The organism is Sporolactobacillus shoreicorticis, from assembly GCF_024125445.1.
Classification (GTDB): domain Bacteria; phylum Bacillota; class Bacilli; order Bacillales; family Sporolactobacillaceae; genus Sporolactobacillus; species Sporolactobacillus shoreicorticis.
The window spans coordinates 1-57,671 of the sequence record NZ_JAMXWM010000012.1 but is presented as its reverse complement, the minus strand read 5'-3'; the positions used below and the strand labels follow the sequence as shown (position 1 = coordinate 57,671).

The 57,671-nt window shown below is 44.0% G+C and carries 58 protein-coding genes, 5 tRNA genes and 2 pseudogenes (1 of these 65 running past the window's edge); 53 read left to right on the top strand and 12 right to left on the bottom strand.

The annotated features are described in order from the left end of the window. The 6 genes in view from yqeH to rsfS are tightly spaced (at most 27 nt apart) and all read left to right on the top strand, a layout consistent with a single transcriptional unit that may run on beyond the window. Window positions 1–194 carry the 3' portion of a ribosome biogenesis GTPase YqeH gene (gene yqeH, locus NIE88_RS11335; RefSeq protein WP_253062206.1) on the top strand. 907 nt of this gene lie to the left of the window's left edge, so 194 of the gene's 1,101 nt are visible here — the last part of the coding sequence; the start codon falls outside the window, past its left edge; the stop codon is at window positions 192–194. Between the two features lie 6 nt (window positions 195–200). After that, window positions 201–1,037, top strand: coding sequence for a shikimate dehydrogenase (gene aroE / locus NIE88_RS11330; protein ID WP_253062205.1), 837 nt, complete (start codon window positions 201–203; stop codon window positions 1,035–1,037). Between the two features lie 27 nt (window positions 1,038–1,064). Further along, on the top strand, window positions 1,065–1,361 hold the full coding sequence (gene yhbY, locus NIE88_RS11325; RefSeq protein WP_253062204.1) for a ribosome assembly RNA-binding protein YhbY: 297 nt from the start codon (window positions 1,065–1,067) through the stop codon (window positions 1,359–1,361). Window positions 1,362–1,373: 12 nt separating this feature from the next. Then, window positions 1,374–1,955, top strand: a complete 582-nt coding sequence (locus NIE88_RS11320) for a nicotinate-nucleotide adenylyltransferase (RefSeq protein WP_253062203.1) — start codon at window positions 1,374–1,376, stop codon at window positions 1,953–1,955. Next, a complete protein-coding gene (gene yqeK / locus NIE88_RS11315) occupies window positions 1,945–2,523 on the top strand; it encodes a bis(5'-nucleosyl)-tetraphosphatase (symmetrical) YqeK (RefSeq protein WP_253062202.1) in 579 nt (192 codons plus the stop codon). Before NIE88_RS11320 ends, yqeK begins: the two co-directional genes overlap by 11 nt. 4 nt (window positions 2,524–2,527) lie before the next feature. Next, window positions 2,528–2,881: a ribosome silencing factor gene (gene rsfS, locus NIE88_RS11310; protein WP_253062201.1), complete on the top strand. Its 354-nt coding sequence runs from the start codon at window positions 2,528–2,530 to the stop codon at window positions 2,879–2,881. A 320-nt stretch (window positions 2,882–3,201) separates the two neighbouring features. Here rsfS and comER read toward each other — a convergent pair whose 3' ends face one another. Beyond that, window positions 3,202–4,032, bottom strand: a complete 831-nt coding sequence (comER, locus tag NIE88_RS11305) for a late competence protein ComER (protein ID WP_253062304.1) — start codon at window positions 4,030–4,032, stop codon at window positions 3,202–3,204. Between the two features lie 97 nt (window positions 4,033–4,129). Between comER and NIE88_RS11300 the strand changes: the two genes are divergently transcribed. From NIE88_RS11300 to holA, 4 genes are all read left to right on the top strand, one after another. Beyond that, complete coding sequence (locus NIE88_RS11300; RefSeq protein WP_253062200.1) at window positions 4,130–4,810, top strand: helix-hairpin-helix domain-containing protein; 681 nt, start codon at window positions 4,130–4,132, stop codon at window positions 4,808–4,810. Window positions 4,811–4,893: 83 nt separating this feature from the next. Next, window positions 4,894–5,361, top strand: a complete 468-nt coding sequence (locus NIE88_RS11295; RefSeq protein WP_253062199.1) for a ComE operon protein 2 — start codon at window positions 4,894–4,896, stop codon at window positions 5,359–5,361. A gap of 67 nt (window positions 5,362–5,428) precedes the next feature. Next, the gene (locus NIE88_RS11290) at window positions 5,429–7,747 is read left to right on the top strand and encodes a DNA internalization-related competence protein ComEC/Rec2 (RefSeq protein ID WP_253062197.1); all 2,319 of its coding nucleotides are present in this window, start codon (window positions 5,429–5,431) and stop codon (window positions 7,745–7,747) included. A 391-nt stretch (window positions 7,748–8,138) separates the two neighbouring features. Continuing rightward, window positions 8,139–9,167, top strand: a complete 1,029-nt coding sequence (holA, locus tag NIE88_RS11285; protein WP_253062195.1) for a DNA polymerase III subunit delta — start codon at window positions 8,139–8,141, stop codon at window positions 9,165–9,167. 118 nt (window positions 9,168–9,285) lie between these two features. Here the strand turns inward: holA and rpsT are convergent, their stop codons facing one another. After that, window positions 9,286–9,552 carry a 30S ribosomal protein S20 gene (gene rpsT / locus NIE88_RS11280; RefSeq protein WP_253062193.1) on the bottom strand — a complete coding sequence of 89 codons (267 nt, stop codon included), beginning with the start codon at window positions 9,550–9,552 and terminating at the stop codon, window positions 9,286–9,288. A 397-nt stretch (window positions 9,553–9,949) separates the two neighbouring features. Here rpsT and gpr point away from each other — a divergent pair, with 397 nt between their 5' ends. From gpr to mtaB, 11 genes are all read left to right on the top strand, one after another. Next, entirely contained in the window at window positions 9,950–11,026 is a 1,077-nt protein-coding gene (gene gpr, locus NIE88_RS11275) for a GPR endopeptidase (RefSeq protein WP_253062191.1), read from the top strand. A gap of 79 nt (window positions 11,027–11,105) precedes the next feature. After that, the gene (locus NIE88_RS11270) at window positions 11,106–11,423 is read left to right on the top strand and encodes a hypothetical protein (protein ID WP_253062189.1); all 318 of its coding nucleotides are present in this window, start codon (window positions 11,106–11,108) and stop codon (window positions 11,421–11,423) included. Window positions 11,424–11,594: 171 nt separating this feature from the next. Then, a complete protein-coding gene (lepA, locus tag NIE88_RS11265) occupies window positions 11,595–13,418 on the top strand; it encodes a translation elongation factor 4 (protein ID WP_253062187.1) in 1,824 nt (607 codons plus the stop codon). After that, window positions 13,411–14,553 (top strand): radical SAM family heme chaperone HemW, encoded by a 1,143-nt coding sequence (gene hemW, locus NIE88_RS11260; RefSeq protein WP_253062185.1) that lies wholly within the window; start codon window positions 13,411–13,413, stop codon window positions 14,551–14,553. Before lepA ends, hemW begins: the two co-directional genes overlap by 8 nt. A gap of 100 nt (window positions 14,554–14,653) precedes the next feature. Beyond that, window positions 14,654–15,688, top strand: a complete 1,035-nt coding sequence (hrcA, locus tag NIE88_RS11255) for a heat-inducible transcriptional repressor HrcA (protein ID WP_253062183.1) — start codon at window positions 14,654–14,656, stop codon at window positions 15,686–15,688. Between the two features lie 28 nt (window positions 15,689–15,716). Then, on the top strand, window positions 15,717–16,361 hold the full coding sequence (gene grpE, locus NIE88_RS11250) for a nucleotide exchange factor GrpE (protein ID WP_253062181.1): 645 nt from the start codon (window positions 15,717–15,719) through the stop codon (window positions 16,359–16,361). Between the two features lie 48 nt (window positions 16,362–16,409). Then, window positions 16,410–18,254, top strand: coding sequence for a molecular chaperone DnaK (dnaK, locus tag NIE88_RS11245; RefSeq protein WP_253062179.1), 1,845 nt, complete (start codon window positions 16,410–16,412; stop codon window positions 18,252–18,254). Between the two features lie 183 nt (window positions 18,255–18,437). After that, window positions 18,438–19,565, top strand: coding sequence for a molecular chaperone DnaJ (gene dnaJ / locus NIE88_RS11240; protein WP_253062177.1), 1,128 nt, complete (start codon window positions 18,438–18,440; stop codon window positions 19,563–19,565). 61 nt (window positions 19,566–19,626) lie between these two features. Then, window positions 19,627–20,571: a 50S ribosomal protein L11 methyltransferase gene (gene prmA / locus NIE88_RS11235; protein ID WP_253062176.1), complete on the top strand. Its 945-nt coding sequence runs from the start codon at window positions 19,627–19,629 to the stop codon at window positions 20,569–20,571. After that, complete coding sequence (locus tag NIE88_RS11230; protein WP_253062175.1) at window positions 20,571–21,338, top strand: 16S rRNA (uracil(1498)-N(3))-methyltransferase; 768 nt, start codon at window positions 20,571–20,573, stop codon at window positions 21,336–21,338. Before prmA ends, NIE88_RS11230 begins: the two co-directional genes overlap by 1 nt. Window positions 21,339–21,340: 2 nt before the next feature. Continuing rightward, complete coding sequence (gene mtaB, locus NIE88_RS11225) at window positions 21,341–22,690, top strand: tRNA (N(6)-L-threonylcarbamoyladenosine(37)-C(2))-methylthiotransferase MtaB (RefSeq protein ID WP_253062174.1); 1,350 nt, start codon at window positions 21,341–21,343, stop codon at window positions 22,688–22,690. Between the two features lie 182 nt (window positions 22,691–22,872). On the opposite strand, the gene NIE88_RS11220 is transcribed toward mtaB, so the two are convergent. Beyond that, window positions 22,873–23,793 carry a Na/Pi symporter gene (locus tag NIE88_RS11220; protein ID WP_253062173.1) on the bottom strand — a complete coding sequence of 307 codons (921 nt, stop codon included), beginning with the start codon at window positions 23,791–23,793 and terminating at the stop codon, window positions 22,873–22,875. A 271-nt stretch (window positions 23,794–24,064) separates the two neighbouring features. Between NIE88_RS11220 and rpsU the strand changes: the two genes are divergently transcribed. The 20 genes from rpsU to NIE88_RS11120 all read left to right on the top strand — a co-directional run bounded on the left by rpsU (window position 24,065) and on the right by NIE88_RS11120 (window position 41,419). Continuing rightward, window positions 24,065–24,244 carry a 30S ribosomal protein S21 gene (gene rpsU, locus NIE88_RS11215; RefSeq protein WP_010025726.1) on the top strand — a complete coding sequence of 60 codons (180 nt, stop codon included), beginning with the start codon at window positions 24,065–24,067 and terminating at the stop codon, window positions 24,242–24,244. Between the two features lie 83 nt (window positions 24,245–24,327). After that, window positions 24,328–24,771 (top strand): GatB/YqeY domain-containing protein, encoded by a 444-nt coding sequence (locus NIE88_RS11210; RefSeq protein WP_253062172.1) that lies wholly within the window; start codon window positions 24,328–24,330, stop codon window positions 24,769–24,771. Window positions 24,772–24,912: 141 nt separating this feature from the next. Continuing rightward, window positions 24,913–25,917 carry a flotillin-like protein FloA gene (floA, locus tag NIE88_RS11205; RefSeq protein WP_253062171.1) on the top strand — a complete coding sequence of 335 codons (1,005 nt, stop codon included), beginning with the start codon at window positions 24,913–24,915 and terminating at the stop codon, window positions 25,915–25,917. A gap of 29 nt (window positions 25,918–25,946) precedes the next feature. Beyond that, window positions 25,947–26,408 (top strand): hypothetical protein, encoded by a 462-nt coding sequence (locus NIE88_RS11200; RefSeq protein WP_253062170.1) that lies wholly within the window; start codon window positions 25,947–25,949, stop codon window positions 26,406–26,408. Window positions 26,409–26,669: 261 nt separating this feature from the next. Beyond that, entirely contained in the window at window positions 26,670–26,951 is a 282-nt protein-coding gene (gene yqfC / locus NIE88_RS11195; protein WP_253062169.1) for a sporulation protein YqfC, read from the top strand. Window positions 26,952–26,966: 15 nt separating this feature from the next. Further along, the gene (yqfD, locus tag NIE88_RS11190) at window positions 26,967–28,181 is read left to right on the top strand and encodes a sporulation protein YqfD (RefSeq protein ID WP_253062168.1); all 1,215 of its coding nucleotides are present in this window, start codon (window positions 26,967–26,969) and stop codon (window positions 28,179–28,181) included. Window positions 28,182–28,305: 124 nt separating this feature from the next. Further along, window positions 28,306–29,265: a PhoH family protein gene (locus NIE88_RS11185; protein ID WP_253062166.1), complete on the top strand. Its 960-nt coding sequence runs from the start codon at window positions 28,306–28,308 to the stop codon at window positions 29,263–29,265. Between the two features lie 95 nt (window positions 29,266–29,360). Next, the gene (locus NIE88_RS11180) at window positions 29,361–31,511 is read left to right on the top strand and encodes an HD family phosphohydrolase (protein WP_253062164.1); all 2,151 of its coding nucleotides are present in this window, start codon (window positions 29,361–29,363) and stop codon (window positions 31,509–31,511) included. Beyond that, window positions 31,508–31,984, top strand: a complete 477-nt coding sequence (gene ybeY / locus NIE88_RS11175) for an rRNA maturation RNase YbeY (RefSeq protein ID WP_253062162.1) — start codon at window positions 31,508–31,510, stop codon at window positions 31,982–31,984. Before NIE88_RS11180 ends, ybeY begins: the two co-directional genes overlap by 4 nt. A gap of 1 nt (window position 31,985) precedes the next feature. Further along, window positions 31,986–32,363 (top strand): diacylglycerol kinase family protein, encoded by a 378-nt coding sequence (locus tag NIE88_RS11170; RefSeq protein WP_253062160.1) that lies wholly within the window; start codon window positions 31,986–31,988, stop codon window positions 32,361–32,363. Between the two features lie 15 nt (window positions 32,364–32,378). Further along, the gene (locus tag NIE88_RS11165; protein WP_253062158.1) at window positions 32,379–32,771 is read left to right on the top strand and encodes a cytidine deaminase; all 393 of its coding nucleotides are present in this window, start codon (window positions 32,379–32,381) and stop codon (window positions 32,769–32,771) included. Continuing rightward, entirely contained in the window at window positions 32,771–33,676 is a 906-nt protein-coding gene (gene era / locus NIE88_RS11160) for a GTPase Era (RefSeq protein ID WP_253062156.1), read from the top strand. The genes NIE88_RS11165 and era overlap by 1 nt, the downstream gene beginning before the upstream one ends. A 102-nt stretch (window positions 33,677–33,778) precedes the next feature. Beyond that, window positions 33,779–33,928 (top strand): YqzL family protein, encoded by a 150-nt coding sequence (locus tag NIE88_RS11155; RefSeq protein ID WP_253062154.1) that lies wholly within the window; start codon window positions 33,779–33,781, stop codon window positions 33,926–33,928. 38 nt (window positions 33,929–33,966) lie between these two features. After that, window positions 33,967–34,722, top strand: a complete 756-nt coding sequence (recO, locus tag NIE88_RS11150) for a DNA repair protein RecO (RefSeq protein WP_253062153.1) — start codon at window positions 33,967–33,969, stop codon at window positions 34,720–34,722. A gap of 39 nt (window positions 34,723–34,761) precedes the next feature. Beyond that, entirely contained in the window at window positions 34,762–35,397 is a 636-nt protein-coding gene (gene ccpN / locus NIE88_RS11145) for a transcriptional regulator CcpN (protein ID WP_253062152.1), read from the top strand. Between the two features lie 460 nt (window positions 35,398–35,857). Next, window positions 35,858–36,307: a YaiI/YqxD family protein gene (locus NIE88_RS11140; RefSeq protein WP_253062151.1), complete on the top strand. Its 450-nt coding sequence runs from the start codon at window positions 35,858–35,860 to the stop codon at window positions 36,305–36,307. Window positions 36,308–36,345: 38 nt separating this feature from the next. Further along, the gene (gene dnaG / locus NIE88_RS11135; RefSeq protein ID WP_253062150.1) at window positions 36,346–38,154 is read left to right on the top strand and encodes a DNA primase; all 1,809 of its coding nucleotides are present in this window, start codon (window positions 36,346–36,348) and stop codon (window positions 38,152–38,154) included. Between the two features lie 21 nt (window positions 38,155–38,175). Beyond that, a complete protein-coding gene (gene rpoD / locus NIE88_RS11130) occupies window positions 38,176–39,285 on the top strand; it encodes an RNA polymerase sigma factor RpoD (RefSeq protein ID WP_253062149.1) in 1,110 nt (369 codons plus the stop codon). Between the two features lie 274 nt (window positions 39,286–39,559). Further along, window positions 39,560–40,267: a tRNA (adenine(22)-N(1))-methyltransferase gene (locus NIE88_RS11125; RefSeq protein ID WP_253062148.1), complete on the top strand. Its 708-nt coding sequence runs from the start codon at window positions 39,560–39,562 to the stop codon at window positions 40,265–40,267. A gap of 27 nt (window positions 40,268–40,294) precedes the next feature. Further along, window positions 40,295–41,419 (top strand): Nif3-like dinuclear metal center hexameric protein, encoded by a 1,125-nt coding sequence (locus tag NIE88_RS11120; RefSeq protein ID WP_253062147.1) that lies wholly within the window; start codon window positions 40,295–40,297, stop codon window positions 41,417–41,419. Between the two features lie 126 nt (window positions 41,420–41,545). Here the strand turns inward: NIE88_RS11120 and aroB are convergent, their stop codons facing one another. The 3 genes and pseudogenes from aroB to NIE88_RS11105 form a co-directional block, all read right to left on the bottom strand. After that, the gene (gene aroB / locus NIE88_RS11115) at window positions 41,546–42,628 is read right to left on the bottom strand and encodes a 3-dehydroquinate synthase (protein ID WP_253062146.1); all 1,083 of its coding nucleotides are present in this window, start codon (window positions 42,626–42,628) and stop codon (window positions 41,546–41,548) included. A gap of 2 nt (window positions 42,629–42,630) precedes the next feature. After that, window positions 42,631–43,632 carry a 3-deoxy-7-phosphoheptulonate synthase gene (gene aroF / locus NIE88_RS11110; protein ID WP_253062145.1) on the bottom strand — a complete coding sequence of 334 codons (1,002 nt, stop codon included), beginning with the start codon at window positions 43,630–43,632 and terminating at the stop codon, window positions 42,631–42,633. Window positions 43,633–43,818: 186 nt separating this feature from the next. Beyond that, window positions 43,819–44,007, bottom strand: a pseudogene (locus NIE88_RS11105) (thiamine pyrophosphate-binding protein); the annotation flags it as partial. Window positions 44,008–44,504: 497 nt separating this feature from the next. On the opposite strand from NIE88_RS11105, the gene aroD reads away from it, so the two are divergent. Continuing rightward, entirely contained in the window at window positions 44,505–45,257 is a 753-nt protein-coding gene (aroD, locus tag NIE88_RS11100; RefSeq protein WP_253062143.1) for a type I 3-dehydroquinate dehydratase, read from the top strand. 218 nt (window positions 45,258–45,475) lie between these two features. On the opposite strand, the gene NIE88_RS11095 is transcribed toward aroD, so the two are convergent. Together NIE88_RS11095 and vrrA are read right to left on the bottom strand one after the other, a co-directional pair. Continuing rightward, complete coding sequence (locus NIE88_RS11095; protein ID WP_253062141.1) at window positions 45,476–46,438, bottom strand: 4-hydroxy-3-methylbut-2-enyl diphosphate reductase; 963 nt, start codon at window positions 46,436–46,438, stop codon at window positions 45,476–45,478. A 92-nt stretch (window positions 46,439–46,530) separates the two neighbouring features. Then, a complete protein-coding gene (gene vrrA / locus NIE88_RS11090; protein ID WP_253062139.1) occupies window positions 46,531–47,136 on the bottom strand; it encodes a VrrA/YqfQ family protein in 606 nt (201 codons plus the stop codon). A 216-nt stretch (window positions 47,137–47,352) separates the two neighbouring features. Between vrrA and NIE88_RS11085 the strand changes: the two genes are divergently transcribed. Further along, the gene (locus NIE88_RS11085) at window positions 47,353–48,249 is read left to right on the top strand and encodes a deoxyribonuclease IV (protein WP_253062137.1); all 897 of its coding nucleotides are present in this window, start codon (window positions 47,353–47,355) and stop codon (window positions 48,247–48,249) included. A gap of 68 nt (window positions 48,250–48,317) precedes the next feature. On the opposite strand, the gene NIE88_RS11080 is transcribed toward NIE88_RS11085, so the two are convergent. Continuing rightward, window positions 48,318–48,581 carry a DUF2624 family protein gene (locus NIE88_RS11080; protein WP_253062135.1) on the bottom strand — a complete coding sequence of 88 codons (264 nt, stop codon included), beginning with the start codon at window positions 48,579–48,581 and terminating at the stop codon, window positions 48,318–48,320. Between the two features lie 453 nt (window positions 48,582–49,034). On the opposite strand from NIE88_RS11080, the gene NIE88_RS11075 reads away from it, so the two are divergent. From NIE88_RS11075 to NIE88_RS11065, 3 genes are all read left to right on the top strand, one after another. Then, window positions 49,035–49,886, top strand: a complete 852-nt coding sequence (locus tag NIE88_RS11075; RefSeq protein WP_253062133.1) for a sensor histidine kinase — start codon at window positions 49,035–49,037, stop codon at window positions 49,884–49,886. Between the two features lie 82 nt (window positions 49,887–49,968). After that, window positions 49,969–50,325, top strand: coding sequence for a hypothetical protein (locus tag NIE88_RS11070; RefSeq protein WP_253062131.1), 357 nt, complete (start codon window positions 49,969–49,971; stop codon window positions 50,323–50,325). Window positions 50,326–50,454: 129 nt separating this feature from the next. Then, window positions 50,455–51,033, top strand: a complete 579-nt coding sequence (locus NIE88_RS11065) for a nitroreductase family protein (protein WP_253062129.1) — start codon at window positions 50,455–50,457, stop codon at window positions 51,031–51,033. A 466-nt stretch (window positions 51,034–51,499) separates the two neighbouring features. On the opposite strand, the gene ispG is transcribed toward NIE88_RS11065, so the two are convergent. Together ispG and yqfZ are read right to left on the bottom strand one after the other, a co-directional pair. Beyond that, the gene (ispG, locus tag NIE88_RS11060) at window positions 51,500–52,609 is read right to left on the bottom strand and encodes a flavodoxin-dependent (E)-4-hydroxy-3-methylbut-2-enyl-diphosphate synthase (RefSeq protein WP_309247034.1); all 1,110 of its coding nucleotides are present in this window, start codon (window positions 52,607–52,609) and stop codon (window positions 51,500–51,502) included. Window positions 52,610–52,741: 132 nt separating this feature from the next. Further along, window positions 52,742–53,089 (bottom strand): protein YqfZ, encoded by a 348-nt coding sequence (yqfZ, locus tag NIE88_RS11055; RefSeq protein ID WP_253062127.1) that lies wholly within the window; start codon window positions 53,087–53,089, stop codon window positions 52,742–52,744. Window positions 53,090–53,325: 236 nt separating this feature from the next. Here yqfZ and NIE88_RS11050 point away from each other — a divergent pair, with 236 nt between their 5' ends. The 7 genes from NIE88_RS11050 to NIE88_RS11020 all read left to right on the top strand — a co-directional run bounded on the left by NIE88_RS11050 (window position 53,326) and on the right by NIE88_RS11020 (window position 56,975). Next, the gene (locus tag NIE88_RS11050) at window positions 53,326–53,964 is read left to right on the top strand and encodes an NfeD family protein (protein ID WP_253062125.1); all 639 of its coding nucleotides are present in this window, start codon (window positions 53,326–53,328) and stop codon (window positions 53,962–53,964) included. A 167-nt stretch (window positions 53,965–54,131) separates the two neighbouring features. Continuing rightward, a tRNA-Asn gene (locus NIE88_RS11045) sits at window positions 54,132–54,206 on the top strand. A 1-nt stretch (window position 54,207) separates the two neighbouring features. After that, a tRNA-Met gene (locus NIE88_RS11040) sits at window positions 54,208–54,281 on the top strand. Window positions 54,282–54,308: 27 nt separating this feature from the next. After that, window positions 54,309–54,381 (top strand) — tRNA-His (locus NIE88_RS11035). Window positions 54,382–54,384: 3 nt separating this feature from the next. After that, a tRNA-Ile gene (locus NIE88_RS11030) sits at window positions 54,385–54,461 on the top strand. Between the two features lie 8 nt (window positions 54,462–54,469). Further along, window positions 54,470–54,559, top strand: a tRNA-Ser gene (locus NIE88_RS11025). Between the two features lie 340 nt (window positions 54,560–54,899). Continuing rightward, complete coding sequence (locus NIE88_RS11020; RefSeq protein WP_253062123.1) at window positions 54,900–56,975, top strand: peptidoglycan D,D-transpeptidase FtsI family protein; 2,076 nt, start codon at window positions 54,900–54,902, stop codon at window positions 56,973–56,975. Window positions 56,976–57,487: 512 nt separating this feature from the next. Here NIE88_RS11020 and NIE88_RS11015 read toward each other — a convergent pair. Then, window positions 57,488–57,671: pseudogene (locus tag NIE88_RS11015) on the bottom strand (hypothetical protein); the annotation flags it as partial.

The following is a 57,671-nucleotide window of genomic DNA, read 5'->3' as shown; positions in this document are numbered from 1 at the left end:
TGCTGGCTCCGCCTGGTGAGGGAACGGAACTTCCGTCCATGACGCGCTATGATTTCCGTACTGACGACTTTGACTCAGATGTTGTTTTTTCCGGACTAGGTTGGATTACGATTAAGGGCAAAGGCGCCAGAGTTTCTGCCTACGCGCCGAAAGGGATTGGCGTTTCCTTGCGTGCGTCGATCATAAAGGGGTAAGTGAACATGGATGATTTGTACGGCCTGATTGGTGCACCAGTTGCGCACAGCCTCTCACCGGCGATGCATAATTACTGGTTCAAGCAGTATGGCATTTCCGCACAATATCGGACGTATTTGGTTGACAGGCAACACTTAAACCATGCAGTTTCTCGATTAAAAGAATCGGGTATTAAGGGATTCAATGTGACGTACCCGTTAAAAACGGAAATTCTGCCTCTACTTGACTCTGTGGACGAGACTGCTCAGGAAATCGGAGCGGTGAACACCGTTGTTTGCTCCAATGGCCGGCTAATCGGGTATAATACAGATGGAGCCGGATTTCTCGAAGGGTTGAAACAGCATTTTCCTGAGTTGACCGGGAAGTATCCGTCTATTCTTATAATTGGTGCGGGAGGAGCTGCCCGATCTGTCGCCTTGACGCTGGCACGGGTAATCGGTACCCGTGTCGATATTGCTAATCGAACATTTGAAAAGGCAGTTAAGCTGAGCACGGCGTGCCGTATGTATGCGCAATCCGAACCGTTGACCTTTAGGCAGGCTGAGGTGCAATTGGATCGTTATAAAATGGTGATCAATACGACACCGATTGGTTTCGATATACAGGAGAAATCTGCATTCATTCACTTATATGGAGCACGAACCGACACGCTTTTTGCAGATCTCATCTATCAGCCGAGAAGGACAGTATTTCTCAAAGAGGCAGAGCAGCGCGGTTATTTTGTGATGAACGGCCTGCCGATGCTGGTTTATCAAGGTGCCCTTGCCTTTGCGAAATGGAACGGCTTCGTTCCTGATACGAGAAAAATGGAAGAACATCTGATCCATATGTATTTGGACTGAGTAACTAATGGGGGAATTAAAAAAAGTATGCTGAGTAATAATCAACGAAAATTTTTAAAAAAAATAGCTCATCCGCTCAAACCGATTTTTCAAGTCGGGAAAACTGGTGTACATGATCAATTCATTGATGAAATTGATCATGTACTTGAGAAGCGTGAATTGATTAAAGTACAATTTTTACAAAATACATTTGAAGATCCTACTGAAGCCGGCAGCGAAATAAGCAAGCGTACCAATTCAGAGCTTGTTCAGGTAATTGGCCATACGGCGGTTCTTTATCGGCAGTCCAAAGAGCATAAGCGGATCGATATTCCAAATAAGTAGGATGCTGAACTAATGAATAAAAAAATCGGTTTATTCGGCGGCACATTCGATCCGCCGCATTTAATGCATTTATTGATTGCCGAAGAAGCGCTTGAGGTATGCGAACTGGATCAGGTGTGGTTTTTGCCCAGCTATCAGCCGCCACATGTTCAGGGGAAAAAGGCGTGTGCAAATGCTGAGCAGCGGGCGGCAATGGTGCGGCTGTCAATCAAGGACAATAACAGATTTGCTGTTTGTCATGCCGAACTTGAGCGCAAGGGAAAGTCTTATACTGTGGATACGCTTCGCAGTCTGAAAAAAAGCTATCCAGATGACCATTTTTACTTCATTCTCGGTGCGGATATGGTGGATGATCTTCCAACATGGCATCAAGTGAATGAGCTGTGTACATTGACTTCTTTTATTGCATTTAAGCGGCCGGGCTATCTGGAAAAGCATCCTGACTTCGCCGATGTGCGCTACATTGATATGCCGAAAGTGGACTTATCCTCAAGTTTCTTACGCGAACGATTAAAGATCGGGCGGTCATGCCGCTACTTTATCAGGGATGAGGTCATAAACTACATAAAGGAGCGAAGGCTTTATGAACATTGATGAGGCAAAAGAAACGATTAAAGCGGTTCTTCCCGAAAAGCGCTTTGTACACTCGGTTGGTGTTTCTCAGACAGCAGGTGAACTTGCGAAAAAATACGGCGGAGATGAGGAAAAAGCACGTTTAGCCGGAATGTTGCATGACATTGTCAAATATTTCTCAGATGCTGAATTGAAGGCAATGATTTTGCGCAAACCAGGAACGTGGAGCGATTGCCTCCAGTATTCGGACAAATTGTGGCATGCTCCGGCAGGCGCGATTTATGTTCAGGAAAAATATGGGCTTAATGATGCGGATCTTTTAAACGCAATCATTTATCATACGACGGGGCGCAAGCATATGTCGCTACTTGAGAAGATCATTTTTCTTGCCGATTACATTGAACCAAATCGCGATTTTCCGGGAGTCGAAGAAGTCAGGGAAGCAGCGAAACGAGATTTGGATCATGCTGTTCTGCTGGAATTACAGAAGACCATTACACATCTCTTGAGCAAACAGCAAAGTGTCTATCCGAAGACCTTCGAAGCATATAATGATCTTGTACAGAAGCAAATAAATTCAATGAGGTGACTGAATGAATAGTGAAGAATGGGTTAAATATCTTGCGGAAATAGCGGATGACAAAAAGGCTCAGGATCTTGTCATTCTAAAGATGCAGGGAATTTCAATTATGGCTGATTATTTTATTATCTGCCATGGTGATTCTGACAAACAAGTACAAGCCATTTCAATGGCGCTTCGAAAAGCTGCATTAGAAAATGGCATAACGGTTCATCGAATGGAGGGTTATGATCAGGCACGATGGGTATTGATTGATCTTGGTGATGTCATTGCCCATGTCTTCCATAGAGATGAACGTGACTATTATCAATTGGAAAAATTATGGGGAGATGCCCCGTTATATACATTAGAAAAAAAGCCTTTGTAAGTACATCAATGTGGGGATGCTTCTGTCTCCACATTTTCTTTTACATAGGATTTTAAAAATGAGATATGCCTTTTATTGATTATGTTGAAAAAAATTCAGCTTTTTTGCGGTCTCCGGATGTGGTGGTTTCCATAGAAGAGGTATGTAACTATGAAAAGATCCAAATCGGCCATTCATTGCTGAATGGTGGTTCGGATCTTTTTTTGTTTTCACTAATCCGCAAGGTTACTCAAGGTGAAGATCGTGCCGATTTAAAATTAATTTATTTATAAAGAAGGATTTGTGATCGCTGTGGAGAAATAATTATTATTGGTCTCCATTTAGTTCTTCTCTCCTCCGAATGTTTTATTTATTGCTTCTTTGTCTTCAACAAATTTCTTCTGAGTTTCTGTGAACAGTTTTTCAAAAACATCCTGATATCCTTGTTCCAAAACAGTTAATCCAACACCTGTCACCCCGCCTTTTACCGTTACTTTCTTTTGTAGTTCCTCAAGTGTGTAGATGCCTTCCGCAAAAAGTTTGCCCAGCCCTTCGATCATCTCTGTCGTTAATTGTGTGGCCTGCTTTCTGGAGAGCGATGTTGCGCTTGTGGCTCCGTCGATCATTTTCTGCAGTAAAAAAGAAAGAAATGCAGGCCCGCAGCTTGAAAGATCGGAGGCTACTCGTATATTTTCTTCGTCAATTTCAATCGGATGAGAAAATTGAGAGAGAACAGCCCACAGTTTGTTTTTCGAAAGATCGGCCATGCTTGATCCGAATGTAACGAGCGAACTGCCCGAAAGGCTTTGATTGACGATGCTGGGAATCACGCGTGCAACTTGGCAGGGAATTATCTGTTCAAGCTGATTCACGGAAATCGGGCTTGTGATCGAAACGGCGATCTGACCCGGATGCCAAGATCCACACAGTGACTCCAGTAAGGAATAAAACTGACCGGGTTTCACGCACAGGAAAACAATATCTGCATTCTGGAGAACTTTAATTGGTGATTCACTGACCGACAATCGATGGTGCCTTTCTGCCAGATCTAGGGCTTTCTGTTTTGTCCGATTCATTACGGTAATATCTTTCGGTTTCGCCGCCTTGCTTTTCACCAGCGCGTCGACAAGCAGCGCGCCCATATTTCCTGTTCCAATCACACCGATCCTCATGTTTTCCACCTCAATATCTCTTCAGTGTATCCTTATTGAACCTATGTATCAGGCAAACGGAATATGACTGCCACCAACTATGAAGGGAAGAATTGGCTTGAATAAACGTTGGATGAAAAAGAAAGTATGGCTGATCATCTTAGCCGTTGCGGTTTTAGTTCTCCTCTGGCTGCTTTATCAGCATCAGACAAAAATCAGGAATGAAACACAGCTCGAGAAAAGTGAACAGTTATTATCTGGGTCGGCAGATTCTAAGAGTCAGAATGCCGAACAAACCAAACAAACCAAACAAACCAAACAAACCAAACAAACCAAACAAGAGCCGCAACGGATTGAAGAACTTATTATTGATGTAAAGGGGGCAGTGCGTAAACCGGGTATTTACCATGTTCAACCGACGGATCGTGTGGTCGACGCAATTGAACAGGCAGGTGGATTCAGCAGGCAGGCGGACCGTGACAAAATTAATCTGGCTCAGAAGCTTGTTGATGCGATGGTTATTTATGTACCAAAGCATGGGGAAACGGAGCAGAATGTCTTGGCAGAATCGTCCGTAAATGCGGCAGGCAGTCAAGAAAGCGGGGAAATGGTCCATGTGAATACGGCGGATGAACAGGCGATGCAAAATCTTCCGGGAGTCGGTCCTGCAAAGGCAAAGGCGATTATCCAATATCGTGACGAACACGGTCCTTTTAAGAGCATAGATGAACTGACCAATGTATCAGGGATTGGTGATAAATCGCTTGAAAAAATGAAACCGAATATATCGCTTCAATAAATGAATGTGACAAATGGATCGGCGGAGAAGAGGCAGATTCTGGTACAATAAGGACAGGTTATTCATTCAGGAGGAGTTAAAGCATGGAGAGACTATCTTGGGATCAATATTTTATGGCGCAAAGCCATTTGCTTGCATCACGGAGTACATGCACAAGGCTGATTGTCGGAGCGACCATTGTACGTGATAAAAGAATTATTGCCGGCGGGTACAACGGCTCGATCGCTGGCGGTGCGCATTGTACAGATGAAGGATGCTACATGATCGACGGACATTGTGCGCGTACCATTCATGCAGAAATGAACGCGATTTTGCAATGCGCGAAATTCGGTGAACGGACAGAAGGTGCGGAAATTTATGTGACACATTATCCATGTGTTCAGTGCTGCAAAGCAATTATTCAGGCGGGAATAAAAAGTGTTTATTTTGCTAAGGATTACAAAAATCATCCTTACGCGAAGGAATTGTTTGAAGCGGCTCATGTAACAGTTAAGAAGGTGCCTTTTGATAATTTTATTGAACTGAAGGTGGCAAAGAAAGAGGAAATCTGATGATCGGGGGACCTGTTTATGGTCATTGTTGAAATGCTCTTAGTAATTTTTGAAAAGTTGGATCGAGATGCCGTTTTCCGGTAAATGGCATTTGTTTGCGATGTCGGGCTGCCTGGCGGCATGGACATGCCTCAGTACGAATCCGATCATTCCGGCTGCTCTTTTTGCTGTGTATGGAATTTATCTGATCATTTTGCGAAAGTATCAATTTTTCGGTACGCTTCTACTCATTCTTTTGATTATAAAAATTGATCTTGTCTTTTTTCAAAAGAATGATACCGTCTTGTCGGACCGCCAACAGGTTGTGCAAGGCAGGATCACTGACCTTCCGATATTTGACGGTGATCGTTTACACTTCAAATTAAAGACGGATCAAGGCGAGTCGATTATGATCGATGTAAAGCTTCAGACTGAGCAGCAGAAACGTTTGTTGCTGCGTGAACTGAAAATCGGAATGAGGTGCCGAGTGAAAGGGAAACTTGAACGGCCTGAACCGCCTAGTAATTTTCACGCCTTTAATCAGCGCTTATACCTTGAGAGGCATCATATTTATTGGCGGATGAAGGCTGCACAGATCCCAAACTATAGTGATGCCGACTTGTCGCTTCTTGACTGGCTTCGGCGCGTTCGCCAAAATCAGATCACATTTATTTCCACGCATTTTACGTCAACGGCTGCGGAGATGATGAACGCCTTACTGCTGGGAAGTGATGATCAGATGGATCCCGAGTTGGCGAACGCTTACCGAATATTTGGACTTGTTCATCTGCTCGTTGTTTCTGGTATGCATGTTGCTGTGGTGTTCGGTGTTTTATTCTATTTGCTCAGGCGCGCAGGCATGGTGCGTGAATATGCATCGTTGTTATTGCTTGTTCTGCTTCCTGTATACGTCGTGATTACCGGTGCTGAGCCGTCAATCGTGCGCTCCGGAATAACGGCCGGCTGTGTACTGATTTTTACATTGATGAAGAAGCGCAGGCTGACCGTTTCCGATCTGATCGCTCTTGCTTGTCTGCTGATGGTTTTCTATGATCCGAGGGTTGTGTATGATTTGGGCTTTCAGCTTTCTTTTACGGTTACCTTTGTGGTATTGATTGCCGGTCCGACGGTGCTTCATTCGTATCAATCACCGTTGCTGCGCATGATTATTCTTTCATTGATATGTGAACTCGTGACTTTTCCGATTATCGTTCCGAATTTCTATCAACTTTCCTTAGTGGGCATTTTGCTCAGCGTCTTTTTCGTTCCATTCATCACCTTTGTTATTTTACCGCTTTGTTTCGTTGCTTATTTCTTCGCTTTATTCTTCACCGGCTGTTCTGTTTTTTTTTCATACACTGTAGATACCCTTCTCTTTGCTCCGCACCAATTTCTTCTCTATCTTTCACGCTGGATGCCCATGCAACTGACCTATGGCGCTTTATCCGGCTGGCAGATCGGACTGTCTGTCGTCTTAATTTTCACATCTCTCATTATCTGGGAGTGTTTCCATTCACTCAAGTTTATTTTTGCGCTGCTCGCGCCATTTTTTCTTATCTTTGGAGTTATATGGACAACCGACCAGCTGGATACTCGCGGATCGGTGACTTTTCTTGATGTCGGACAAGGGGACAGCATTTTGATTCGGTTGCCCCATAACGCGGGTAACATGTTGATTGATACCGGTGGAACGATTGAATTTGGACAAGAAAAGTGGCGCGAACGTAATCGGCCGTTCGAAGTTGGGCGAGATGTCGTGCTTCGTGAGCTGCTTGCTTTGCGGGCAACGCATCTTGATGCGCTTGTATTGACACATCGTGATGCCGATCATGTCGAAGGATTGAAAGGGATCGCTGGAAAAATAGTGGTTCATCAATTGCTCATTAGTCCCTATCACGATCCGAGTGCCAAGGATCGTGCCCTTTTTGAATTAATGATACGTGACGGGACAACAATTAATGAGCTTCATTCCGGTATGATCATGAAAATAGGCGAAATTGCGTTTCATGCACTTTCACCAAGCAGACGATCAGAGGAGAGCAATGATAACTCGATTGTTCTTTATGTAACGCTAGGTGGCAAGAAGTGGATGTTTACCGGTGACCTGAGTCAAAGCGGTGAAAAAGGGCTTCTTGAGCGTTATTCTCGCCTTGATACGGATGTGCTTAAGCTCGGGCATCATGGAAGCCGGACATCGACCTCTGAGGAATGGCTCACGCGTCTTAATCCGGCCATCGGGATTATTTCAAGTGGAAGGGGAAATCGCTATGGACATCCACATCAAGAGGTGATTGAGAAGCTGACTGAACATAAAGTCCGAATATTGCGTACGGATCAATTACGTGCGATCCGGTTTTGGTTTGATCAACAGCAGATCATCAATTGGGAGCATGCCAGTTCGCCATAATCTGCCCAAATTACCACCATTTATAATTAAAAATTCGTCAGTTGTCACCCATACTTTTTTTGCTCATAGGATATCCTAGAGAGAGTAATGTATATCGCCTGACAAGCGTTATCCTAGGTTTCGTTTGTCGGCGTTCATATATATTTAGAAAGCGGCTGTAAGCCGCTTTCTCTTTGCCTTCCATGGAAAAGCTAGGGTGGTTCGGCCGGTTTGAGCAATTGACAGATAATTGGTGCAGAACCAATCCAGTCCATTTTGAAAATCAGATGCACCTGCAAAATGTGTAAAGAAGAGCCTTGTCAAGTGTGCAGCTGAACGGTAAAGTAAAGATGAGTGATTGTGGTCGCGTATCACAATCAGAATTAGGCTTAGACAAAGGATGAATACATAGATGGCAGCACCAAAATCAGCAAATTTATCGATCAGCAAGCCGCTCGCGCCTATATATCTGTTGTTCGGAACACAGGATTTTCTAATTCAATTGATGAAGAAAAATATAACAAAAGAGGCATTGAACGACGAGGAACGTGATTTCAATTATTCGAGATATGATATGACTGAAGTCCCACTCGAACATGCGGTTGAAGACGCGGAAACGATTCCGTTTTTCGGCGAAAAGAAAGTTGTTATTATGGATAATGCCTACTTCCTAACCGGTGAACGAACAAAAACGAAGATAGAGCAAAAGATTGACCGTTTGGAACAGTATATGGAGCATCCTGCTGAAAGTACAATACTGATGATTGTCGCCTCATATGAGAAACTGGATCGACGCAAAAAAATTGTCAAGAAACTTGAAAAAACGGCAATCGTTTATGAATTGTCTCATTTGACGGATACGACCCTCTTCGCAATTCTTGAAAACGTTGCGGTTCAGCACGGTGCAAGGTACACGAAGGAAGGACATGAGCAGTTGACGGCCGCAATTGGTCCGCATCTTGGCCAGCTTGCTAATGAAGTCGGTAAGTGTGCACTTTATTGCGGCGCAGATCGACCGATCGATGCCCAGGTGGTCGAGGAGATTGGTTCGAAGTCGCTTGAAACCAATGTGTTTTTGCTTGTAAACCAAGTTATGCATCGAAAGACAACCGAGGCGCTGCAGTTGCTTCATGAATTGGTCCGAATGAAAGAGGAACCCCTAAAGCTGCTTGCTTTACTGGAACGGCAGTTTCGCATTGTCTATCAGGCGGGATATTATCAGAAAGCGGGATATACCCAAAATAATATCGCAGGGAAAATCGGTGTCCATCCTTATGCGGTTAAACTAGCGCTGGAACAGACACGGCTTTTTGATGCCCAAATGTTGGAACAAGCGCTTGAGAAATGTTCGGAAACGGATTTTAAGATCAAGACAGGACAAGCAGACAAAGTATTGGCGCTTGAGCTGCTCATTATTGCGATTTCTTCGAAGGCAGCGTAATAAAAAACGGCCCGCCGTAAAAAAGCGGGCCGTTTTACACAAATAAAGAGGCAGAAGAATTGGTGCACCTGCACCAATTCTTCTGCCGGACTTGTTAAACAAACAAGATTTCTAATGATCAGGCATCTAAACCGTTCAATTTCTTGGACAGTCTTGATTTTTCGTGAGCAGCTTTATTTTTATGGATCAAGCCCTTAGTCGCTGCTTTGTCGACCTTCTTTGTTGCAGCAACAAAAGCGGCTTTTGCGCCTTCAACATCTTTTTCTTCAACCTTTGTGTTGAATGATTTAATCGCCGTGCGCATTGCGGATTTGTATTGCACGTTATGCTGACGGTTCGCTTCGCTCTTTTTTACACGTTTAATTGCTGATTTAATGTTTGGCATTTCGATTCACCTCCAAATCATGAATTCCCGGTCATCATACTAACTCCGCTGAAATAAACACGTTCCTATATAAAATAAACGATAGGCTGGTAAAGCCTCTATTCCTATAAGCAGAGATTCATTCTGACAAACTGTATTGTATCAAAGGCCAAGGCCTTTTGCAATGTAATGAATGAAAAAAGCGCAAATGAACATCCTTTTAAAAGATATACGTTGTCTCTTATTGTGACCTTTCAATCTGTTCGTTTTATCAGACAGACGATGCTATTTATTGGCTCAATTTTTATCGATCTGATGACCTTTTACAAGCTGAAAGGCGTGAAAAGGTCAGATTTTTTGCGAATGAGTCAGTAAATTGTAACGAAGTCATCAGAATAATAAAAGGAGATCTGGATTTATGAGTGAGCTGGATTTGAAACAGTATGCGGTTCGTACCGACCTGGCGATCGAAGAAAGTGAGAAAAGGCCGACAATACAGGGTGTACACAGTGAAGAAAAAAAAGAATCGGGAATAAGGATCACATCAATGACCATAGATCGGCAAGCCGCTACAGCTATGAATAAAAAGCCTGGCGCTTACTTGACTTTTGAGGCGCGGGAGCTTCGTTCGGCAGATACGGAGATTGAGGGAAAGATGGAGCGCGTGTTTGCTAAATATTTTGCTCAATTTTTGAAGCAATTGTCAATCGCGGATGATGCAAGCTGCCTTGTTGTTGGCTTGGGGAACGGGAAGGTGACCCCTGATGCATTAGGTCCAAGTGTTGTGCAGAATGTCCTTGTCACCAAGCATCTATTTGATCTTCAGCCGGAGAATGTTCAGCCGGGTTATCGCCCTGTCAGTGCTTTTACGCCCGGCGTAATGGGTGTGACTGGCATCGAGACGAGCGATATTATTCTTGGCATCATTGAGAAAACAAAACCTGACTTTGTTATTGCGGTTGATGCGCTGGCAGCACGTGCGGTGGAACGTGTAAACACGACCATCCAAGTTGCTGACAGCGGGATCCATCCTGGTTCCGGAGTGGGCAACAATCGCAAAGAATTGAGCATGCAGACTTTAGGAATTCCTGTGATCGCTATCGGTGTGCCGACTGTTGTCGATGCGGTAACGATTACAAGCGATTCGCTTGATCTGCTTTTGCGTCATCTCTCACGGGAAATGAACGATTCAGGACCGTCTAAATCGCTTGCGCCGTCCTGGATGAACTTTGGCGAAAAAATCGACTACAAAAAAATAAATCTGCCAAGCAAAGAGAATCGCGCCGCATTTCTCGGAATGGTCGGCACACTGAGCGAAGAAGAAAAAGCGCAATTAATTCGCGAAGCACTTGGCGCGAGCGGAACGCAGATGATGGTCACGCCAAAGGAAGTCGATTTTTTTATTGAAAAAATGGGCAATGTGATTGCGGAAGGATTAAACGCGGCACTGCACCATCAGATCAATCAAAAAAATGTCGGACAATTTACGCATTAATACATGATTTGCTGCTGTCCTGCATATGATGAACAACGAAATAAAGGACAAGCCTGAATTCGAAGGGAGCTGCGAACAAATGAAACGCTTTGTCATTGAATGTTTTGTCATATTGTTTGTGCTTCTCGTGTGTGGGCTTTACGGTGCGGTAACCGTCCGGGACGCGCAGCAGCCTCAGACGGTTGAAACAACGGCTACGGCTAGTCATGAACAACAAATTGTGATACCTAAAAATAAACAGGATGATCCATCAAATTCTTCGAAAAGCGCAGCGGTCAACGAGATTTCCGAACGAAAGGGATATTCATTGTCCGATAAAGTGCAGCGATTTTTCTTGTGGGGGGTCAGTGCACTTGCAGAATTTGTGGATGGTTTGATACAAATTTTTGTTTCATAATACAAACTGCATACCAAACCGGTCGGGGGAGGGGGGACTGATCGGTTTTTTAATTTTACCAGAGTACAGAGTAGCCAGCTGACCCAAGCTCTCAGGTTCTTCATTGAAACGTGTCCTGCTGATTGATATAATCGGGATTAAGTGATGTTTTTTGAAGCAGGAGGAACAACTATGTCGGAGAAACAAGGAACGCGTCAATCGCGAATCCGTAATTTTTCAATCATTGCTCATATCGATCATGGAAAATCAACATTAGCTGATCGGATATTGGAAGCGACGCAGGCGCTGACGCAAAGAGAAATGAAGGCGCAGATGCTTGATGCGATGGACCTTGAACGTGAACGCGGAATAACGATCAAATTGAATGCAGTTGAATTAAATTATACAGCACCGAGCGGCGAGACCTACATCTTTCACTTAATCGACACCCCCGGGCATGTCGACTTTTCTTATGAAGTTTCGCGAAGTCTTGCTGCATGTGAAGGTGCACTTCTTGTTGTCGATGCAGCACAAGGGGTTGAAGCGCAGACTTTGGCGAATGTCTATCTTGCTTTAGAAAATAATTTGGAGATTATCTCGATTATTAATAAAATTGATCTGCCTAATGCTGATCCCGACCGAGTGAAACAGGAAATAGAAGACGTGATTGGTCTCGACGCATCCGATGCGGTTTTGGCATCGGCAAAAACCGGAATTGGCACTAATGAAATTCTTGAACAAATTATTGAAAAGATACCTGCACCGTCAGGTGATCCGAATGCGCCGCTTCAAGCGCTGATTTTTGATTCACTCTATGATGCGTATCGCGGTGTTGTTGTGTATATCCGTGTCGTCGAAGGAACCGTTCATGTCGGCGATCAAATTAAAATGATGGCGAATGGAAAAACGTTTGAGGTATTGGAGGTTGGTGTTGCAACGCCGAAAATTGAAAGTCGCGAGGAATTATCGGTTGGCGATGTCGGCTTTCTTACCGCTTCAATCAAGTCTGTCCATGATACGCAAGTCGGTGACACCGTGACGCATGCAGAACGCCCGGCGGACAAGCCGCTGCCCGGCTATCGCAAGATGAATCCAATGGTGTACTGCGGCCTTTATCCAATTGACACAGCCCGGTATGATGATCTGAGGGAGGCACTTGGCCGGCTTGAATTGAATGACTCTGCACTTCAGTACGAACCAGAAACATCAGAAGCACTCGGCTTTGGTTTCCGCTGTGGATTTCTTGGCCTGCTTCATATGGATATTGTTCAAGAACGTTTAGAACGCGAATTTAACATTGATCTGATCGCGACCGCACCAAGCGTTATCTATAACGTCAAATTGACCGACGGATCAAGTGTCCGAGTCGGCAATCCATCGGAAATGCCGGAACGCAAATTTATTGCCGAGGTTGAAGAGCCCTATGTCAAAGCTACAATCATGACACCGAATGATTATGTAGGATCAATTATGGAGCTCTGCCAGAGGAAACGCGGGGAATTCAAAACGATGGAATACCTTGATGCGAATCGAACAAATGTGATCTATGATCTGCCGCTTTCTGAAATCATGTACGATTTTTTTGATATTCTTAAATCAAGCACGAAGGGCTATGCATCGCTCGATTATGAGATGGACGGGTACCGTGTGAGTGATTTGCTGAAAATGGATATTTTGCTTAATGGAGAAAAGGTGGATGCACTCTCCGTTATTGTGCATCAGGAATTTGCTTATGACCGTGGTAAAGCGATTGTTGAAAAATTAAAAGAATTAATTCCGCGTCAGCAATTTGAAGTGCCGATTCAAGCAGCGATTGGTCAGAAGATCATTTCCCGATCGACAATTAAAGCACTCCGTAAAAATGTTCTTGCCAAATGCTACGGCGGTGACGTATCGCGTAAACGCAAATTGCTCGAAAAACAAAAAGAGGGCAAGAAGCGAATGAAGGCAGTCGGAAGTGTTGAAGTCCCGCAGGAAGCGTTTATGGCTGTGTTCCGGATGAGTCAAGATGATTAATAAGACCGCGCATCGCGGAGCGTACATTCATATTCCTTTTTGCGATCATATTTGTTATTATTGCGATTTTAATAAAGTCTTCATGAAGAATCAGCCGGTTGACGATTATTTGGATGCACTTGCTTTGGAAATGAAAGGTTACGGAGCAGACGGACTGCCTGAAACGATTTATGTTGGGGGTGGCACACCGACCGCACTTAATGAACAACAATTTGAACGGCTTTTTATTGACATCGAGCACTATCTAATGAATCCGTCGATTAAAGAATTCACAGTTGAAGCGAATCCGGAGAGTTTAAATGAAGCCAAGCTGAAGATTATGAAACGATTTGGTGTGACCCGGCTCAGTGTCGGTGTCCAGACCTTTGACAATCGCCTGCTGAAGGAGATCGGCAGGGCGCATGGAGCCAATGATGCAGCCAATGCTGTTCGGCTTGCGCAAGAACATGGATTCAACAATATTACGCTTGATTTGATGTTTGCGCTGCCGGGACAGACCGAAACCGTTCTGCATGAATCGTTGGAACGGGCTTTGAGTCTGGGAATACCGCATATATCGATTTATTCGCTCCAGCTTGAACCGAAAACTATTTTTTATAATCGAATGAAAAGCGGAACCTTGAAACTGCCCGGAGAAGATTTTGAAGCCGATATGTACGGCCAAATTATTTTAGAACTTGAGAAGCATGGGCTTCATCATTATGAGATCAGCAATTTTGCCAAACCGGGCTATGAAGGTGTTCATAACTCAATGTACTGGCACAACGAAGAATATTACGGGATCGGCGCCGGTGCACATGGATATTGGAAAGGAATTCGCTATGCCAATGCCGGGCCGGTAAAAAAATATATTGAACATGTTTGTAAACAAGGGAATGCGAGGGTCTCCGAGCATGAAGTAACATTTACCGAGAAAATGGAGGAAGAGATGTTTCTCGGACTCCGGCTTATGAGAGGCGTCAGCGTGGAACATTTCAAGGAAAAATTCGGACGTCCGATTGAGCAAGTCTATGGCAAGCAACTCGAACAATTAAAAGCGCGGGGTCTGATTCATGAGCGGGACGGCCGGCTCGCAATGACGCCAAAGGGTGTTTTTTTGGGAAACAATGTTTTTGAAGCCTTTTTAATTTCTTAAGAATGTCCTAAAATATTTGACAAACAGGAATGAAGTTGGTAAATTTTAATGTAGAATTAGCACTCGGGGAGAACGAGTGCTAACAGAGGTGATCCATAAGATGTTAACTGATCGTCAATTGTTTTTGCTGCAATTATTGGTTAATGACTATGTTGTCTCTGCAGAGCCTGTTGGTTCACGGTCCATTGCAAAACGGGAAGGTGTCACATTCAGCCCGGCGACGATCAGAAATGAACTGGCAGATCTGGAAGAGATGGGTTATCTTGAGAAAACACATCTCTCCTCAGGGAGAGTGCCGTCGGAAAAAGGCTATCGTTTTTATGTTGATCATTTGCTGTCGCCGGTCATGCTTTCCGATGACGAGCTTGGAAATATTCGTCATGCGTACCATGAGAGACTTTCCGAGACTGAGGAACTGATTCGTGTGACGGCTAAGATTCTTTCCGAATTCACGAATTACACGGCGATTATGCTTGGCCCCGAACTTTTGGAAATGAAGTTGAAACACATTCAGATGGTTAAGCTGAATCAGAGTCAGGGTGTTCTGATTATCGTAACCGATACCGGCCATGTGGAAAACCGTGTTGTTTCAATTCCTAAATCAATCAAAGCGGATGATATTGAAAAAATCGTCAATATTTTGAATGACAAGCTGAACATGGTACCGCTTTACCAGCTTCAAAGCCGCTTGAATGCCGAAATTTCCGGTGTGCTGCGAGAAAATGTCCGCGATTACAAGCGCATCATGGCTTTGTTGCAGGACAGCCTTACGATCAGTGATCCGGAGCAGATTTTCTATAGCGGTAAAAATAATATGCTTGCTCAGCCGGAATTTCAGGATGTTGATAAGATCATACCGCTTTTAGACGTGCTTGAAGGAAAAGAGATCATTCGCGAATTGATGAGTATGCCGTCTGATGGCCTGCATATTCGCATAGGACGCGAGAATAAACTGAACGGTATTGAAGACTGCAGCTTGATTACAACCACCTATTCAGTCGGCGGTGAACATTTAGGCACAGTTGCCGTCATCGGTCCGAAGCGAATGGCCTATCCTCGTGTCGTCACACTGATTGACATGGTTTCCAAATTGCTGACCGAGAATCTTAATCAACAAGAGCGGCATGATCGTTAGTTCTTTCACTATTTCAGGAGGTGAGCCTATGACAGAGCAGGCAAATAAAGAAACAAACAGTACAAATGAAGAAACAGAAGAAATGAAAAAAAAGCAGACTGAGGATAAAGCGGTTGAAGATGCGGCCGCTGATTCCGCGGGCGAACCGAAAGTGGATGATGCTGAAGCTACGAAAAAAGCAGCCTCAGATGTTGAGGCACTTTTGAAGCAAATTGCTGAACAAACAGCGGAGATCGACGCACTGAAAAAGCAGGCGGATGACGCGGTTAATCAGCGACTCAGAACACAGGCCGATTTTGATAACTTTCGAAAGCGCACGAATAAGGAAAAAGCGGATGCGCGTAAGTTTCGAGCGCAGGATCTTGTCTCGGATATGCTTGAGATTCTTGATAATTTTCAACGTGCACTTGCAGTTGAAGCTGTGTCCGAAGATGCAAGGGCTTTAAAAAAGGGAATGGAAATGGTGTTGTCGAAATTGGAAAGCGCACTTAAAAAAGAGGGCGTTGAAGAAATTCCTTCTCTGCACCAGCCTTTTGATCCCAACGTTCACCAAGCAGTGATGCAGGAGGAAAGCGGCAATCATGAATCCGGAACGGTTATTCAAGTGCTTCAAGCGGGCTATACACTTAATGGACGAGTGATACGTCCGGCAATGGTGAAAGTCAGCTCTTGATTCAGACGGTTCAAACTTAATGTTTTTTACTATTAGGAGGAAATGAGCATGAGTAAAATTATTGGTATTGACTTAGGAACGACAAATTCTTGTGTGGCGGTTATGGAAGGCGGCGAACCTGTCGTTATCCCTAATCCGGAAGGCGCGCGTACCACTCCTTCTGCCGTTGCTTTCAAGAATGGCGAACGTCAGGTCGGTGAAGTGGCAAAACGTCAAGCGGTAACTAACCCGAACACGATTCTTTCAATCAAACGTCATATGGGTTCTGATTATAAAGTTGAGGTTGAAGGCAAAAAATATACGCCTCAAGAAATTTCAGCAATCATTCTCCAAAAACTGAAATCAGATGCTGAAGCCTATCTTGGTGAAAAAGTAGAGAAAGCGGTTATTACGGTACCTGCTTACTTTAACGACGCTCAACGTCAGGCGACTAAAGATGCAGGCAAGATTTCCGGACTCGAAGTGCTAAGAATCATCAATGAACCAACAGCAGCTTCACTTGCTTATGGTCTTGATAAAGGCGAAGATCAGACGATTCTTGTCTTCGACCTTGGCGGCGGTACGTTTGACGTATCCATTCTTGAACTTGGCGACGGCATTTTCGAAGTTAAAGCGACTGCCGGAAACAATAAACTGGGCGGTGACGATTTCGACGAACGTATTATCAATTATTTGACCAGTGAATTTAAGAAGGAAACCGGTATTGATCTTTCCGGTGATAAAATGGCCTTGCAGCGTTTGAAAGATGCGGCTGAAAAAGCAAAGAAAGAGCTTTCCGGCGTTTCACAGGCGCAAATTTCCCTGCCGTTTATTTCTGCGGATGCAACCGGTCCGAAACACTTGGAAATGAATCTTTCACGTGCAAAATTCGATGAATTAACTGCAGACCTCGTCGAATCGACAATGGGGCCTGTCCGTCAAGCTTTGTCCGACGCAGATATGACGATGGACGATATTCACAAAATCATTCTTGTCGGCGGTTCAACGCGTATTCCTGCTGTTCAAGCAGCAATCAAGAATCTGACTGGCAAAGAACCAAGCAAGGGAGTTAACCCTGATGAGGTCGTTGCCGTCGGTGCGGCAATTCAAGGCGGCGTTCTTACCGGCGATGTTAAAGATGTCGTCCTGCTTGATGTTACCCCGCTGTCTCTCGGTATTGAGACGATGGGCGGTGTGTTCACGAAACTGATTGATCGCAACACGACAATTCCAACCAGCAAATCGCAAGTGTTCTCTACGGCTGCCGATAACCAAACGGCTGTGGATATCCATGTGCTGCAGGGTGAACGGCAAATGGCTGCGGATAATAAAACGCTTGGACGGTTCCAATTGACCGATATTCCGCCGGCTCCTCGCGGTATTCCGCAGATCGAAGTAACTTTTGAAATTGATGCGAACGGTATTGTTAACGTTAAGGCAAAGGATAAAGGAACAAATAAAGAACAGTCGATTACCATTCAATCGTCTTCAGGTCTTAGCGATGAAGAAATTGACAAGATGGTTAAAGATGCTGAAGCAAATGCCGATGCAGATAAGAAACGCAAAGAGGAAGTTGATCTTCGCAATGAAGCAGACCAATTAATCTTTGCGACGGAAAAGACATTGAAAGATCTTGGTGATAAAGTTGACGCTTCCGAGAAATCAAAGGCAGAGGCGGCTAAAGATAAACTGAAAAAAGCACTTGACGGCAAAGATAATGAGGCAATCAAGACAGCCAAAGATGAATTGAATGAAATCGTTCAGCAGCTCTCTGTTAAGCTGTATCAACAAGCTCAGCAGGCGGCACAAGGTGCGCAGGATTCGGCAAGCGGCAAAAAAGACGACGACAATGTTGTCGATGCAGATTACAAAGAAGTCAATGATGAGGACAAAGACAAGAACAAAAAGAACTGATGGTCATATACTAGCCAATGATCGAATCAATGGAGCCTTTTGCGACTCACATGATTCAAGCCTGGAAGCAATTTTTGAGAAAGTCGAAGTCGGACGTGGTTTCTGGCTTTGGCTTTTTCTTGCTTAAGCAGCCAGGCGAATGATATGATAAACTCTATGTGAAATCATTTCGGGAGTGATTTGATGAGTAAGCGGGATTATTACGAAATCCTAGGTGTAAGTAAAGACGCGTCGAAGGAAGAAATTAAAAAAGCATTTCGAAAACTGGCACGAAAATATCATCCCGATGTAAATAAAGATGCGGATGCGCCGGAAAAATTTAAAGAGGTTTCAAAAGCCTATGAGACGTTAAGCGATCCTCAAAAAAGAGCGCAGTACGATCAATTTGGCGAAGCTGATCCGAATCAAGGCGGCTTTGGCGGTGCACAAGGATTCAGCGGTGCTGACTTTGGCGGCTTTGGCGATATTTTTGATCAAATTTTTAACGGCGGTTCAAGACGCCGTGATCCCAATGCACCGCGTCAGGGATCGGATCTGCAATACGAAATGTCAATTACCTTTGAAGAAGCTGCGTTCGGCAAAAGTACGGACATCCGGATTCCAAAGGAAGAAACATGTACGACTTGTCATGGTACCGGGGCAAAGCCGGGGACAAAGCCGGTGCAATGTTCTCATTGTCACGGCACCGGACAACTGAATCAAGAACAGAATACACCGTTCGGCCGTATTGTGAATCGACGTGTTTGCCCATACTGCCATGGCACCGGTAAAATAATTAAGAATCCATGCGGAACCTGTGCCGGCACAGGTAAAATGAAAGTAAACAAAAAGATTGAAGTTAAGATTCCTGCAGGTATTGATGACGGTCAACAGATTCGTTTATCCGGTCAAGGTGAACCTGGAGTGAACGGAGGACCGTCAGGAGATTTGTACATTGTGTTCAGTGTCAAACCGCATAAATATTATCAAAGAGCCGGCGATGATGTTTTACTGGAGGTCCCTTTGAATTTTGCTCAAGCAGCACTCGGCGATGAAATCGAAGTACCGACACTTTACGGAAAAGTGAAGCTGCGCATTCCTGCCGGAACTCAGACTGGTACTAAATTCCGCCTGAGAGGCAAGGGGATTAAGAATGTCAGAGGCTACGGTCAAGGCGATGAACATGTCACCGTGAAGATTGTCACACCGAAGCATCTGTCCAATGAAGAAAAAGCGGTATTCAAGAAGCTAGCTGAACTTAGCGGAAATAAAATAAGTGAAGATGATGAAGGCATCCTTGGTAAGATGAAAAAAGTATTCAAGGCTGACTGACCAATCTTTTCAGTGATGACAAAAAAATGAAACAGCTACAAGGAGCGAATCCACTTACGCGATGAAATGGTCGGAAATTTGCATTCATACAACTGAAGAAGCGATTGAGCCGGTGACCAATATTCTTTATGAAGCTGGTGCAGGCGGTGTCGTTATTGAAGATTCTCAGGATCTGCAGCAAACTTTTCTTTCTGATGAAGGATCGGAATATTCGCTTGATCCCGCTGACTATCCCATTGATGGCGTAAACGTAAAAGCGTATTTGCCTGTTAACAGTTTTCTTGGGGAAACGGTAGAAGAGATTAAACAATCGGTAAACAGTCTTCTTTTGTATGATATCGACTTAGGTGATGGGCGCCTTACGTTCAGTGAGCACAATGAGGAAGAATGGGCAACTGCTTGGAAAAAATATTATAAACCGGTAAGCGTTGGCGAACATTTTTATATTGTTCCAACATGGGAAAACTTTGATCCTGAAGATCCGAACCGAAAGGTGATTGAACTCGACCCTGGGATGGCATTCGGTACAGGAACACATCCGACAACAGTGCTATGCATTGAGGCACTTGAAACTCATATGTCCAAAAAGGCAGAGGTTCTTGATGTGGGTACAGGCACAGGGGTATTGGCCATTGCTGCGGCGAAACTTGGCGCCCGCAAGGTTCATGCAGTGGATTTAGATCAAGTAGCCGTTCAATCTGCTAAAATTAACGTCAAATTAAATAAGGTTCAAGATGTGGTGACAGTCAGTCGCAATAACCTTTCTGATAATGTCAAGGGTCAATATGCCATTGTTGTTGCCAATCTCCTTGCAGAACTTGTGATCCGGTTGGCAGAAGGCGGAGTCGCGGATTTACTGCAAAAGGACGGTCTGCTTATCGCTTCAGGTATTATCAGGCCCAAAAAAGAACAAGTAAAAGAAGCACTTATTAAGTCAGGGTTGCACGTGATCGAAGAAATGGACTCCGGTGACTGGATTGCTCTCGTTGCTGAGAAGGCGGAATAATGCAACGCTATTTTGTTCCTGAGGATCATTTTACTGAGCATCACGTTGTTATTACCGGCGATGATGCGCGTCATATTCAAAAGGTGATGCGTATGAAACCCTCTGATTCGCTCATTTGTGCGAATAATAAGGGAAAAGCTTACTTGTGCGCTGTCGAAAGCATCGATGGAGGACAGGTTTGCGCGGTTATTAAGCAAAAAATTACTGGCAATTCCGAACTGCCCATTCAGGTAACCATTGCTCAAGGCATACCCAAGGCCGATAAATTCGATACAATTATTCAGAAGGGGACGGAATGCGGTGCTTCTCTTTTCATCCCATTTCAAGCGCAGCGATCAATCGCATTGTGGAAGAAGAATAAAAAGGATAAGAAACGGCTTCGTTTAGAGAAAATCAGCAAAGAAGCCGCAGAACAGTCGCATCGACTGTATGTTCCCAAATTGAGCGAACCCATGGATCTTGACCAATTGATCGCTTACAGCACTTCCTGTGATTATAAAATGGTTGCTTTTGAAGAAACGGCTAAATCAGGTGCACAGGCCGGATTTCCAACCCTATTGAAAAAGATGAATAAAGGTGATCGCCTACTGGCAGTTATCGGTCCGGAAGGGGGACTCTCAGTTGACGAGGCAAAGAAACTTGAAGATCATGGATTTGTTCTTTGCGGACTCGGTCCTAGAATATTAAGAACCGAGACTACGGCAATTTATTTGTTGTCGGCAATTTCCTACCATTTTGAATTACTAAATTGTGAGGTGGATGATTAAAAATGCCTTCTGTTGCTTTTCATACCTTAGGATGCAAAGTTAATCACTACGAAACTGAGGCGATCTGGCAGCTTTTTAAGAAGAGTGGCTATGATCGTGCTGAATTCGAAAAACATGCAGATGTTTATGTTATTAATACATGCACGGTAACGAATACAGGCGACCAAAAGAGCCGTCAGACGATTCGACGTGCCATTCGCAGCAATCCGGATGCCGTCATCTGTGTGACGGGCTGCTATGCACAAACATCCCCTGCCGAGGTTATGTCAATACCGGGTGTCGATATTGTTGTCGGTACCCAAGACCGTAATCATCTGCTCGGATTCGTTGATCAATACCGTAAGGATCGTGAACCGATTAATGGTGTTAGCGACATTATGAAAGCGAAGATTTACGAAGAATTGGATGTTCCCGAATTCACAGATCGAACGCGGGCATCACTGAAGATTCAGGAAGGCTGCAATAACTTCTGTACATTTTGCGTGATTCCTTGGGCGCGCGGGCTTTTACGTTCCCGCGAACCTGGGAATGTATTGAAGCAGGCACAGCAGCTGGTCGATGCCGGCTATAAAGAAATTGTCCTGACCGGAATACATACGGCTGGTTATGGCGAAGACATGGATAACTATAATTTCGCACGGCTGCTCCGGGATTTAGAGAATAATGTGCACGGGTTGACGCGGCTGAGAATCTCTTCAATCGAAGCGAGTCAAATCACTGATGAAGTGATTGATGTTGTAGGTAAATCGAAGATTCTGGCCAGACATCTTCATATTCCGCTTCAAGCAGGCTCAGATACTGTGCTGGAGCGCATGCATCGCAAATACAAAACAGGTTTTTTTGCGGAGAAAATCGCGCGTCTGCGTCAAGCACTGCCTGATTTTGCGCTGACTTCGGATGTCATCGTTGGTTTTCCGGGCGAAACGGATGAAGAATTTCAGGAAACCTATGATTTTATTCGTGATCTTCATTTCTCTGAACTCCATGTTTTTCCATATTCAAAGAGAACGGGTACGCCAGCAGCAGGCATGCCGAATCAAATTCCTGATGAAGTCAAGCATGATCGGGTTAATCGCCTGATTGAATTGTCAGCGAAATTATCAGAGGAGTACGCAGAAAGGTATCTTGATCAGGTTCTGGAAGTCATTCCTGAGGAACCCCTGAATCATCGCGAACCGGATGGGTATTTCGTCGGATTTACCGATAATTATTTAAAAGTGAAATTTAAATATCCATCTACGGATATTGTTGGAAAACTGGTGCGCATTAAGCTCATAAAGACAGGTTATCCGATTAGCGAAGGTGTGTATGTGCGTATTGTGGAAAGTGAACCTTCAGAAGCGATGGGCTAATCTAACTGAAGGAACGATATGAATCCTGTAAAGAAAAACTTGCTGATTGGTAAGTTTTTCTTTATACAAATGAGAACTAAGAGCTGTCTAGTATAAGAAAACGGAAAAGGAACTTTCGCTAACTACGTGCACCTCCTGCGGATGTTCTGTCTGCGCCAAAGGCTGGTCAAGGTCACGTTTTTTTACAATCGGGTGCGCTCTACCCAGCGGCCGAACGGACCTGCCAAAGGAACGGCAATAAAGCCGGTGATCAGGTTGAAAAGAACAGAGGCATGGGCGAGGGCTGCTCTCCCGGTTCCGCCGATCATCATGGAATAGTCGGACATAAAGTGAATGAATGGAAAGAAGACGATCACACTCAGCACATTGAAAAGAATATGGGTATACGCCGTCCACCGGCCTTCCCTTCCGGTTCCAAGACTTGCAATATAGGTTGTGAGACATGTGCCCACATTTGAACCGAGCATAATTGCAATTGCAGCGGGCAGCGATAAAATATTGTGGTCTAAAAAGCCCATGCATACAAGCAAGGTTGCAGAACTGGACTGGATGATTGCCGAAAAAAGAGTACCGACAATAACTGCGTAAATCATACTCTCGTTGGCATCAACAAGAAGATCACGAATAAACGGTGATTGAATAAGTGTTTCAGACAATGAACTGAAACCATTCATTGATGCGAAGAGACAGCCGATGCCGAACAGGAAGGATCCGATCGAAAAAAAGCGGCGGAACGGCAGGCACATCATGAGCACCCCGGCGCCCAAAAAAACGTAATGAATGGAACCAACGGGCAAAGCGGCAATTTCACCGGTTAAGGTTGTACCAATATTGGCACCGAGAATAATGCCGACACTTTGCGAAAAACGCATTGCCTGAGCACCGATTAAGCCGACAGTAATGATTGTGACGGCTGAACTGCTCTGCAGAAGCATGGACGCAAACGTACCGATCACAAGCCCTTTCAGCGGTGTATTTGCGGTACGCTCAAGTGTACGGCGCATTCGGTTTCCGACAAGCGCGTGCATGCCTCCTGTCATGACGCCCATTCCGAATAGAAAAAGTAAAATATATAGTATAAAAATAATAACCTGCTGATCCACGGTCGATCACCTCGTCCTATTGTATGGACAAGTGTAATAAGGAATGACAAAAAAATGTGTGCGTGGAAAAAAGTTAAAGAATCAGAGGAATCACGATAAGCTGTCAAAAAAATAAGTAGACCGCATTCACTTAGTGCTTAAATCAATGCATAATATGACTGGAGACGGGAAAAACCGATTTGATAATTTGTTTTCTATCGTATATAATGGCAATTGACATAAAAGAGATGTCAGTTGAATTGTTTTCGTTTTTGGAGGGAGGGAAACAAAGATGGTCGAGACAAGAGTTCGGAAGAATGAATCGATTGAAGATGCGCTGCGACGCTTTAAACGGTCGGTCTCAAAATCCGGTACATTAGCAGAAGTTAAGAAACGGAGAAATTACGAGAAACCAAGTGTTAAGCGCAAGAAGAAATCTGAGGCTGCGCGTAAAAAACGCCGCAGATATTAAAAGATTTGTTCAACAAAGGGATGAGTTCAGAAGTAACTGTGATTTTCCCGATGATTTGAACAATTTCAAAAAGGAGCACTAAAATGAGCCTTGTTGATCGTTTGACTACAGATATGAAACACGCGATGAAAGCGAGGGAGAAAGCACGTCTCTCGGTTATTCGCATGATCAAGACATCGCTGCAGAACGAATCGATCAAGCTTGGTAAACCATTGTCCGACGACGAGGCATTGGCGGTTCTGACCCGAGAACTTAAGCAGAGGAAAGACTCCCTCCAAGAGTTTAAGAATGCAGGGCGACAGGATCTAATTGATGAAGTCACCAATGAAATTGCTATTGTTCAATCTTATATGCCTGAACAGCTTTCTGAAGAGAAAGTTGCGGCGATTATAGATGAAACAATTTCGGAAATCGGCGCTGCCTCCAAGGCAGAAATTGGCAAAGTGATGAAAGCGGTCATGCCAAAAGTCAAAGGCCGGGCGGATGGCAGCATGGTCAATAAAATCGTACGCAGTAAATTAAGTTAAAAGGATAAAAGAAGCTCTGTTTGTCACAAAAAGCAAACAGAGCTTTGTTTACATAAGTCTTCTTTATTTTGAAGTCTTTTGTATGGTAACCATAATAGCTAAAAACGATCTTTCAGATTATAATCGTTAGGGGATGAATACATGCAATTAGATGCTTCAACAGTAGGTATATTAATTATTGCAGCACTTATCATTATTGTGATTGTCATTCTGTTCACTTTTGTACCGGTGATGCTGTGGATTTCGGCATTGTCATCAGGTGTCCGTATCAGTATTTTTACACTGATCGGCATGAGGCTGAGACGTGTTGTTCCAAGACGCGTCATTGATCCGCTGATCAAGGCGACCAAAGCCGGCCTTGATTTGCATACAAATCAACTGGAAAGTCATTATCTAGCCGGCGGCAATGTTGATCGAGTCGTTAATGCCCTGATCGCCGCACATCGTGCGAATATCGCCCTGACCTTTGAACGTGCGGCAGCAATTGATCTGGCCGGACGAAATGTTCTTGAAGCTGTGCAGATGAGCGTCAACCCAAAAGTAATTGAAACACCCTATATTGCTGGTGTTGCTATTAACGGTATTGAGGTTAAGGTCAAGGCGAGGATTACCGTTCGTGCAAATATTGACCGCCTGGTCGGCGGTGCAGGCGAAGAAACGGTCGTTGCCCGTGTTGGCGAAGGCGTTGTCAGTACAATTGGTGCATCACATACACATAAAGATGTTTTAAAGAATCCGGATACGATTTCCAAGACCGTGCTCGAAAAGGGTCTTGACGCCGGAACTGCTTTTGAAATTCTATCGATTGACATTGCCGATGTAGACGTCGGTAAGAATATTGGTGCTTTTCTGCAGACGGAACAAGCTGAAGCAGACAAAAATATTGCACAGGCAAAGGCTGAAGAACGGCGCGCAATGGCGGTTGCCAATGAGCAAGAAATGCGTGCCCGTGTTGAAGAGATGCGGGCTAAGGTGGTCGAGGCTGAGTCTGAAGTACCATTAGCTATGGCATCTGCGCTGAAATCGGGGAAATTAGGCGTCATGGACTATATGAATTACAATAATATCAAAGCAGATACGGAAATGCGTCACTCATTCGGCAAGGAGAACAACAGCGACAATACATCAGGCGATGAATATAAGTAATCGTCGCAGTTCACAGAGGAGGAGTGACAATGGTTTGGATTATCGGACTCGTCATCATGTTCATTTTCTATGTGGCAAAATCTGTTGAGAAGCAAAATGCTGAAGAACAGAAACGTCGGCAAGAACGCGGTCGACGCTCAGGAACGGCACAGCCTCAGATTCAACGAACCGTGCAACAACGCTCCGAACGAGATCGAACAATGAATCGGAAATCTGATCCAGTAACAGAACAGGCATCTGCGGATATTCCTGCGGAGAATGTGTTCATGAAGCAGTATTATGAAACAAAAAAACGAATCGATCAATCATCTGGAAAAAAAGCAGCAGACAGTATGCGGGACACACCGAGAACTTCCATATCAGGAAATTTCGGAACGGGATGGAGTCGGAATCAAGATTCGCTGCGCCAAGCCTTTGTCTTTTCAGAATGCGTTGGGAAACCGAGAGCCGTTCAGCCTCATCCTTTTTTTGTTAAAAATCGAATACGTTAACTCATTGAAAAAAGATCCGCAGCCGGAATGGCCGACGGATCTTTTTTCTTACAATGGATTTCAGCAGAAAGGAACCGATGGTTTGTGCTCCTGGCACCCACTCCAATGCGGCAGTTCCTATTTTCGTACCGCTATTGTTAATGACCGACACACTCTGAAACTTGTCCTGCCGCTTCATCGGACTTTCTCAGTAATTTGGCAGATTCATAGTGCTAGCCTCCATTTTTTGTTCATAGGTTTGTAAAGAGGTGGAGAGAGATCATGAGAAAATGGAGCGCTCAGTTTAAAAAATGGTTTGCCGAAGTGTCCGACATTCCTGAAGATGTTGTATTGGGTGTGCCCCGATTAATCTTAACGGGCCAGTTCCGTCTCTCCATAGAAAATTACGAAAGTGTTCTCGCGTTTTCCAAAACGGAATTGAGACTCGCATTGAATAAAGGTGAGCTTCATATTGCGGGTGATGATTTTGTTCTTGAGACAATTTTAGAAAAAGAAATCGTTTTGCAAGGACGGGTGGATGATGTCCGATTTGTGGATAATTGAAGGGAGGCTGGCGGGTTGAAGCACAGATTACATCGCGCAGAGGGCTACTTGAAAGCAGAGATCATTGGCGAGGCCCCCGAAAAGTTTATCCGAATCTGCATGCGCGAACACGTGAAAATATGGCATATTGTGCGCAAAAATGAGACAACCCTCATTTGTTTTATAAAACTTGCCGACTCGAATACATTAAAGAAGTGGCTCAAGGCTTCAGATTGCCGGATTCGTATTCTTAGGAAAGCGGGTTTGCCCTTTTTCATGAAGAAAATGAGGCTGCGGCTGGGGATCACAGTGGGCTTTCTATTCTTTATCTTGCTGCTGCTCATCCTTTCGAACATGGTGTGGTCGATCCGAGTGGACGGTGCAGACGTTAAATTGGAGGAGCAGATTCGAAGCATTCTGAAACAGAATCATTTATATGAGGGATCACTTGACCTGTTTATTCCGGATACCGGCCGTCTTGAGAGCGCCCTGTCGACAAAGTTGACAAAAGTGACATGGATCGGCGTCTCAAAGGAGGGTACCACCTACAAGATCAGCGTTGTACAAAAGAAATACCCGAAGCCCAAATCGGTTACCGGACCAAGGAATCTTGTTGCGACCAAGCAAGCGGTTGTTCAGCGTCTATTCATTGAAACCGGGCAACCCGTTGTTGAAAGTGATCAATTTGTGAAAAAGGGTCAAGTATTGGTCAGCGGCAGGATTGGAAATGAGAAGGCGTCTCGATTTGTTTCTGCAAAAGGAAAAGTAGTTGGGGAGACGTGGTATCATTCAGAAGCCCAAATTCCGCTCGTCAGCCAGTATACCCTTTATTCCGGCAACACATATTTCAAATATAAATTGAAAATGTGGCATGTTCAGATGCCATTGTGGGGATTCAAGTCTGAGCCGTATAAGCAATATGATCGTGAAATCATACGAAAACCGATTCGTTTTCTGATCTGGAAGACCCCGTTTGCGTTTATTCAGGAAAACTACAGACAAAAGAAGACGGTCGTACGCAAATTAACGCAGAAGCAGGCGATCAAAGATGCAATTGAGTCTTCTGATAAGAAATTACTGGACAGCCTTCCGAAAGGATCGAAAATAGTATCTTCAACGGTTGACTATAAAAAGGTCGTGAATAACAGTTTATATATTCGAACGCACCAAGTTGTGAACGAGAACATCGCTGTACCTAAAGCCATTGATGTTAAAAAGGAGAAGAAAAAATTGAAACAGGAAACGGATTGACAAACGTAAATCCGTTTTTTTTGCGAGCTCTAGGGGAGACGCGTTAAAACGGATTGGAATTTAAACAGCGAGATATGGTAAAATGATGGAAACGCTACTGATTTTTGAGGAGGACACATAGAGCTTGCCAGAACGCCATTTATATAAAATTACATTGGATTTTGAAAATGGAAACGAAGCGCTGGTACTTTTCGGACCGGGAGATGCACATTTAAAAATAATTGAACAGACACTTGGTATTTCAATTGTAACGCGAGGTGGGTCAGTTAGTGTCTCAGCAGAAAACGAGGCAGATGCACGTAAAGTTGAACAAGTGCTGCAAGCGCTTCTGAGCCTGATAAGAAGAGGAATATCCATTACAGGGCGAGATGCCGTCTACGCGCTTAAAATGGCAGATAACGGCCAGATGGAGGCCTTTGATGACTTATATGAGAACGAAATCACCACCAACAGCAAAGGAAAACCGATTCGTGTCAAAACACTCGGCCAAAAGCATTACGTTGAGGCAATAAAGAAACACGACATGGTGTTTGCCATCGGACCTGCAGGAACAGGAAAAACATATCTGGCAGTCGTAATGGCGGTGACTGCGATGAAAGCGGGAAAAATTAAACGGCTTGTTTTGACGAGACCGGCAGTCGAAGCCGGAGAAAGTCTTGGGTTTCTACCCGGAGATTTGAAGGAGAAGGTCGATCCGTATCTGCGCCCTCTGTACGATGCGCTTCACGACGTGTTGGGCTCGGAACACACGCTCCGTTTGATTGAGCGAGGTACCATTGAAGTAGCACCGCTTGCTTATATGCGCGGGCGGACATTGGAAGATGCCTATGTCATCTTGGATGAAGCGCAGAATACAACTCAGGAACAAATGAAAATGTTCCTTACACGTCTTGGATTTGGTTCGAAAATGATTATTACAGGAGATGTGACTCAAGTCGACCTGCCAAAAGGGAAGAAGTCGGGACTGAAGACGGCAAAAGAATTGCTGGAGCATGTCGATGGTATATCTTTTATTCATCTAAATCGCACTGATGTTGTAAGGCATCCGCTTGTCCAAAAAATTATTGAAGCCTATGGCGACTGACTGCCAAATAGATGCCTGATTCGCGATTGAGAAGGGCATGTCTGATTTGATTGTTGTCGAGGCATACAGAGGAAAACCGTTGCGGAGGCGCAGCAATGACATTACAAATCCAATTTAGACAAAAAATAAAGCAATTCGCCTTGACTTATTTAGCTGATTGGAGCATTCTGCTGATTGTCGGTCTTATTTTGTACGGGCTGATGATCGGCAGTGTCCTGCCCAAGAATCCGAATGTGAAGCTTCATGAAATAGCAACGACCGATATACAGTCGCCGATTGATACGGTAGATACTCAAGCAACGCACGCGAAGCGGCAGGAAGCGATCGGTTCGACGCCATCTGCTTATGCATACAATAAGAATCTTGGACTGATGCAGGTTGAAAAAGTCGGTGATCTGTTTGACACGATTGCATCAGTAAAAAAGGAGCAAAAGATATCTGCTGATTCGGATCAGGATCAGATCAATACTGCAATAAAAATGATTTCGGATCGTCTTTCTGATTCTGCCGATTCTCATTTATCCGACAATACACTGACTGCTCTGCTTACGGCGTCGGACCATGACTTGCAAATAGCTGAAGACATTGCGAGTACGGGTATTTATGAAGCAATGAACGATAAAGTTGGCTGGAATGATTTGGAACGTGTTCAGGATAAAGCATCGGCATCACTGCCTTCTTCGGTATTGAATGACAAGATACGCCGTGCCTTGAACGATGTACTGCATTCTTATATTACGGCTAATTATTCTTTTGATGCTAATGCGACAAAACAGAATAAGCAAGAGGCCGCGAGAAACGTAGATAATGTTGTGATTCACCAAGGCGAAGTCATCGTGAAAAAGGGTGAACTGGTTACCAACGATATGATCCGTCAGCTTAAGCTGGTCGGCCTCCTTGATGATCATTTCAATGTAATTCCCTTTGTTGGCCTCCTTCTTTTCACTGGTTTTATTATATTTATTTTTTGGTTTGAGTATTATCGCTTCAAAGAGAAGCACCCGCAGTACTCAGTGAAATTTTTATATATTTATGCAATCATTTTTTCCGGGGCTGCGGCGCTCATAAAGCTGTGCAGCTATCTCAAACTTACCAATGTTACGGGGATCAGCTTTCTTGTTCCGCTGGCAATGGCATCACTGATGATACGAATTCTGCTCAACGAACGAATCGCGATTGTCTCAGGTTTTCTTCTTTCAGTGGTCGGCAGTGTCCTATTCGGGATCAGTGCAAAGGCGGCACTTTTTGATTCGACATTAGGTATTTATTTATTCTTCTCTTCGCTGGCAGGTGCGATGGTTTTGCGGAAGCGTCAGGCACGTCCGAAAATCATTCAAACCGGCGGGCTTATCGCGCTCGTGAATGTGCTCGTTGTGCTTTCGCTGTTAATGTTTCAGAATACACCGTTCTCGCCGCTGAACACCGGACTCAGTCTTGGATTCGCTGCATTATCAGGCTTTTTGTCGGCAATTCTTACAAATGGCTTGATGCCTCTATTTGAAACAGGATTCAGCATTCTCTCACCGATTCGCTTGATCGAGCTGTCGAACCCGAATCACCCATTGCTGAGGAAGATATTGATTGAAGCACCGGGAACGTATCATCACAGTCTCATGGTAGCTAATTTGGCAGAACGCGCATGCGAAGTCATTGGCGCAAACGGTTTGCTCGCTCGCGTTGCGGCATATTATCATGATGTAGGCAAAACAAAGCGGCCGAAGTTTTTCGTTGAAAATCAGATGGACGGAGTCAATCCACATGACAAAATTTCACCGCAGCTCAGCCGCACGATTATCATCTCCCATCCCTATGACGGGGCTGATATTTTGCGCCAATACCGTATGCCGAAAGAAATCATTGATATCGCCGAGCAGCATCACGGAACCACGCTGATTAAATATTTTTATGTGAAAGCGCAAGAACAAAGCGACAAGCCGATTGATGAAAGCGAATTTCGCTATCCGGGACCGAAAGTACAGACGAAAGAGGCTGCGGTTGTTGAACTTGCCGACAGTATAGAGGCCGCAGTTCGCGCGATGAAAAAACCAAACCCGGTTAAAGTAAATAATCTTGTGAAAAGTATCTTCAATGATCGATTAAGCGACGGTCAGTTCGATGAATGCAAGATCACATTGAAAGAACTGAAAAGTGTGGAAAAATCGATTGACGAAACGCTGAGAGGTGTATATCATTCGCGTATTGAATATCCTAAAGATCTTAAAATGAAAAAGGTGAACACAAAATGACAATGACGATTGATATGCATGATGAAACTGGAGAAATTAATGAAACAATACAAGAAAATGTGATTCATCTTCTCGACCATGCCGCAGAACAATTGAATTTAGAAGGTGAAATTGAATGCTCCCTCACATTTGTAGATAATGAACATATTCAGGTGATTAACCGCGATTATCGAGGAATTGACCGCCCGACCGATGTAATCTCATTTGCACTTGAAGAAATGGGAGAGGATGAGGTGCCGATTCTGCCTGAAGAAGGAGAACCGAGAGTACTCGGAGATATTATTATTTCGATTGAACGTACTCATGAACAGGCAGCCGAATACAATCATTCATTTGAGCGAGAACTTGGTTTTCTCGTGATTCACGGTTTGCTTCACTTACTCGGCTATGATCATCAAACCGAGGAACAGGAGAAAGAAATGTTTGGAATTCAGGAACAGATTCTCTCCTCGTTCGGATTAAGTAGGAATTAAGATGAACGGCCGCCATCCTCGAAGACACAAGAACCTTATTGACAGTTTTAAGGACGCAATATCCGGCTTCATTCTCGCATTTGTGCAGGAAAGAAATATTCATATCCAAATGTTTGCTGCGGTTGCAGTGATCATCTTTTCAATTCTCATTCATGTGTCGCTAATTGAATTAATGATCGTGTTTCTTTTAATTGGCGGAGTAATCAGCCTGGAGCTTGTTAATACAGCCATTGAGCGGGTTGTCGATTTGGTGACACAGGAGCGGCATCCGATGGCTAAAGCCGCTAAGGACGCAGCAGCGGCTGCTGTCTGGTGGTTTTCAGTTATCTCTGTTGTCGTTTTTATCATTATTGTCGTGAATACATTAATTATCAATTAAAAGGAGTGTAAATAAATGGATGACAAAAAACTTGTTTCACTTGCCCGAGGAGCGATGCAGATGGCCTATGTGCCTTATTCTCATTTTCAGGTCGGTGCTGCTCTGCTCACAAAATCGGGTAAAGTGTTTACCGGATGCAATATCGAAAATGCTGCGTATTCGGTATGCAATTGTGCTGAACGCACAGCAATTTTTAAGGCCTTCTCAGAAGGGGAACATGATTATGAAGCCATTGCGGTGATTGCCGACAGCCGTCGTCCTGTGCCGCCGTGCGGTGCGTGCAGGCAGGTTATGAGCGAATTGTGCCCACGCGACATGCGGGTCATTTTGTCAAACACGGAAGGTATTATAGAACTCACTACGGTTGCTCAGCTGCTGCCGGGTGCATTCGTATCGGAGGATATGTAATGAGCAAAGCGTTCAAATCAGGATTTGCAGCCATCGTCGGTCGGCCGAACGTAGGTAAATCAACCTTGCTGAATCGTGTTCTTGGGCAAAAAATTGCGATTATGAGTGATAAAGCGCAGACAACAAGAAATAAGATTCATGGAATTTACACGACCGATGCCGAGCAAGTCATATTTATCGATACGCCGGGTATACATAAACCGAAACATAAGCTTGGACAAATGATGACTTCACTGGCACTCGCTACACTGAATGAAGTGGATCTTGTGCTGTTTCTTATTGATGCTGAACAGGGCTACGGGCGAGGTGATCAGTTTATTATTGATTTCTTGAAAAAGACAGATGTGCCTGTATTCTTGATTGTCAATAAAATTGATAAAGTGCATCCGGATGAATTGCTGCCGCTGATTGACCGCTACCGCCAGCTGTATTCATTTAAAGAAATAATTCCGATATCGGCGCTTCAAGGCCAAAACGTCTCGACACTCATGGATCAAATCAGTCACTATCTTCCGCAAGGTCCGAAGTATTACCCGGATGATCAGGTTACCGATCATCCGGAACGATTTATTGTTGCGGAATTAATCCGTGAAAAGATTCTCCATTTGACCCGGGATGAAGTGCCGCATGCAATCGCTGTTGTCATTGACAAAATGAAGGTGGACGAGCATCGTCATCTTACGGAAATTCAAGCGACAATTATGGTCGAACGCTCCTCTCAAAAAGGGATTATTATTGGAAAGTCAGGCAGTATGTTAAAGGAAATCGGAACGCTGGCACGTAAGGAGATTGAAGCCCTGATCGGCTCCAAGGTATTCCTGGAGCTGTGGGTAAAGGTGGATAAGAACTGGCGCGATAAAGAAGAAGAACTCAAGAACTTTGGCTACACGATTCAAGAAGATTAATGTATACCCATTCAATTTTAATTGACAATCATTTCTTCACATGTTTCTCCGCTTTTCGTTAACGCTAATTAGTGAGGAGAAAAGATGGGAAGGATGAGAAACATGTTGGATCTCAGTTGGAAGTTATTTTGTATGACAGGAGCCATTGGACCTTATCTTTTAATTAAAGAAATAGAAAAAGAAAAGGGCGAAGAACAAAAGCAGCCGAACGACAGCCGAATGAATGATATAAAAGAACACGCCGGGGCATAAACAGGCCATCGGCCTGTTATAAGGAAGATGTGATCACGATGATGTCCAAAGCGGAAGGCATTGTCATTCGTACTACCGATTATGGAGAAACCAATAAAATCGTAACACTGTACACAAAAGAGTTTGGCAAAATCGGGTTAATGGCGAGAGGAGCCAAAAAGCCGAAAAATCAGCTCTCCGCAGTGAGTCAGGTCCTCTTCTACGGCCTCTGCCTGTTTCGTAAAGGCAGAGGCCTTGGCGTGCTTTATCAAGCAGAACCATTGAATTCTTTTCGTTCAATCAGAGAGGATATTGAGAAAATGGGACATGCCGCACTGATCTTAGAGCTTACAGATCGGCTCACGGATGAAAGACGGCCTTCTCAAGCTTATTATCACTTATTGCGCGATACATTGCTTCTGATGGAAAAAGGTACTGATCCTGCTGTGCTGTCATCGATGTACGCACTGAAAATGATGCCGCTTGCCGGAATTGATCCCGTGTTAAATCGGTGCATTCATTGCGGCAATAAAAAAGATCATTATCTTTTTTCCATTTCTGAAGGCGGATTTCTCTGCATGGATTGTGCGAAATTTGATGAGTATGCGCTTGTTATGAGTCGAGCAGTGCAAAAATTACTGCCATTGATACGGACTGTTCCCATTAACAGATTAGGAAAGGTCTCATTAAAAGCCAAAACTATTGGCGAGATTGGATCCATCATATATGCTTATTATGAGCAAAACGCAGGAATTAAACTGCGTTCGAGACGATTTATCGAGCAATTATCTAAGTTTAACCAAATGAATGATTAATGATTAGCAGAGACTTAAACAATTGGGGAGGGGACTGTTTTGGATCTATCTGATCGACAACATAAAATTATTGAAATTGTCAAAAATCAGGCGCCAATTACTGGAGAACAAATTGCAGAGCATTTGAAAGTAACACGTGCAACACTTAGACCGGATCTGTCTATTCTTACAATGTCCGGATTTCTCGAAGCACGCCCGAGAGTCGGATATTTTTATACCGGGCAAACGCCGGATACGATTCTTTCTGAAGAAATTGCCAAGCTTAAAATCAAGAATTTTCATTCCTCTCCCGTTGTCATAACTGAAAATGCATCTGCCTACAAAGCAGTGTGCGAAATGTTTGTTGAGGACGTCGGTTCGTTATTTGTGGTTAATGATGATGGTTTGTTAGCCGGTGTTCTTTCAAGGAAAGATTTGTTGAGAATTGCTATTGGATCGCAGGATATGAATCAGGTTCCGGTCAGCGTCATTATGTCGCGTATGCCAAACATTGCCTATTGCAAGCATAACGATACGGTTTTAGATGTCGCTTTGCTGCTGATCACGAAGGAAATTGATGCTGTTCCCGTTGTGCGTCAAAAAGAAAAAGGATTGGAAGTGATCGGGCGAATGACGAAAACAAATATTACAAAGGCTTTCGTAAGTCTTGCGAATAGAAACAATGTCAGAAAATAGAAAGACAACTGCCTGTGTTTTTTTGTAGAATGCCGTTTCAAATACATAGTTATTAACCGTTTTTTGGCAATCAAGCAATAGGTTGCAGCTTGCTGAGAATTCGATGAGGGCTTTTGTTTCTAATGAGGACGACACTCATTGCTGCAAATGTGCTTAAAAAGATTACGTCCACATTTTTATGTTTTCAATACATCAAACAGGTGAATCTTTCAGTAAGCTGAACGACATGAAAAATTTGCGCTTTCCGTGAATGTGTCAATAAATAGTGGCAAACAGCATAATCTTTTAACACAGCCAGCGAAAAAAGAAAATACTTTTCTCTACCCTAATAATTGATTTTAGTTTATAATAATATCTTGTTGTCCTCTACTTTATTCGACAATTTGTGACATTATTTAAAAAATAAAAACATAAAAGTACATGCAGGATTTTTAACAGGAAATAGAGAATGCTTATTATGATGAAAAAAATCATGTTATTTGTCGACGCAGATGCATGTCCTGTAAAAAAAGAAATAATAATGATTGCGCAGTCGTTCGGTTTGGAGCCCATATTTGTCGCTTCATACGCCAGTTACTCGCCGAACCGGGAGGGCAGATGGGTATTTGTCGACCAAAGGAAGGAAGCTGCCGATCTTTATATTGTGAATCATGTATCTGCGAATGATATTGTCATCACTCAGGATGTGGGGCTTGCGGGGCTGCTTACAAGACGCCGTGTCTTTGTGCTGTCCATTCGCGGTCTGCTGATTGACGAACGCAACATTGATATGCTTCTTGAACAAAGGTATCAGGCTTATCAAGCATTAAATGCCGGAGAAAAAGTGAGGGGACCTCGGCCGTTTACAGATCAAAACCGGAAAAAATTTTCCGAAGCTTTAACAAAACTGTTATGCCGACTCGATCATTAGGATATAAATAAGTAAGAATACTGGTGGTGCATGGCCTTTTGCAACTTCAGGAACAGGTTATCGAACAAATTAGGAAATCTCTGGATATTGTTGATGTGATTGGCAACTACGTGCAGTTAAAAAAGCAGGGAAAGAATTATATCGGTCTCTGTCCTTTTCATTCTGAGCGCACACCTTCTTTTTCCGTATCACCGGATAAGCAGCTTTATCACTGCTTTGGGTGCGGAGCCGGCGGCAATTTGTTCACTTTCATTATGGAAATTGAAGGGATGTCTTTCTCAGAAGCTGCCCAATCGCTTGCAGATCGTGCGAATATTGATTTAGGCCCTTCCTTTTCGAAAAATAGTCATTCAGATCCAAATGATCAAAAGAAGAAACAAATGACTGAAGGATTGGAACTGTTAACAAAATTTTATCATTATTTACTTACAACTGCAAAGTATGGTGCACCGGGAATTAAATATCTTGAAGAACGTGGATTTACATCGGAAATGATCGAACGATTCCGTATCGGATATGCCGTTGAAAGTTGGGATGCCGTTACGAAGCTGCTTCAGAAGAGGGGTGTCAGTCTTGAACTGATGGAGCGCGTTGGTTTGATTAAAAAGCGTGGTTTCGACAATAAATACTTTGATCGATTTCGAAACCGAATTATTTTTCCGATTTTTAATATGAGGGGCAAAACGGTTGCCTTCGGAGGACGGACACTTGGGGAGGATAAACCCAAGTATTTGAATTCACCTGAATCTGATGTTTTTCATAAAGGAAGTATCCTTTATGGTTATCATCTGGCGAGGCAGGCGATTCGTAAAAACAGTCTGGCAGTGCTCCTTGAAGGCTATGTTGATGTTATCCGCGCGCACCAAGCAGGGGTAGCCTGCAGTGTTGCTTCGATGGGAACGTCTTTAACGGAAGCACAGGCGGCAGCACTGACGCGAATGGCCGATACAATTATTATTTGTTACGATTCGGATACTGCAGGCATTGAAGCCAGCTTTCGAGCGGCTGAGATGCTTCAGAAAAATGGGAAGGTCATAAAAATAGCAACGATGCCGGAAGGTCTCGACCCCGATGACTACATTCGCAAGTTTGGCGGTGATCGATTTAAAAGTGATGTAATAGGGGCAAGCCAGACACTGATGACTTTCAAGATGAACTATCTCCGAAGAAAAAGGAATCTAAGTGATGAAGGAGATCGCCTCCTCTATATTGAAGATGTATTGAGGGAATTGACTGCGCAGCATCGTGCGGTCGAACGTGATCACTATCTTAGACTGCTTTCGGAGGAATTTTCAATTTCTCTTGATTCCCTGAAAAAACAGCTGCACCAGATGAGCATCATGGTACAAAGGCGAGAAAAGCAAATCACGCGTACCGCACCGCTTACCCGGAGCAATCGAATCCCACCTGCCTATGAAATGGCGGAGCGAAGACTGCTCGCAAGAATGATGAGAAGCAGGGAGATTTCCGATCAGGTTCAGGATAAAGTAGGCGGTTCTTTTAGCAATGATATCCATCAAGCCTTGGCTGCGTATCTTTATGCCTACTATGCACAAGGAAATCCGCCGGATGAAGGACTTTTTTTGCAAAAACTGGAAGATCCGGCGTTGCAGCGCAAGGCTACGGAGCTGTCCTTGATGCCGATGAGTGAACAGGCGGATGAGAAGGAAATTGAAGATTGTATGCGTCAGGTCATCAGGCGTTCTCAATCATCACTGATTGCGGATAGGGAAGAGCAGAGAAAAAAGGCCGAACAAAGCGGAGACTATGAGCTTGCTGCCCGGCTGCTGTCCGAGATGATCAGTGTGAAGAAACAGTTAGGCCATTATCAATCGGAACATGATTAGGATTTGGAAGGAGGGGGTCAAATGGCTGGAAAAGTCAGCAAGACGGATCAAGAATTAACAGTGGATCAGGAGAAAGAGCAGCTGCTTGAACTGGGCAAAAAAAGAGGTTCTCTCACCTATCAGGAAATCACGACCCGACTTGCTCCATTTGATCAGGAACCGGAACAGATGGATGAATTTTATGAGGCGCTTGCCGATCAAGGCATTGACGTCTCAGATGAATCCGAAGGGCCGGCTTCCAGTGAGAAGCATCATAAAGAAGAGGAATTTGATCTGAACGATCTCAGTGTTCCTCCGGGTGTCAAAATTAACGACCCCGTCAGAATGTATCTAAAAGAAATCGGACGTGTTGATCTTTTGTCTGCGGATGAGGAAATCACGCTCGCAAAACGAATCAATGACGGCGACGAGAGTGCGAAACGGAGACTAGCCGAGGCCAATCTTCGTCTTGTAGTCAGCATTGCAAAACGCTATGTTGGCCGAGGAATGCTTTTTCTCGATCTTATCCAAGAAGGCAATATGGGCTTAATGAAAGCCGTTGAAAAATTTGATTATACAAAAGGCTTTAAATTCAGTACGTACGCTACATGGTGGATTCGTCAGGCCATCACACGGGCAATTGCCGACCAAGCGCGAACCATTCGTATCCCGGTGCATATGGTCGAAACCATAAATAAACTGATTCGCGTTCAGAGACAGCAACTTCAGGATCTGGGACGCGAACCCACGCCTGAAGAGATCGGCAAAGAAATGGAACTGTCACCGGATAAAGTGCGGGAGATATTGAAAATCGCACAGGAACCGGTTTCCCTTGAAACACCAATTGGTGAGGAAGACGATTCGCATTTAGGCGATTTTATCGAAGATCAGGATGCGAAAGCTCCTTCTGACGCGGCTGCTTATGAATTGTTAAAAGAACAATTAGAAGATGTTCTTGATACCCTCACGGATCGTGAGGAAAATGTATTGCGACTGCGATTCGGCCTTGATGACGGGCGAACACGAACTTTGGAGGAAGTTGGCAAGGTGTTCGGAGTCACAAGGGAACGTATTCGTCAGATTGAAGCCAAAGCATTGCGCAAACTCCGCCATCCAAGTAGGAGCAAGCAATTAAAGGATTTTCTTGACTAAGCGGTTGCTCCCATCGGGGGCAATTTTTTTTGTGCCAATACAATAGATCATGAATTGCAGTGATCTCTTTGTTATTCATTTTAATAAGTTTATCGAGAAGATGCAAATTTTAATTGGATTAATTTGGAAAAAATTTGACATTCCACTCTTTCTTTTATTTTAATATAAAATGAAAACGTTATCAATTTCTAATTTAGATTGTTTTTTTATTTGAATTGGTGTTTGTGATACGATAACTGTTGGTATAGTGATGACGAATATAAGGATTGTGATTATGGATACGATACATTTATCTCCTCGATTAAAAGCAGTGCTTCAATTTATCCCTAAGTCCAGATGCTTAGCAGACATCGGATCGGATCACGCACATCTACCCTGTCGAGCTATTCAAGATGGCCGGGCATTAAGGGCTATTGCCGGTGAGGTGCGTTCCGGCCCCTTTCATCAATCGACATCAAATGTTGCAGCTCTTGGCTTTCAAAGGTACATTGATGTTCGGTTGGGGGACGGTCTTGATGTGATTCGTGAACCAGGTGAAGCAGATGCCGTTGTCATTGCCGGAATGGGCGGCGAGCTGATTACGGATATTTTGGAGCGCGGCAAGGCAAAAATAAACAAAGAAACCGCCTTGATATTACAACCGAATATTCGCGAAGCAAGCGTTCGAAAATGGTTAAATGAAAACAGCTGGACAATCATCAATGAAGCGATCGTTGAGGAGCCCCCACATATTTATGAAATCATTTTGGCCAGAAAAGAGACGGCTGCGAGGAAACTTTCCGAACTAGAATTAAAAATGGGTCCGATTCTGTCCATAAGAAAAGAATTAGTGTTTCTAAAAAAATGGAAAAGACGCGAGCAACGGTTAATCAGAATTTTGCAGGCGCTCGGCCAGGCAGAGCAAACGGCTGAACTGGCTCGGAAAAGAGAAGAAAGCGAACGCGAACTGCGTTTAATCCGAGTATGCCTGAATCAGAACTGAAATTTTTGGAAGAGAGAAGCGATTAAGATGGAGAAATGGATATCCGGAGAACGGCTCATTCAGCGCTTCGAGGAATGGGCGCCGAAAAAATTAGCCTATGAAAAGGATAAGATCGGTCTCTTAGTTGGAAGCTTGCACAAGAACGTAAAACGTGTCCTAGTGACGCTCGACGTATTGGAAAATGTTGCTGAGGAAGCGGCAGAAAAACATGCCGATTTGATTGTCGCCCATCACCCGCTCATTTTTCATCCGCTTAAGTATGTTCGCTCCGATGAAGGGCAAGGGAAAATTGTTACCCAATGTATCAAGCATGATATCGCTGTCTACGCAGCACATACTAATCTTGATATTGCTGAAGGCGGGGTGAATGATATGCTCGCCGCACAGCTTGGATTGAGGCATACGGAGATTTTACAGCCGACCTATCACGAGCCATTGTATCAACTCGTCGTTTATGTTCCTCAAAGCCATGCTGATACGATGCGGCAAGTTCTAGGTGATGCAGGGGCGGGTGCGATCGGTAACTACAGTCATTGTAGTTTTTCTGTTCCGGGAACGGGCTGCTTTCTTCCACAGTCAGGTGCTAATCCTTATCTCGGCTCAGTGGGGAAATTGGAAAAAGCCGGTGAACAGCGGATCGAGGTAACGGTTCCTGAACATCTGCTTCAATCCATTGTGACAAAAATGATTCATGCACACCCATATGAGGAACCTGTCTATCAGGCAATTCCTATTAAAAATAAGGGAAAAGCATACGGTCTCGGCAGAATTGGAAAACTTCCGGAAGCCGTGCCATTTGAACAATATTGCCTGCTCGTAAAGGAAAAGCTCGGTATTGACGGCCTGCGCGCTGTTGGGCCGGCAGATGCATTGATTCGCACGGTGGCGGTCTCAGGAGGCGATGGAAACAGTTTAATTCCCTTTGCGAAATACAGAGGGGCAGACGCGCTGATCAGTGGTGACATTTACTATCATACGGCTCATGACGCGTTGCTCAGCGGGCTTAATGTTATTGATGCGGGCCATTATATTGAGCGCGTGATGAAGGAAGGCGTGCAGCAGTATTTAACTCAGGTTATTAAAGAAGAACATTCTGATACAGAAGTGCTGATTTCAGAGTCGGTAACCAATCCATTTCGTTTTATCGTTTAATTAGAAAATCGGACAGAAACCATAGAAACAAGCCCTCTCAATATAAGTGTGAGAGGGCTTGTTTCAGAATGGTGCCGGATGAAGGCTGCACAACAATGAGCGGCTGTATTGAGACAACTCTGCTTATTATTCAGTTTCAAATGATTTTTTTCCTGTGAAAAACAATTTAGCCCGATCAATTGGGATCGAGTGCATGGCAGGTCGGCCGGGTGCTTTCAGATAGATGAGGTTCAGCATGCCCCCATGATTTTTTTTATCATTTATAATTTGTCGGTAAAAGTCTGCGGTTCCAATTAGTGGCGAATTTAACGGAAGCTCCGCTTGATTAAGCCGCTGCATCAAACCATCTGAAATACTGTCTTTCGTCAGATCATAAGCTTCGAATAATTGTACTATTTGAACCATCCCAATGCTGATGGCTTCACCGTGAGCGAGTGCACCATTTGAAAGAAGCTCGATCGCGTGGCCGATTGTGTGCCCAAAATTCAGAATCTGCCTAAGGCCTGCTTCTTTCTCGTCTCTGCAGACAACCTTTGCTTTGTAGGAAATGCTTTGATGAATGAGTGGCTCTACATGTGTGATAATTTCATCCGGATGGTGTATCTCACCAGTCATCTGCCAAAATGTCCCACCTTCTAATGCGGACATTTTGATAATCTCGGCGTAGCCTTCGCAAATAAAACGTTGCGGCAGTGATTTCAGCGTGTCAGGATCAATAAAAACGGCATCAGGCTGGTAAAACGTACCGATAATATTCTTAGCTGTATCTAAGTTAATCGCTGTTTTTCCACCAACGCTGCTGTCCACCTGTGCTAAAAGTGAAGTCGGAATTTGAATGAAAGCAATACCGCGCATATAGGTTGAGGCAACGAAACCTGCGAGATCGCCGATAACACCCCCTCCAAGCGCAAGTACGCCGTCAGACCGTGTGAACTGGTTGTTTGCCAGTGATCGGTATAGTCGGACCGCGATCTCCCAGTTTTTGGACGATTCACCGGCGGGAACTTGAAAAGCAACGACGCGGAATCCGGCTGTTTGCAATTGCCGGATGATGCGTTCCTGATAGAGCGGCGCAACATGGGTGTCACTGATAAGGGCTATTTTTCGCGGCGACCAGATTCCGGTAAGCAGTAAACCCAGTTGATCCAGAATTCCGCGTTCAATGAATATTGGGTACTTTTTATGCGGCAGTGCTACGGATATTTTCACGGTTAGTCCTCCCATGATTCCATGCATTTCCGAAGTGCGGCAATACATTTTGCCATGGTGAGGTAGTCATCAGGTTTGAGCGCTTGCGGACCGTCGGACACGGCCTTTTCCGGACGGTCATGAATTTCAACGATGATACCACTGGCGCCGGCGGCAGTGCCGGCGTATGCGGCGGGAGCGACCAAGTCTCTAAAACCGACGGCATGACTCGGATCAACAATGACTGGATAGTGTGTCAGTTTCTGCAGGACTGGAACAGCCGCCACATCAAAAGTATTTCTGGTGTATTTGTGATCGAAAGTCCGGATTCCGCGTTCAATTAAAATAATATCAGTATTGCCGTTGCTGGCAATATACTCAGATGCATTCAGAAGGTCGTCAATGGAAGCGGCCATCCCGCGTTTGAGTGCAACTGGAATAGCGGTCTTTCCCACGGCTTTTAATAAAGAAAAGTTTTGCATATTCCTTGCACCGATCTGCATTACATCCGTGTATTCCGCAACGAGCGGCACATGGGTTTCATCCATAACTTCGGTAATGACATCCATTCCATTTTCATCCGCAGCTTTGCGCAGGTAGCGCAGTCCTTTTTCACCCAGACCTTGGAAGGTGTAGGGCGAGGTTCGCGGTTTAAATGCTCCGCCACGTAGAACGGATGCACCGCCAAGGCGGGCAATCTCAGCCATACGCCGAATATGATCCTCCGACTCAACAGAACATGGACCGGCCATGATTGTAAAGGCGTTGGCACCGATTTTTGAGTGAGGCAGCTGAACAGTGCTGTCGGCAGGATGAAAGTTGCGGCTTGCCTGAACATAAGACGGCGTTTCCGAAATGATTTGTTCAATGACCTCAGATTCATGATCTGTAAACCGATATTGATCAAGACCGACAACCGCCATTCGCAGGCCGGACATAAATACTTGCTTACGCAGGTTTCTGAATTTTGAATGGAATGCCTGTTGTATTTCCGGTGTGACTGTTTGTTTAAACGTGATGATCATATAATTTACCTCACTTTAAAATGGTTTTGAATATCTTTGACACTAATTGTTCCTGCTTTTGATCGATGGAGATACAGAATCAGCGAGTTGCAAATACTGATTGACTATATAATTTTCGGTAAATCCGTAGGCTTGCAGAAGTTTGGCTGCCGAACCGCTGGCTCCGAATGGATATGCTCCAAGTTGGATGGCTGATCCGTGGCCTGCCGACAGAACAAATCGGTCGCGGTTAAACCATTTTGGGTCTTCCGGGTTCAGGCGCAGATGATTGCGCCACAAAATGTAAGCCATTGGAGCAGCCCCGAGCGCTGGCCTCGGATGTCCCGATCCCGCTCGCTCAATACAGTCACAGCTCAGCATTGACACATAATTGATCGATCAAATTGATTTTCATACCTCCTTCACTCCTTCCTGTTTTTGGGGGAAAAACAACTGTATGAACTGAAAAAAATCCCGCGGTTATCAGTAAACCGCGGGACTCTCTTCGGGATCATTCACCGGAAATAGGAAAAGCCACACAGTTTATTGACCTTGAATCGGACAACATCTATGCGGCTTGTTTTTTTAATACATGAAAAACAACTTTGGCCGGCACAGATGCAAACGGAAGTGTTTGCATCTGCGTGACTCGCGGATACAAACACTAACTAAACCAGCCAAAGTAATCGTATCGATTGTTTTGAAAACAACTTTTCCGTTTTATCATCATTTTAAAAACTCCTAAACCAGTTGGTGTGAATTACAATAACAATTTGTATGATGAATGTCAAGATAAATTCAAAAATTACCATTCAATAGATTGACCGCTTCTGATTGACAGAGTTCAGATTGCGTGCTACGCTCTCGATAAAAAATGGAAAAGAAGGAAAACGATGAATGCTGTCCTATTAAAAAAACTGACGATCGGATCCGGTCGTCAGAAAATCTGTGTGCCGATCACCGCCACTACAAAAGAAGAAGTGGTGAACTCGGCTGAACAGATTCTTGCAGGTCCGGTTGATTTTATTGAGTGGCGCATTGACTTTATGAAAAACAGTTCTTTGACTGATCTTCTGAATACTGCAGGCCAGCTTCAAGTTGTGCTGGGGCAAATTCCTCTGCTCGTCACATTCAGAAGCGTGAATGAAGGAGGAAAACAATCAATTGGAGAAGAGGAATATTTTCAACTGTATATAACACTGGCGAAACGGAGACTGGCAGACGCATTCGATTTGGAGCTTTCTCGTCCCGCCGAGACGCGAAGGAGTTTAGTTAACCGGTTACATGAAATGGGGAGAAAGGTCATTTTCAGTGCACACCATTTTTCAGATACCCCGCCTGAGTCTGTCATCATTTCGACCTTGAAAAAAATGGAGGCCGAAGACGCGGATATCGCAAAAATTGCGGTAATGCCCTGCTCGCCGGCGGATGTGCTGGTCTTGATGAATGCAACCTTAAAAGCGAGTGAAGCAATGACGGTTCCAGTTATTACGATGTCCATGGGAGCTTTAGGCAAACTGTCAAGAATCAGCGGTTCGGTTACCGGATCGGCGGTTACATTCGGCAGTGTAGATCAAGCTTCTGCTCCCGGGCAGATCGAAGTGGGGTTTTTGGAACAAATCCTGAATCAACTGCAGACTAACTAAACGGATACGTATGGGATCAGCACGCAGTATCCAACTGCATCAGATCGTTAGATTTTGAAGCCAATCCACCTATTACCTACCCAACAATGCACAGGATTAGTTCGTTTAGCAGAGCAGTGGGGGGGCTCATCGCGGCGGCAGGTGGGATAATGGTCTCTTTTCTATGAAAAGAGTGATTCATTTGGGTGCCGGGAGGCAAACAAAGCAGATGAGTCTGATTAACTTTTCCTGGTTTTTACTTTAATCTTTGGTAAAATATTTTTATTTTTTGCCGCTCGGCTTTCGGTAGACCATGTTTCTGGATCTTTCGGATCATATTGATCAAGGAAAAGAATCACTTCCTTAGTTAGTTGCGTGGGTGTTGAGGCACCGGCTGTAACAGCAACTTTTTGCACGCCATTCAACCATTCAAGCTTGAGCTCCGATAAGTCAGCAATCCGATAGGAACGGGTCTTTGCAATTTCTTTTGATACCTGAGCGAGACGGTTTGAGTTATTACTTCGCGGATCGCCGACGACGATCAGCAGATCGGCCTCTTTTGCTTGTGTTGCAACCGCCTCCTGACGTGTTTGCGTTGCCTGGCAAATTTCGTTGCAATTTTCCGCCTGCGGGTATTTGGCTTTAATATAATTCATCAGATCCATGACGTCCCATTGACTCATTGTCGTTTGGTTAGTGATCAGAATCTTGTCCGTATCGAGCTGGAGCTGATCAACGTCCTCAATGCTTTCAACAAGATGAACACGATCCGGAGCGACGCCAAGTGCTCCTTCAGGCTCAGGGTGCCCTTTTTTACCAATATAGATTACGTGATAGCCCTCTTTTTTCTTTACCTTAATCAATGTATGTGTCTTTGTTACATCAGGACATGTCGCGTCAATTGAAGTAAGTCCTTTTTGTTCTGCTAACTGCCGCACTTCGGGTGAAACTCCGTGAGCCGTAAAAATAACCGTACCATGGTCGATTTCATCAAGCAGTTCAGTGCGTCTCTTACCGCGCACATCCAGCGTGATTACTCCATCTTCCTTTAGTGCCTCAGTGACATGTTGATTATGCACAATCATTCCAAGTATATAGATCGGCCTTGGCAAATCCGGATTCATCGCTGCTTTCCTCGCGATGACCAGAGCGCCGACAACACCGTAGCAATAGCCTCGCGGCGAGACTTTAATAACGTCCATGTCATTCTCCCCGTTCTGCACTACACGCAGTAATTGGATTTACTCAATTATTATAAATGAGGTGGGGTGGGAACACAATGAATTCGCAGCCGTTAAATATACATTCGCGGTACAGATGGTTTGGTGGGCAAACGGTCACTGTTCAATAAAGAATCAGAGATATTGTTTTTGCTTGAACCGGATGCACTCTGCTCACTTTTTGTGTTTTTGTTATTTATTTTTTCTGAGCTATGGACTGAACTGTCTGAATGATTATCTGAGTTCTTATCGGAGGCAGCAGACGAGTTCGTTTTTTCTGTAGTGTCCGATTTATCCTTTTCGGTCTTCTCTGTTTCTCCCTGCATCCCCTTCAGCGCACTTAAGATGGCCGGAGCGTTCTTAACGAGCGGACCGAACTGTTGAATCATTGGCAGAACGGTTTGAGCTGTCTGAATCGCTTTTTGAGCGTTCGTGATTATTCCAGGCAAATTCAGATTTCCTGTTGTGCCGGCTGTGTTTTGTGAAAGAAATGAAGCAATGAATCCGCCAAGACCACCTGTTCCTTGAGACGCAGGCAGGGGAGCGGGAGCCGGTGGTGGTTGTGCTGGCATTCTTGGAAAAATTGGTGGAAAGCCGCGTGTTGGAGTCATGGGTAGGGTATTGGTCGGTGGCGAATTCCGGTAGAATGGCTGCGTGTGCCCATGCTCAAACGGTGGCATGTTAAATCCTTCCTTTCTTTTACGGAGATTATGATGCATCCTTAAGTTTTAAAATCATAGATCTGTCCATTTAAATCTGTTGATAAAAGGTAAGATACTCGTTGATAATTTAGTTTATGTTGCGGCGCCTATTCGGTGACAAATGCGGGAATTCCTTTGCAGAGCATGTAAAGCAGCATCTATGGTAAAATAGCAAGGTATAGGAGGGGGTTGTCTGTGCTGAAAATTGGATCACATGTTCATATGTCCGGTGCTAAGATGCTTCTTGGCGCCAGTGAAGAGGCTGTGTCGTTCGGAGAAAATGTTATGATGATTTATACCGGCGCACCGCAAAATACGGTCAGAAAGCCGATTGAGAAGTTAAATATTGAGGCCGGCAAAAAACATATGGAGGAAAACGGCGTGGGAGAAGTCGTCGTTCATGCTCCGTATATCATAAATATAGCAAATACGGTGAAGCCGGAAACATTTGCGCTCGGTGTTTCATTTCTGCGTAAAGAAATTGATCGTGCGGAAGCACTCGGTGCAAAACAAATTGTTCTGCATCCTGGTGCACACGTCGGTGCCGGTGTCAATGCGGGGATTAATAAAATTGTTGAGGGGTTAAACGAAGTTCTTGAAGCACGGGATACCGTGCAGATCGCCCTAGAAACAATGGCAGGCAAGGGCAGTGAATGTGGATTCCACTTTGAGCATCTTGCCCGAATCATCGATGGGGTGCATTTGAATGAAAAACTTTCCATTTGTTTCGATACATGCCATACAAATGATGCAGGTTATCCGATTGCAGAAGATTTTGACGGAGTGCTTAGCAAGTTTGATCAAATCGTTGGCGTTGATCGGATTAAAGTCGTGCATGTGAATGACAGTAAGAACGCTGAGGGATCGCGTAAAGACCGTCATGAAAATATAGGACTTGGTACGATTGGTTTTCATGCACTTAATTATATTGTGCACCATCCGCAGTTTGAGGTGTTGCCTAAAATTTTGGAAACACCTTATGTCGGTGCGGACAAGAAAAATAAAAAACCGCCTTATAAATATGAAATCAATATGTTTAAAACGCAGAAATTTAATGAATCATTAATTCATGATATTGAAACCGGCAATTAATGATTGCCAACTGTTTAAGAAAAATTCCGAAGCCCTTGTTAAAAGAACTTCGGAATTTTTATGCAGGATTATAAATTTTTTGCCAATTGCTCGAATTGCTGCTCAAGACGTGCAGCAAGTGTCGCACCGATTTCTTCATCCAAAATTTTTCGAAGCCTTTTTTGTCCCTGCGGCTGAAACGGATTAATGTTTTGATTTTGCACACGGCGAGCGATATTCGCAGTTTGCTGCTTGGTTACTGCAATATCGTATTGTTCAGCATATTTATAAAGTTCCTCAGAAGTCAGTCGATTCATCTTTTGAATGACAAGCTGTTCAATAAATGGATTCAAATGCTTCACCCCTGCACTCAAGAATTTTATTTACTGAATAGACTATGACTCGAAACGTTAATTAATGCGAGGTCGTTACGGTTGATTTTTCTGAAAAATGTCGGAACTTGTCTAACAATAATTGCCAATAAATGTGTCACAATGTAAATGATTAAAGTATAATTAAGGACATCAAGAAAGATAAAAAACAGTGTCCGTATCATCTTCTTCCGGTGAACAGAGAAACCTGTTTTTCGGCTTGAAAGGGACACAGCGCGTTATCGTATGCTTTCATTTGGGGAATGGTGAAAAAAAGTTGTTACTATTGCAGAGGGAGTGATAACCATTATTTACCGAGATTCCTTACTTTCTGTCTCCGAAAAGTATCAATTTGAAGAACAATTATCCTTAGAGATGCGATTTTGCATGAACCCTGATGGTCGAATATTAGAATGCAACAAAAAGGGACAGGTATTGGTTGATCAATTTGGCCCGCAATTTCTCCACTTTTTTACGGAACAGACCGCTGTCGAAGCTGAGGATTATTTGAATACGATCATGAAAAGCGACGATATTGTCTCTGCATTGCTGAGAGATAAATTAAGCGATCAAGATCTCGGCATTCTATATAATGGTTTTTCAAGAGATGGGAAAATAATTCTGGTTGGTTATCGGACACAAATGATGTCACGTCTTGTTGGTGAATTCGCCCATGAATTAAGAAATCCTTTAACCATAATTAAAGGTTTTATTCAATTGTGCGGTCATACGAAAGAGTATGACAAATTTCAGCCGATTATTTTATCAGAAGTGGAACGCATGTATACGATTTTGGAAAACTTTCTTACCCTGTCTTTAAGAAAGAGTACATTTGTCCGCATGAACCCTGATGAGCTTTGCAAGAAACTCATAGCATTTCTGTCATCAGAATGTGCTGTTCATAAAGTCACTTTTGATTATGACATTTCCTATTCTGAGAACGTTTGCAAAGTTGATCTTGACAAGATTAAACAAGTCATGATCAACTTGCTTCGCAATGCACTTGAGGCTTTTGACGGACACACTCATGAAAAAAAGATCATGTTTCGTGGCAGTGTGGAAGATAAGGGCTATCGCTTTGCGCTGATCGATAACGGTCCGGGGGTTGAAACAGATGTCCTAAAACAGATGGGAAAGCCTTTATATACAACAAAGTCAAGAGGGACGGGCATTGGTTTGTCACTTTGCAAAAAAATTATCGCTGATCACCGAGGCACATTTTGTGTGAGCAGTGTCGTGGGAAAGGGAACAACCGTCAGCTTCTTTCTTCCGTTTGTCTCGCCATAATTTTTTCCATAAAGTGCATCTGTGAAAATGATCATTCTGAGTCACACTATACCTGATCCTAAAATGAAAGCGAGGGGTCATTGTGGCTGATAAGGATCATTTTCACGATGAAGACTCATTATACGATAAGCAAAGTGCGTATCGTAATGAGGAGTACGCAAAGGAATTGGCCGCCGATCAATATGATCCGGAGGCGGAAAGAGGGCGTGCAGATGGAGAAGGCCATCGACGCATCGTTGAAGGTGGCAAGGGTGTCGGCTGGCTTGCACTGATTTGCTCTGTAATTGCCCTGTTCTTTTTGCCGATCGTTTTAGGTATAGCCGGTATCATCATCGGTTATATAGCACTCAGAGAAGGTGCTCGTACTTTAGGCGGATGGGCAATTGGCATCGGATGCTTAGCTGTATTGATTCAGTTGCTCTCACCGTTATTTTGGTAAAAAAACAAAAGAATCCTTACTTCGGTAAGGATTCTTTTGTTTTGGCAAGCATATTATTAGAGATGAGTATGTGATAAATGATACACTTAACATGAGATAAATGGAACTTAAAAAAAAGGAATGAATGCTATGGATACAATGGAAGCGATAAAAACGAGACGTTCGGTGCGCAAGGTGTCAGACAAAGAGCCATCTAAAGAATTAATTGAACAAATTCTTGATGCGGCGCGAAGAGCGCCGAATCATATGAATACAGAACCGTGGCATTTTATTGTACTGACCGGTGAAGGGCGGAATAAACTGGGCGATGTATACGGCAGGCTGAATCAGAAGAATCTTGAAAATGCAGACCAAGCTGCTCTGGAAGCAGCATATGAAAAAGGGGTATTAAGCGCCAAACGTTCGCCGGTCATCATTGTCGTGACGGTAGAGCCAAGCGATAATCCACGCGCGTATGAAATTGAGGACATCGAAGCCGGTGCCATTGCGGCGCAGAATCTGATGCTCGCCGCACATGCGCTTGGACTCGGAACCATTCTGCGAACCGGCGGAGCAGCCTATACAGAAGAAGCTAAGGAACAGTTCGGTGTATCTGAAAAAGGTCACATCATCGGTTTTGTATATCTCGGCTATCCGGCTGAAGGAGCTGTTCCAAAAGTTCCGGAACGTAAGTCAGTGGCGGAAATTACTGAATGGGTCAACGCATAAGAACTGATGAAGTGAATGAAATAATACGTGGTATCTCAAAAGTCCGTTTTTGGCTTTGAGATACCTTTTTTACAAGCTGAGAAAGATACAGGACATGAATGATGAATCCGTGCGCGGGCAGCGGGTTCCTGTGAGAAGCCTTATTAATTGCGGGCAGTCGGAGCGTAGCATAAATTCACTTTGAGATCTTAAAGAACAGGCAGGAGAGAGGTTGGGGTACTGAATCAATGGTGGAAGTTCAGAAAACCTTATAGTATAAGAAAAAATTTAGCGAGGCCAAGGCTTTTAACACCGACCGATCTTCTACACAATGCGAAAGGAAAGATCCTTTTGGTCGGCGTTTCTTTTTATATAGACATTTCTAATTCGATATTTTTTAGAAGCAAAAATCCGCCGATGCTGTTTTTTTACAGTCTTGACGGATTCTATACTAAGGAATAAGTTAACTTTGGTTCTGATTTTCAGTTTAAATATTAACTTTTTCTTGTTCTGCTTTCTTTTTTGCAAAATAATCTTCGGCTAGTTTATCAATTTCAATTTTCAATTCTTCAACCATGCGATCCTCAGGTACCTTCCGAATTACTTCACCATGACGGAATAAAAGTCCTTCGCCTCTGCCACCGGCGATACCGATATCAGCTTCGCGCGCTTCACCCGGACCATTGACTGCACACCCGAGCACAGAAACTTTGATCGGTGCATTAATCTTGGAAATGTACTGTTCCACCTGATTTGCGATTTTGATTAGATCGATCTGGATGCGTCCGCATGTCGGACAAGAGATTAATGTGGCGGCATTGGTCAGCCCGAATGTCTTCAACAATTCACGACAGACTTTGATTTCTTCCACTGGATCTGCAGAGAGGGAGATGCGCATCGTATTGCCAATCCCTTTATTAAGCAAGATACCGAGACCAGCCGCGCTCTTAACTGTACCAGAAAATAATGTACCCGATTCGGTAATACCTAAATGGAGCGGATAATCAAATGTGCGCGCTGCTTTTTCATAGGCTTCGACAGCCAAATCAATGTTTGATGCTTTCAGGGAAACAATAATATCATGAAAATCAAGATCTTCGAGGATTTTAATATGATGGAGGGCACTCGCAACCATTCCGTCTGCTGTAGGATAGCCGTATTTATCCAAAATATGTTTCTCAAGCGATCCGGCATTCACACCGATACGTATCGGAATATGCTTCTCTTTTGCCGCACGGACAACTGCTTCGACGTTTTCTTGTTTGCCGATGTTTCCAGGATTGATCCGGATCTTATCCGCACCGCCTTCGATCGCTTTTAATGCCAATTTATAGTTAAAATGAATATCCACAACAAGTGGAATATGAATCTGTTTTTTTATTTCCGGAATTGCGAGCGCGTCCTCCATGTTCGGACATGCAACACGAACCATTTGGCAACCGGCATCTTCTAAACGGTGGATTTGCGCGACGGTTGCTGCAACGTCTCGCGTTTTTGTTGTTGTCATGCTTTGTATAATGACTTCGTTAGATCCGCCGATCGTCAGGTTGCCAACCTTGATTTTTCTCGTTTTCGTACGATGTGTAATTTCAGACACGAGCGATTCGCTCCTTTATAAATAAGTGAATGATTTGTGAATCTTTCGGTATGGTCAGTATACCATGAATTGGAGCGGCCTGCCTGAAATATTCCCCATGTGAAAGACTTTACATAACTGGTTTCCCAATGATTAAGGTGTTGATGCAGCCGATGAATCGTCTGCCTTGTCATAACTAGGAAAAGCATACGTTTTTCCGATCTGAAGATGGTTGGGATCAACTGAGGGGTTAAGTACAGCAAAGTCCTTCAGTACTTTTTCTATGGACTGCTGGTTTTCATTGATTCGCTCGGTAATTGAGAGTAAGGTGTCTCCGGGAGCAACGGTGACTCTTTGATAGGCGATTACTGCCTTCTCTGATGCTGCAGGTTTTGCAGGCTCCGATGCTGCATTCCCTGCAGGAAGAGAACCTGAACTCAGATCTGCGTAGCTTGTCCAACACATCAAAAGAAACAGAATGGTGAAGAATCTTTTTTTCATCTTTTTTTGCTCCGTTCAAAACGTATTTACACCAATAAGTGCGCTACTAACATCTATATGCCGGAGGGTCGCATAATATGCTTGTTTTTTGAAATAAACTCACTATTTTTTTTAAAGCCTTTTCCTCAACCATGGTGTATGGTTTAATTAATATTGGAAGAAAGCAATTAACTCGTATAACACATAGATAAAAGAAAGAAAAATGATTTGCTTCTATATAAAAGAGGAGGAACGTAATGGATCTGCTCACATATCCTGCAGGTGGTTTTATCGTTATTTTACTTGCCTCGTGCTTTTTATTCGCGGAGCTGCTTGTTAAAGCAAAAGGACTGCTCGCACTGACCGCAAGCGGCCTTTTTATCTACTATTTTTTGCATTTTCTTACAGATCAGGCTTCACCCTGGATTTTTTTGCTGCTCATTGGCGGGTTGCTTCTCATCATCATTGACGGCAAGTTGTTTACGACTGGGATCATCGGCGTATTCGGTTTTATACTGATGGTACTTGGATGTGCGCTTCCCACCCCGACTCTTCTCTACGGCATGCTGGTTGGTATTGCCTTCGTCATTGGGGCTTGCGGGTCGCTTTTCTTTCGAAAAATATTGCCTCAGCGCGATTATCTTGATAAATTGATGCTGCATGACAAGCTTTCCAGCGACAAGGGCTATAATTCCATTAACAGTGATTATCACGAGCTGATTGGCAAAGAGGGAAAGACGATGACTCCATTCCATCCGGTCGGCACAGTGAAAATTGACGGGAAAAATTACAGCGCAATCACAGACGGTATTTTCTTGGAGAAGAATGCTGCCGTTAAAGTAATTTCTGTTGATGGGACACGTATTTTTATCGATCAGGTTGATGGTGAGAACTAAGGAATTGAGCATTGATCAGCAATACAAATTGTTTTAAAAATAGATGTTGTCATTTACAACCAATTATGGTATATTATTTCTTGTCGTTGGGACAGGCATTAACGAATAAAAGATTTTATTGACAAGCCTTAGCGCTTGTGATAAATTAATTCTTGTTCTGATTTTGTTCCACAGTAGCTCAGTGGTAGAGCAATCGGCTGTTAACCGATCGGTCGTAGGTTCGAATCCTACCTGTGGAGCCATGGCGGTGTAGCTCAGCTGGCTAGAGCGTACGGTTCATACCCGTGAGGTCGAGGGTTCGATCCCCCCCGCCGCTATTTTTTGTTTTACTTCACTTCACAATGGCGGTTATGGTGAAGTGGTTAACACACCGGATTGTGGTTCCGGCATGCGTGGGTTCGATCCCCACTAACCGCCCGTGGACCCTTAGCTCAATTGGTTAGAGCTGACGGCTCATAACCGTCCGGTTGTAGGTTCGAGTCCTACAGGGTCCACCACTTATCATGGAGGAATACCCAAGTTTGGCTGAAGGGATCGGTCTTGAAAACCGACAGGGGCTTCACGGCTCGCGGGGGTTCGAATCCCTCTTCCTCCGTTGGTATACATAAGTATTACCTTGCAAACACTCGGAAGTAGCCATTTAAAGGCATTTCCGGGTGTTTTATTTTTGTTTGTAAATGCTGCTCTTGACAATCATCCTGAAAAGGAACTTTTTTTGACAGACTGTCTGTGCAACTTTAAAATAAAACATAGATTGCCGTCAGCACTTGAATCATGGCATTCGATTTTGCTGTTTGCATGAAATCATCGATTTTTTTGAACGAATTTTTGTTGATTGTTCTAAAAAAGGAATAAGTAACGAATACATATAGCTGGAGCAAAGCACATCTATAAGAGGCGTATACTTATGAATCTGCAGCCGAGGAGGGGAAAAAGTGGCTAAGGAAACAGTGAAAAATAAAGGAACAAAGCACAATTTGCCACTCAGGCTGAATATACTCTTTCTTGTCGTGTTTGTGGCGTTTGCCGGATTAATTCTGCGGTTAGGCTATATCCAAATTGTCAGAGGAGATTATTACCAAGCGCTTGCAAAGGATAACAATACGCAATCGGCACGTATTGAATCCGCGCGAGGAAAGATATTTGACACGAACGGGGTAACCCTTGCGGATAATAAAGCGGAGCTGGCGGTTGTCTATATTCGCAATGCGGGTATCAGCGCTAAAGAAGGGCTGAAGCTTGCACAAAAGCTTTCCAACTATTTGACGATGGATAAAAAAGCGATTTCCCGTGTTTCAACGAGAGATAAGCAAGAGTATTATATTCTTACTAAATTCAAGAAATTAAGTGATGCGTATAATAAATATTTGACCGCAGCGGAACAAAAAAAGTACGCAAAGAAGCAAGGTCAATTGTACAAGCTTCTTCTATCCAAAGTTCCGAAATCCGAATTAAAAGGTTATTCGAAAAAAGATGTTCAAGTGATGGCCATTCAGCATGAATTCAATCAGGCATCAAATTTGAGTCCTTACATTATCAAAAGGGGTTTAAACGTCGCCGATAAGGAATACATTAACGTGGTCGATCACTTGAATGATTTCGGTGGCACAATTCAGACCGCCGATGTCTCTTCAAGAACGTATATTAAAGACAAACCGTTCTACGTAGGTAAGATGGGTCCGATACCTGAAGATAAAATTACTGGCTATCTGGCTCAGGGATACAGCCGAAACACGGATGTTGGCATCAGTTATCTTGAAAATCAATATGAAAATTATTTGCGCGGCGTTCCGATGACGCTGACTTACAAGACTGAAAAAGGGCTTCCGGTCGGAAATCCCACGATTAAAGCTGGACAGCGAGGGGATGATCTGCAGCTGACCATTGATATCAGGCTGCAAAAGAAACTCAATCAAGTATTGGAGCAGAAAATATTGGCAGCACGATCAATAGGAGGCAACGGTCAGAACAACAGTGCTTACGCGGTCATGATGAATCCGAAAACAGGTGCGATTTTGGCCGTTGGCGGCAAGAAATATGTGAATGGCAAGTTTGAAGATGTGTCAAGTGACACAATCACCTCTCAATTTGAAATGGGGTCCGCGGTCAAAGGGGCAACGGAACTCATTGGTTTTCAGCATCATGCTGTTCCGGGACATTTTTACGACATGGAGATTAAATATCCGGGTGAGGGCAATGATTCTTTTTCTTCATGGGAACCAGGCGGACTGGGGATGCAGACTCCGGAAACGGCACTGCAGCATTCATCGAACGTATTCATGGCGGCAATTGTGTCGAATATGGCGGGTATTTCTTTATCGTCGGCAGGGGGCCATTATAACGCGAGATTTCCTTCTCCTTATAGTGCGAAGTTCGTAAAAGCAGTGAATGATTTGCGAAACGGATACAGCCAATTTGGAATGGGCGTCAAAACCGGTGTCGATCTGCCAACCGAAGGGACCGGATATAATGGCGGCATGCCGGATTACTCCGGGCTGATTCATCAGTTTGCGATCGGTCAGTATGATACGTACACGCCAATTGAAATGGCTCAGTATATTTCAACGATCGCCAATGGCGGCTATCGGATGCAGCCACATTTTCTTGAGTCTGTGCATAAGCCCGGCAGCGACCCGGATCAGCTTGGCAAAACTGTGTACAGCGTTACACCTAAAGTGCTGAACACGATTGGCAACAATAAACGTGATTTGGCTCGTGTGCAGCACGGCTTGTATTTAGTTACCCATAGTGCCGACGGAACCGGCGGTGTCTTTTACTCACAAGGACAAAAGTATAAAGTAGCGGCAAAAACCGGCACGGCGCAGATTGATAAAAAAGACAAAAAACTTTATAATGAAACCTTGGTTTCCTATGCGCCGTATGACGATCCGCAAGTCGCAATCGCGGTCGTTGTGCCAAGGGTACGAAATGGGCATCAAAATCAGGAAATAGCTCTTGAAATGTATAAAGAGTACGACAAGTATTATCATTATACAAGTCAGGGGAATTAAATAAAATGCAACTATATTAACGGTTTTTGGTTGTATGAACTGCCCTCCCCTAAAGTTATCCGGGTCTGTCCCCTGTAAAGTAAACAAGCTAATAAAACAAAATTTATACAGATTTTTCTTGAGCCAAACGTCAGTGCTCCATTAGCGTTTGGCTTTTTAGGTGCGCCCGGCATCGACAACAGCTACAGGTTCGCCAGCAGGAACTGTTAGCGATGGCTGGGGTGTCTGAGTGGGATCTGAAGGAAGCTGGAGCAAAATTCTGATTTGATGAATAGGAATTGCTTACCAAAATCAAAACAATTAAAGATCAATATCTTTGTAGACTTTCAGCTGCTCTTATCTTTCTGAAGTTGAGAAAAGTCGTTAACTGTGGTCGTTTCAACACTTCATTGCAAACGTTTTTATGTTTCAAACCCATTTTATTAATCGTTATATATGATCCTCTGACTATGATCTCAATCATTCAGAACTAGATTTTCTTTAAACAAACAAAAACTGATTCGATTGGAGAATCAGTTTTTGTTTTTGGCAGGTATCTTTGATAGATCAAAAAGCCCACTAGCGGCGAGCCCGATCGCAATTCCATTGAATATATGTTCTCTGATGGTTCCTTCAGTAAATGTGAACCCTGCTGCAAGGCCAATCATCAACGAAATGGCAGGCATAATTTTGGATGGAACATATTGCTTTACCACT

Excerpts from the sequence above, each read along its gene's own strand:
- NIE88_RS11125 (WP_253062148.1), top strand. The coding sequence starts at position 39,560 with ATGGATACGATACATTTATCTCCTCGATTAAAAGCAGTGCTTCAATTT.
- NIE88_RS11170 (WP_253062160.1), top strand. The coding sequence starts at position 31,986 with ATGAACGGCCGCCATCCTCGAAGACACAAGAACCTTATTGACAGTTTT.
- mtaB (WP_253062174.1), top strand. The coding sequence starts at position 21,341 with ATGCCTTCTGTTGCTTTTCATACCTTAGGATGCAAAGTTAATCACTAC.
- NIE88_RS11230 (WP_253062175.1), top strand. The coding sequence starts at position 20,571 with ATGCAACGCTATTTTGTTCCTGAGGATCATTTTACTGAGCATCACGTT.
- hemW (WP_253062185.1), top strand. The coding sequence starts at position 13,411 with ATGATTAATAAGACCGCGCATCGCGGAGCGTACATTCATATTCCTTTT.
- yqeK (WP_253062202.1), top strand. The coding sequence starts at position 1,945 with ATGAACATTGATGAGGCAAAAGAAACGATTAAAGCGGTTCTTCCCGAA.
- NIE88_RS11270 (WP_253062189.1), top strand. The coding sequence starts at position 11,106 with ATGAAACGCTTTGTCATTGAATGTTTTGTCATATTGTTTGTGCTTCTC.
- rpsT (WP_253062193.1), bottom strand. The coding sequence starts at position 9,552 with ATGCCAAACATTAAATCAGCAATTAAACGTGTAAAAAAGAGCGAAGCG.
- NIE88_RS11140 (WP_253062151.1), top strand. The coding sequence starts at position 35,858 with ATGAAAAAAATCATGTTATTTGTCGACGCAGATGCATGTCCTGTAAAA.
- dnaJ (WP_253062177.1), top strand. The coding sequence starts at position 18,438 with ATGAGTAAGCGGGATTATTACGAAATCCTAGGTGTAAGTAAAGACGCG.
- comER (WP_253062304.1), bottom strand. The coding sequence starts at position 4,032 with ATGAGGATCGGTGTGATTGGAACAGGAAATATGGGCGCGCTGCTTGTC.
- NIE88_RS11180 (WP_253062164.1), top strand. The coding sequence starts at position 29,361 with ATGACATTACAAATCCAATTTAGACAAAAAATAAAGCAATTCGCCTTG.
- dnaK (WP_253062179.1), top strand. The coding sequence starts at position 16,410 with ATGAGTAAAATTATTGGTATTGACTTAGGAACGACAAATTCTTGTGTG.
- NIE88_RS11095 (WP_253062141.1), bottom strand. The coding sequence starts at position 46,438 with ATGGACGTTATTAAAGTCTCGCCGCGAGGCTATTGCTACGGTGTTGTC.
- yqfZ (WP_253062127.1), bottom strand. The coding sequence starts at position 53,089 with ATGAAAAAAAGATTCTTCACCATTCTGTTTCTTTTGATGTGTTGGACA.
- gpr (WP_253062191.1), top strand. The coding sequence starts at position 9,950 with ATGAGTGAGCTGGATTTGAAACAGTATGCGGTTCGTACCGACCTGGCG.
- prmA (WP_253062176.1), top strand. The coding sequence starts at position 19,627 with ATGAAATGGTCGGAAATTTGCATTCATACAACTGAAGAAGCGATTGAG.
- grpE (WP_253062181.1), top strand. The coding sequence starts at position 15,717 with ATGACAGAGCAGGCAAATAAAGAAACAAACAGTACAAATGAAGAAACA.
- ybeY (WP_253062162.1), top strand. The coding sequence starts at position 31,508 with ATGACAATGACGATTGATATGCATGATGAAACTGGAGAAATTAATGAA.
- NIE88_RS11200 (WP_253062170.1), top strand. The coding sequence starts at position 25,947 with ATGGTTTGGATTATCGGACTCGTCATCATGTTCATTTTCTATGTGGCA.
- aroE (WP_253062205.1), top strand. The coding sequence starts at position 201 with ATGGATGATTTGTACGGCCTGATTGGTGCACCAGTTGCGCACAGCCTC.
- floA (WP_253062171.1), top strand. The coding sequence starts at position 24,913 with ATGCAATTAGATGCTTCAACAGTAGGTATATTAATTATTGCAGCACTT.
- NIE88_RS11155 (WP_253062154.1), top strand. The coding sequence starts at position 33,779 with ATGTTGGATCTCAGTTGGAAGTTATTTTGTATGACAGGAGCCATTGGA.
- NIE88_RS11290 (WP_253062197.1), top strand. The coding sequence starts at position 5,429 with ATGCCGTTTTCCGGTAAATGGCATTTGTTTGCGATGTCGGGCTGCCTG.
- NIE88_RS11050 (WP_253062125.1), top strand. The coding sequence starts at position 53,326 with ATGGATCTGCTCACATATCCTGCAGGTGGTTTTATCGTTATTTTACTT.
- lepA (WP_253062187.1), top strand. The coding sequence starts at position 11,595 with ATGTCGGAGAAACAAGGAACGCGTCAATCGCGAATCCGTAATTTTTCA.
- aroD (WP_253062143.1), top strand. The coding sequence starts at position 44,505 with ATGAATGCTGTCCTATTAAAAAAACTGACGATCGGATCCGGTCGTCAG.
- yhbY (WP_253062204.1), top strand. The coding sequence starts at position 1,065 with ATGCTGAGTAATAATCAACGAAAATTTTTAAAAAAAATAGCTCATCCG.
- yqfC (WP_253062169.1), top strand. The coding sequence starts at position 26,670 with ATGAGAAAATGGAGCGCTCAGTTTAAAAAATGGTTTGCCGAAGTGTCC.
- holA (WP_253062195.1), top strand. The coding sequence starts at position 8,139 with ATGGCAGCACCAAAATCAGCAAATTTATCGATCAGCAAGCCGCTCGCG.
- rsfS (WP_253062201.1), top strand. The coding sequence starts at position 2,528 with ATGAATAGTGAAGAATGGGTTAAATATCTTGCGGAAATAGCGGATGAC.
- era (WP_253062156.1), top strand. The coding sequence starts at position 32,771 with ATGAGCAAAGCGTTCAAATCAGGATTTGCAGCCATCGTCGGTCGGCCG.
- NIE88_RS11120 (WP_253062147.1), top strand. The coding sequence starts at position 40,295 with ATGGAGAAATGGATATCCGGAGAACGGCTCATTCAGCGCTTCGAGGAA.
- NIE88_RS11210 (WP_253062172.1), top strand. The coding sequence starts at position 24,328 with ATGAGCCTTGTTGATCGTTTGACTACAGATATGAAACACGCGATGAAA.
- aroF (WP_253062145.1), bottom strand. The coding sequence starts at position 43,632 with ATGATCATCACGTTTAAACAAACAGTCACACCGGAAATACAACAGGCA.
- NIE88_RS11165 (WP_253062158.1), top strand. The coding sequence starts at position 32,379 with ATGGATGACAAAAAACTTGTTTCACTTGCCCGAGGAGCGATGCAGATG.
- rpsU (WP_010025726.1), top strand. The coding sequence starts at position 24,065 with ATGGTCGAGACAAGAGTTCGGAAGAATGAATCGATTGAAGATGCGCTG.
- NIE88_RS11320 (WP_253062203.1), top strand. The coding sequence starts at position 1,374 with ATGAATAAAAAAATCGGTTTATTCGGCGGCACATTCGATCCGCCGCAT.
- vrrA (WP_253062139.1), bottom strand. The coding sequence starts at position 47,136 with ATGCCACCGTTTGAGCATGGGCACACGCAGCCATTCTACCGGAATTCG.
- NIE88_RS11065 (WP_253062129.1), top strand. The coding sequence starts at position 50,455 with ATGGATACAATGGAAGCGATAAAAACGAGACGTTCGGTGCGCAAGGTG.
- recO (WP_253062153.1), top strand. The coding sequence starts at position 33,967 with ATGATGTCCAAAGCGGAAGGCATTGTCATTCGTACTACCGATTATGGA.
- NIE88_RS11295 (WP_253062199.1), top strand. The coding sequence starts at position 4,894 with ATGGAGAGACTATCTTGGGATCAATATTTTATGGCGCAAAGCCATTTG.
- hrcA (WP_253062183.1), top strand. The coding sequence starts at position 14,654 with ATGTTAACTGATCGTCAATTGTTTTTGCTGCAATTATTGGTTAATGAC.
- rpoD (WP_253062149.1), top strand. The coding sequence starts at position 38,176 with ATGGCTGGAAAAGTCAGCAAGACGGATCAAGAATTAACAGTGGATCAG.